The 56,902-nt window shown below is 69.3% G+C and carries 48 protein-coding genes (2 of these 48 cut by a window edge); 30 read left to right on the top strand and 18 right to left on the bottom strand.

Annotation, left to right across the window (positions count from 1 at the left end):
- On the top strand, positions 1-650 hold the 3' portion of the coding sequence (gene galE, locus ACGFJ2_RS40530) for a UDP-glucose 4-epimerase GalE (protein ID WP_357948520.1). The gene continues 337 nt to the left of window position 1, outside the view; only the last 650 of its 987 coding nucleotides appear in the window; the start codon falls outside the window, past its left edge; the stop codon is at positions 648-650.
- A 164-nt stretch (positions 651-814) separates the two neighbouring features.
- On the opposite strand, the gene ACGFJ2_RS40525 is transcribed toward galE (ACGFJ2_RS40530), so the two are convergent.
- Both ACGFJ2_RS40525 and ACGFJ2_RS40520 read right to left on the bottom strand, forming a co-directional pair.
- A complete protein-coding gene (locus ACGFJ2_RS40525) occupies positions 815-1,690 on the bottom strand; it encodes a hypothetical protein (protein WP_358179609.1) in 876 nt (291 codons plus the stop codon).
- A gap of 158 nt (positions 1,691-1,848) precedes the next feature.
- Positions 1,849-2,751: a hypothetical protein gene (locus ACGFJ2_RS40520; RefSeq protein ID WP_393477609.1), complete on the bottom strand. Its 903-nt coding sequence runs from the start codon at positions 2,749-2,751 to the stop codon at positions 1,849-1,851.
- A gap of 221 nt (positions 2,752-2,972) precedes the next feature.
- Between ACGFJ2_RS40520 and sucC the strand changes: the two genes are divergently transcribed.
- From sucC to ACGFJ2_RS40505, 3 genes are all read left to right on the top strand, one after another.
- On the top strand, positions 2,973-4,154 hold the full coding sequence (gene sucC, locus ACGFJ2_RS40515; protein ID WP_357948528.1) for an ADP-forming succinate--CoA ligase subunit beta: 1,182 nt from the start codon (positions 2,973-2,975) through the stop codon (positions 4,152-4,154).
- A 1-nt stretch (position 4,155) separates the two neighbouring features.
- Complete coding sequence (gene sucD, locus ACGFJ2_RS40510) at positions 4,156-5,031, top strand: succinate--CoA ligase subunit alpha (protein ID WP_219531323.1); 876 nt, start codon at positions 4,156-4,158, stop codon at positions 5,029-5,031.
- A gap of 185 nt (positions 5,032-5,216) precedes the next feature.
- Positions 5,217-6,821 (top strand): DUF6350 family protein, encoded by a 1,605-nt coding sequence (locus ACGFJ2_RS40505; protein ID WP_358179611.1) that lies wholly within the window; start codon positions 5,217-5,219, stop codon positions 6,819-6,821.
- On the opposite strand, the gene ACGFJ2_RS40500 is transcribed toward ACGFJ2_RS40505, so the two are convergent.
- Positions 6,784-7,878: a hypothetical protein gene (locus ACGFJ2_RS40500; protein ID WP_393477605.1), complete on the bottom strand. Its 1,095-nt coding sequence runs from the start codon at positions 7,876-7,878 to the stop codon at positions 6,784-6,786. The two genes, ACGFJ2_RS40505 and ACGFJ2_RS40500, sit on opposite strands and share 38 nt — an antisense overlap.
- 70 nt (positions 7,879-7,948) lie before the next feature.
- On the opposite strand from ACGFJ2_RS40500, the gene ACGFJ2_RS40495 reads away from it, so the two are divergent.
- A complete protein-coding gene (locus ACGFJ2_RS40495) occupies positions 7,949-8,563 on the top strand; it encodes a TetR/AcrR family transcriptional regulator (RefSeq protein ID WP_393477602.1) in 615 nt (204 codons plus the stop codon).
- Positions 8,564-8,573: 10 nt separating this feature from the next.
- On the opposite strand, the gene ACGFJ2_RS40490 is transcribed toward ACGFJ2_RS40495, so the two are convergent.
- Positions 8,574-8,993: a hypothetical protein gene (locus tag ACGFJ2_RS40490; RefSeq protein WP_357948538.1), complete on the bottom strand. Its 420-nt coding sequence runs from the start codon at positions 8,991-8,993 to the stop codon at positions 8,574-8,576.
- 75 nt (positions 8,994-9,068) lie between these two features.
- Between ACGFJ2_RS40490 and purN the strand changes: the two genes are divergently transcribed.
- From purN to ACGFJ2_RS40475, 3 genes are all read left to right on the top strand, one after another.
- The gene (purN, locus tag ACGFJ2_RS40485; protein ID WP_357948540.1) at positions 9,069-9,698 is read left to right on the top strand and encodes a phosphoribosylglycinamide formyltransferase; all 630 of its coding nucleotides are present in this window, start codon (positions 9,069-9,071) and stop codon (positions 9,696-9,698) included.
- Entirely contained in the window at positions 9,695-11,236 is a 1,542-nt protein-coding gene (gene purH, locus ACGFJ2_RS40480; RefSeq protein WP_357948543.1) for a bifunctional phosphoribosylaminoimidazolecarboxamide formyltransferase/IMP cyclohydrolase, read from the top strand. The genes purN and purH overlap by 4 nt, the downstream gene beginning before the upstream one ends.
- Before the next feature lie 109 nt (positions 11,237-11,345).
- A complete protein-coding gene (locus tag ACGFJ2_RS40475; protein ID WP_393477597.1) occupies positions 11,346-11,528 on the top strand; it encodes a hypothetical protein in 183 nt (60 codons plus the stop codon).
- Positions 11,529-11,573: 45 nt separating this feature from the next.
- On the opposite strand, the gene ACGFJ2_RS40470 is transcribed toward ACGFJ2_RS40475, so the two are convergent.
- Genes ACGFJ2_RS40470 through ACGFJ2_RS40460 form a run of 3 tightly spaced genes read right to left on the bottom strand, consistent with a single transcriptional unit; the run spans position 11,574 to position 17,559 of the window.
- The gene (locus tag ACGFJ2_RS40470) at positions 11,574-12,521 is read right to left on the bottom strand and encodes an ROK family protein (protein ID WP_393477595.1); all 948 of its coding nucleotides are present in this window, start codon (positions 12,519-12,521) and stop codon (positions 11,574-11,576) included.
- Positions 12,521-13,405, bottom strand: a complete 885-nt coding sequence (locus ACGFJ2_RS40465) for a hypothetical protein (protein WP_393477593.1) — start codon at positions 13,403-13,405, stop codon at positions 12,521-12,523. Before ACGFJ2_RS40465 ends, ACGFJ2_RS40470 begins: the two co-directional genes overlap by 1 nt.
- Positions 13,402-17,559: a glycoside hydrolase family 38 C-terminal domain-containing protein gene (locus ACGFJ2_RS40460; protein ID WP_393477591.1), complete on the bottom strand. Its 4,158-nt coding sequence runs from the start codon at positions 17,557-17,559 to the stop codon at positions 13,402-13,404. The genes ACGFJ2_RS40465 and ACGFJ2_RS40460 overlap by 4 nt, the downstream gene beginning before the upstream one ends.
- Before the next feature lie 393 nt (positions 17,560-17,952).
- Between ACGFJ2_RS40460 and ACGFJ2_RS40455 the strand changes: the two genes are divergently transcribed.
- Positions 17,953-18,384 carry a zinc ribbon domain-containing protein gene (locus ACGFJ2_RS40455; RefSeq protein ID WP_393477589.1) on the top strand — a complete coding sequence of 144 codons (432 nt, stop codon included), beginning with the start codon at positions 17,953-17,955 and terminating at the stop codon, positions 18,382-18,384.
- Positions 18,385-18,401: 17 nt separating this feature from the next.
- Positions 18,402-19,247, top strand: a complete 846-nt coding sequence (locus tag ACGFJ2_RS40450) for a bifunctional methylenetetrahydrofolate dehydrogenase/methenyltetrahydrofolate cyclohydrolase (RefSeq protein WP_357948558.1) — start codon at positions 18,402-18,404, stop codon at positions 19,245-19,247.
- A gap of 103 nt (positions 19,248-19,350) precedes the next feature.
- Here ACGFJ2_RS40450 and ACGFJ2_RS40445 read toward each other — a convergent pair whose 3' ends face one another.
- The 3 genes from ACGFJ2_RS40445 to ACGFJ2_RS40435 all read right to left on the bottom strand — a co-directional run bounded on the left by ACGFJ2_RS40445 (position 19,351) and on the right by ACGFJ2_RS40435 (position 23,826).
- Positions 19,351-21,090 (bottom strand): thiamine pyrophosphate-dependent enzyme, encoded by a 1,740-nt coding sequence (locus ACGFJ2_RS40445; RefSeq protein WP_393477587.1) that lies wholly within the window; start codon positions 21,088-21,090, stop codon positions 19,351-19,353.
- 338 nt (positions 21,091-21,428) lie between these two features.
- Positions 21,429-22,337 (bottom strand): MurR/RpiR family transcriptional regulator, encoded by a 909-nt coding sequence (locus tag ACGFJ2_RS40440; RefSeq protein ID WP_393477584.1) that lies wholly within the window; start codon positions 22,335-22,337, stop codon positions 21,429-21,431.
- Positions 22,338-22,422: 85 nt separating this feature from the next.
- On the bottom strand, positions 22,423-23,826 hold the full coding sequence (locus tag ACGFJ2_RS40435; RefSeq protein WP_393477581.1) for a glycoside hydrolase family 3 protein: 1,404 nt from the start codon (positions 23,824-23,826) through the stop codon (positions 22,423-22,425).
- A gap of 117 nt (positions 23,827-23,943) precedes the next feature.
- Between ACGFJ2_RS40435 and ACGFJ2_RS40430 the strand changes: the two genes are divergently transcribed.
- On the top strand, positions 23,944-25,473 hold the full coding sequence (locus ACGFJ2_RS40430; protein WP_393477578.1) for a glycoside hydrolase family 10 protein: 1,530 nt from the start codon (positions 23,944-23,946) through the stop codon (positions 25,471-25,473).
- 221 nt (positions 25,474-25,694) lie between these two features.
- Positions 25,695-26,795, top strand: a complete 1,101-nt coding sequence (locus ACGFJ2_RS40425; RefSeq protein WP_393477575.1) for an anhydro-N-acetylmuramic acid kinase — start codon at positions 25,695-25,697, stop codon at positions 26,793-26,795.
- 43 nt (positions 26,796-26,838) lie between these two features.
- Here ACGFJ2_RS40425 and ACGFJ2_RS40420 read toward each other — a convergent pair whose 3' ends face one another.
- On the bottom strand, positions 26,839-27,489 hold the full coding sequence (locus tag ACGFJ2_RS40420; protein WP_219531308.1) for an FHA domain-containing protein: 651 nt from the start codon (positions 27,487-27,489) through the stop codon (positions 26,839-26,841).
- Between the two features lie 181 nt (positions 27,490-27,670).
- Between ACGFJ2_RS40420 and ACGFJ2_RS40415 the strand changes: the two genes are divergently transcribed.
- The 3 genes from ACGFJ2_RS40415 (at position 27,671) to ACGFJ2_RS40405 (ending at position 30,348) form a co-directional block, all read left to right on the top strand.
- On the top strand, positions 27,671-28,792 hold the full coding sequence (locus tag ACGFJ2_RS40415) for a citrate/2-methylcitrate synthase (protein WP_357948575.1): 1,122 nt from the start codon (positions 27,671-27,673) through the stop codon (positions 28,790-28,792).
- 76 nt (positions 28,793-28,868) lie between these two features.
- Positions 28,869-29,159, top strand: a complete 291-nt coding sequence (locus tag ACGFJ2_RS40410; protein WP_357948578.1) for a DUF3017 domain-containing protein — start codon at positions 28,869-28,871, stop codon at positions 29,157-29,159.
- A gap of 151 nt (positions 29,160-29,310) precedes the next feature.
- Positions 29,311-30,348 (top strand): polysaccharide deacetylase family protein, encoded by a 1,038-nt coding sequence (locus ACGFJ2_RS40405; RefSeq protein WP_357948581.1) that lies wholly within the window; start codon positions 29,311-29,313, stop codon positions 30,346-30,348.
- Here ACGFJ2_RS40405 and ACGFJ2_RS40400 read toward each other — a convergent pair.
- On the bottom strand, positions 30,323-31,459 hold the full coding sequence (locus ACGFJ2_RS40400; protein WP_393477570.1) for a saccharopine dehydrogenase family protein: 1,137 nt from the start codon (positions 31,457-31,459) through the stop codon (positions 30,323-30,325). The two genes, ACGFJ2_RS40405 and ACGFJ2_RS40400, sit on opposite strands and share 26 nt — an antisense overlap.
- Positions 31,460-31,662: 203 nt before the next feature.
- Between ACGFJ2_RS40400 and ACGFJ2_RS40395 the strand changes: the two genes are divergently transcribed.
- Both ACGFJ2_RS40395 and ACGFJ2_RS40390 read left to right on the top strand, forming a co-directional pair.
- Complete coding sequence (locus ACGFJ2_RS40395) at positions 31,663-33,600, top strand: protein kinase (protein WP_357948587.1); 1,938 nt, start codon at positions 31,663-31,665, stop codon at positions 33,598-33,600.
- A 54-nt stretch (positions 33,601-33,654) separates the two neighbouring features.
- Positions 33,655-34,629: a malate dehydrogenase gene (locus ACGFJ2_RS40390; RefSeq protein ID WP_357948590.1), complete on the top strand. Its 975-nt coding sequence runs from the start codon at positions 33,655-33,657 to the stop codon at positions 34,627-34,629.
- A 263-nt stretch (positions 34,630-34,892) separates the two neighbouring features.
- Here ACGFJ2_RS40390 and galE (ACGFJ2_RS40385) read toward each other — a convergent pair whose 3' ends face one another.
- On the bottom strand, positions 34,893-35,840 hold the full coding sequence (galE, locus tag ACGFJ2_RS40385; protein ID WP_357948593.1) for a UDP-glucose 4-epimerase GalE: 948 nt from the start codon (positions 35,838-35,840) through the stop codon (positions 34,893-34,895).
- Positions 35,841-35,926: 86 nt separating this feature from the next.
- Between galE (ACGFJ2_RS40385) and ACGFJ2_RS40380 the strand changes: the two genes are divergently transcribed.
- The 3 genes from ACGFJ2_RS40380 to ACGFJ2_RS40370 all read left to right on the top strand — a co-directional run bounded on the left by ACGFJ2_RS40380 (position 35,927) and on the right by ACGFJ2_RS40370 (position 39,636).
- Complete coding sequence (locus ACGFJ2_RS40380; RefSeq protein WP_357948596.1) at positions 35,927-37,240, top strand: hemolysin family protein; 1,314 nt, start codon at positions 35,927-35,929, stop codon at positions 37,238-37,240.
- Positions 37,241-37,254: 14 nt separating this feature from the next.
- Positions 37,255-38,259 (top strand): tryptophan--tRNA ligase, encoded by a 1,005-nt coding sequence (trpS, locus tag ACGFJ2_RS40375; RefSeq protein WP_357948599.1) that lies wholly within the window; start codon positions 37,255-37,257, stop codon positions 38,257-38,259.
- A gap of 105 nt (positions 38,260-38,364) precedes the next feature.
- Positions 38,365-39,636 (top strand): ATP-binding protein, encoded by a 1,272-nt coding sequence (locus ACGFJ2_RS40370; protein ID WP_357948603.1) that lies wholly within the window; start codon positions 38,365-38,367, stop codon positions 39,634-39,636.
- A 12-nt stretch (positions 39,637-39,648) separates the two neighbouring features.
- On the opposite strand, the gene ACGFJ2_RS40365 is transcribed toward ACGFJ2_RS40370, so the two are convergent.
- Both ACGFJ2_RS40365 and ACGFJ2_RS40360 read right to left on the bottom strand, forming a co-directional pair.
- Complete coding sequence (locus ACGFJ2_RS40365) at positions 39,649-40,386, bottom strand: SDR family oxidoreductase (protein ID WP_357948606.1); 738 nt, start codon at positions 40,384-40,386, stop codon at positions 39,649-39,651.
- 137 nt (positions 40,387-40,523) lie between these two features.
- Entirely contained in the window at positions 40,524-41,030 is a 507-nt protein-coding gene (locus ACGFJ2_RS40360) for a MarR family transcriptional regulator (protein WP_357948609.1), read from the bottom strand.
- 60 nt (positions 41,031-41,090) lie between these two features.
- Between ACGFJ2_RS40360 and ACGFJ2_RS40355 the strand changes: the two genes are divergently transcribed.
- A complete protein-coding gene (locus ACGFJ2_RS40355; protein ID WP_393477564.1) occupies positions 41,091-42,371 on the top strand; it encodes an amidohydrolase family protein in 1,281 nt (426 codons plus the stop codon).
- Between the two features lie 104 nt (positions 42,372-42,475).
- Positions 42,476-43,447 (top strand): YihY/virulence factor BrkB family protein, encoded by a 972-nt coding sequence (locus ACGFJ2_RS40350; RefSeq protein WP_393477561.1) that lies wholly within the window; start codon positions 42,476-42,478, stop codon positions 43,445-43,447.
- Positions 43,448-43,472: 25 nt separating this feature from the next.
- On the opposite strand, the gene ACGFJ2_RS40345 is transcribed toward ACGFJ2_RS40350, so the two are convergent.
- Positions 43,473-44,612, bottom strand: coding sequence for a D-alanyl-D-alanine carboxypeptidase (locus tag ACGFJ2_RS40345; RefSeq protein ID WP_358179646.1), 1,140 nt, complete (start codon positions 44,610-44,612; stop codon positions 43,473-43,475).
- Between the two features lie 83 nt (positions 44,613-44,695).
- Here ACGFJ2_RS40345 and ACGFJ2_RS40340 point away from each other — a divergent pair, with 83 nt between their 5' ends.
- Positions 44,696-44,899 (top strand): SCO4848 family membrane protein, encoded by a 204-nt coding sequence (locus tag ACGFJ2_RS40340; RefSeq protein WP_393477558.1) that lies wholly within the window; start codon positions 44,696-44,698, stop codon positions 44,897-44,899.
- Here ACGFJ2_RS40340 and ACGFJ2_RS40335 read toward each other — a convergent pair.
- The gene (locus tag ACGFJ2_RS40335; protein WP_357948624.1) at positions 44,859-46,262 is read right to left on the bottom strand and encodes a peptide ligase PGM1-related protein; all 1,404 of its coding nucleotides are present in this window, start codon (positions 46,260-46,262) and stop codon (positions 44,859-44,861) included. The genes ACGFJ2_RS40340 and ACGFJ2_RS40335 overlap by 41 nt on opposite strands.
- A 500-nt stretch (positions 46,263-46,762) precedes the next feature.
- On the opposite strand from ACGFJ2_RS40335, the gene ACGFJ2_RS40330 reads away from it, so the two are divergent.
- A complete protein-coding gene (locus ACGFJ2_RS40330) occupies positions 46,763-47,974 on the top strand; it encodes a M20 family metallopeptidase (protein WP_358179648.1) in 1,212 nt (403 codons plus the stop codon).
- Between the two features lie 168 nt (positions 47,975-48,142).
- Here the strand turns inward: ACGFJ2_RS40330 and ACGFJ2_RS40325 are convergent, their stop codons facing one another.
- On the bottom strand, positions 48,143-50,050 hold the full coding sequence (locus ACGFJ2_RS40325; RefSeq protein WP_358179650.1) for a Xaa-Pro dipeptidyl-peptidase: 1,908 nt from the start codon (positions 50,048-50,050) through the stop codon (positions 48,143-48,145).
- Between the two features lie 290 nt (positions 50,051-50,340).
- Between ACGFJ2_RS40325 and ACGFJ2_RS40320 the strand changes: the two genes are divergently transcribed.
- From ACGFJ2_RS40320 to ACGFJ2_RS40295, 6 genes are all read left to right on the top strand, one after another.
- Positions 50,341-51,420, top strand: a complete 1,080-nt coding sequence (locus ACGFJ2_RS40320; protein WP_357948633.1) for a BMP family ABC transporter substrate-binding protein — start codon at positions 50,341-50,343, stop codon at positions 51,418-51,420.
- Between the two features lie 113 nt (positions 51,421-51,533).
- On the top strand, positions 51,534-53,141 hold the full coding sequence (locus ACGFJ2_RS40315) for an ABC transporter ATP-binding protein (protein WP_393477554.1): 1,608 nt from the start codon (positions 51,534-51,536) through the stop codon (positions 53,139-53,141).
- Entirely contained in the window at positions 53,141-54,280 is a 1,140-nt protein-coding gene (locus tag ACGFJ2_RS40310) for an ABC transporter permease (protein WP_357948638.1), read from the top strand. The genes ACGFJ2_RS40315 and ACGFJ2_RS40310 overlap by 1 nt, the downstream gene beginning before the upstream one ends.
- A complete protein-coding gene (locus ACGFJ2_RS40305; protein WP_357948640.1) occupies positions 54,277-55,557 on the top strand; it encodes an ABC transporter permease in 1,281 nt (426 codons plus the stop codon). The genes ACGFJ2_RS40310 and ACGFJ2_RS40305 overlap by 4 nt, the downstream gene beginning before the upstream one ends.
- Complete coding sequence (locus tag ACGFJ2_RS40300; RefSeq protein WP_357650981.1) at positions 55,554-55,949, top strand: cytidine deaminase; 396 nt, start codon at positions 55,554-55,556, stop codon at positions 55,947-55,949. Before ACGFJ2_RS40305 ends, ACGFJ2_RS40300 begins: the two co-directional genes overlap by 4 nt.
- A 5-nt stretch (positions 55,950-55,954) precedes the next feature.
- On the top strand, positions 55,955-56,902 hold the 5' portion of the coding sequence (locus ACGFJ2_RS40295; protein WP_393477550.1) for a thymidine phosphorylase. 327 nt of this gene lie beyond the right edge of the window; only the first 948 of its 1,275 coding nucleotides appear in the window; the start codon lies at positions 55,955-55,957; the stop codon falls past the right edge of the window.

The raw sequence follows: 56,902 nt of genomic DNA, 5'->3' as shown, positions 1-56,902 counted from the left end.
TTTTCAGCTCCTCGGCGTCGATTTACCGCACGGGGGACGATCATACGGTCGACGAGCGGTCGCCGCTCGACCCGCAGAGCCCCTACGCGCGGACGAAGGCGGTCTGCGAGGCGATGTTCGCCGATATCGCGGCGACCCGGCCGATCAACGTGCTGTCCCTGCGCTATTTCAATCCGATCGGGGCGGATCCCGCGATGCGCACCGGGTTGCAGCTGCGGCGGCCGAGCCACGCGCTGGGCAAGATGATCGGCGCGTACGAGGAAGGCGTGCCGTTCGAGATCACCGGCACCGACTACTCCACACGTGACGGCTCCGGGATCCGCGACTACGTCCACGTCTGGGATCTGGCGGCGGCGCACGTGGCCGCGTTGCAGCGCTTCGACGACCTGTCCGAGGCGGAATCGGTCATCAATCTGGGCACCGGCTCAGGGACGACCGTGCGTGAGCTGGTCGACGCGTTCAACCGGGTGGTGACGCGGCCGGTCGAGGTGGTCGAGACCGAGCGGCGGCCCGGCGACGTGGCGGGCGCCTACACGCGCAGCGACCTCGCGCACCGGCTGCTGGGGTGGCGGCCGCGCTACTCGATCGAGGAAGGGATCAGGCACTCGCTCGAATGGGCCGCCGTACGGGACTCGCGCCTCGCCGAATGAGTGCCCTGCTCATCACCGGCCCCGCGCGCTGCTGAGAGAGAAGCGATCTCGAGTTTCGAGAGCCGGTCTGTCCTACGGTGGAGCCGAGCGCGAGCCCGGCTCCTACGAGAGAGCCGAGCGTGAGCTCGGTTCTCTCGTGGTGAAGCCGTACAGCGGTTCGGTGGTTACTTCGCGATGCTGCTGAGCGGAACCGTCAGCGACGGAATCTCGTCCGTGCTGTCCGTGCCGTCCTTGAGCTCGTCCGTCACCTGGTCGGCCGGCGGCGCGGTGATCTTCACCGCGTTGCCCCAGCCGCTGTACAGGGTCTCGACGCTGAGGGCCGACTCGTCGTCCACGTTCGAGGAGAGCGCGGCCAGCGGCATCGTCGTGACCAGCCGGGAAGGCAGGCCCTTGGCGTCGACGGTGAGCTTCCAGGATAGGGCGATCTTCGACGTCTTCTTGCTGGCGGCGCCGAGCATGAGGTTGCCGCGGAAGGACGGGGAGATCCTGCGCAGCTCACCCACGGTGATCTTGCCCGCGTAGCCGCCCTTGGCCGGCTTGGCGCTCTTGAACAGGGTCTTGAGCGTGGCCGACTCGGTGAGGTTGAGCGGCTGGCCGTAGACGCCGCTCAGGCCGGAGAACGGCACGTTGCGCATCCTGACCCAGGTCTTGTCCGCGGGCAGCAGGTCCACCCAGAGCCCGCCGGACAGGTACGACGTCTTGCCGACCGTGATCGTCCGCTCGGGCCTGGACAGGGCCTTGAGGGTCTTGTCCTCGTCGTCGCCCGATCCCATCATCTTGAGATTGAACTTGCCGGTGATGTCCGACGCGGCGACGCCCGTCTTGCTGAACTGGTACGCCCCCGACCGACGGGTGATGATGCCCCGCATCCGGCCCTGGATGGCGGTGGTGCGCTCGCTGAACTTCACACCCTTGCCGGCGACGAACTGCTTCTTCACCGCGGCGACCGGGTCCTTGGCGGCCGGTGCCGCCTGTGCCGGCCCGGCTGCCAGGAGTGTGGCGGCCGACGCTAAAGCCAGCCCTGTGATGATGCGCTTCATATCAATGCCCTCGTCTCTTGATTTACGGAAGCGGGAGGATCCTGCCAAACGAAGATCACGACGATATCTCAACCGATTGTCTGCAGAGAGGAAAATATGTGGATTTTTCGTGCAGAAGGGCCCCGACACCGTCGGGGCCCCTTTGTGGAAATTTCTGACTATGGGGTGTTTCCATCGTCGTCAGGCGGAACGCTGACGTAGTTCCTGTCGATGGCGGCCAGCGGTTCGGGGGCCTTCTTCGCCAGGTCCTTGATGTCCTCGACCTGGTCGGCAGGAGGCGCGGTCACGTTCACCGCGGTGCCCCACTCGGTGTATCGGCTTTCGGTCGTGGCGTTGAAGGTGATCTTCTTGGTGACCTTCATGGACCACGAGATGGCCAGCCGCTTCACCAGTTTCTGCCCGTCGAGTGTCAGGCGCCAGGAGATCACGGATTTGGCGGGCTTGCCGGTCGGCTTCACCATGATCTGCTCGCGGAACGTCGGCGACAGCTTGTACAGCTCGGCGAAAGTGACCGAGCCGCGATACTGGGCGCCGCTTACCGTCTTCTTCGTGGCCAACAGGTATTTGAGCGTCGCCGGTTCGAAGACGTTGATGAGCTGGTCGCCATAAGCGGCCGAGGACGGGCTGCCGTTCATACCGACCCAGCTCTTGTTCTCGGGTACCAGCGTGCTGTACAGACCGCCGTTGACGTACATGCGCTTGCCCACGCTGACGAGGTAGATCCGCTCGGTGAGCAGCTCGACGGAGTCGGCGATGGAGGTGTCCTTCGCCGCCAGTTTCTTCAGCCGCGCCCGTTCCTCCGGCGTGAGGATCGGAGTACGGGTGTTCTCGGCGCCCGCGATGCCCTTGGCGTCGAAACCGATCACGCCCTGCCTGTCGGCCTGGGTGTAGGACTCATCGCCGACCTTGATGCTGGTCCGCTCGGCGAACTTGACTCCCTGCCCCGCGACGAACTGCTTCTTCAGCGCCGCCACCGGGTCCGCCGGTTTGGCCTGCGCGTACGCGGGAGCGGCCACGGCCAGCGCGGAAACTGCCACCGCGCCGGCGATCCATCGCCTCATAGATGTGGGTGCCCTTCTTCAGATGTCCCGAAATATCGTGCTGAAGTGAGATCACTGTCACATAACGGGATAACTGAGACCCGATGACCTGGTCAGGTCAAGCTTGGGGCTAGGCTTCACTGGCGGAAACGCCCGGCACGCACGCACGGGGTGGCCCGGGCCGTCGAACATTCAGTCGGACAAGCGTCGAACATCAGTCGGATAAGCAAGGACGGACCCTCGTGGACCTGTTCGAACATCAGGCGAAGGAGCTCTTCGCTGACTACGGCATCCCGGTGCCACGCGGCATTGTCGCTCACACCGTGGAGGAGGTACGGGCGGCGGCTGAGCAGCTGACCGGCCGCGTCGTCGTCAAGGCCCAGGTGAAGACCGGAGGCCGTGGCAAGGCCGGTGGCGTGAAGGTGGCCGATGACGCCGCCGACGCCGTTGACAAGGCCACCGCCATTCTGGGCATGGACATCAAGGGCCACACGGTCCACAAGGTGCTCGTGGAGGAGGCCAGCGCGATCGCGGAGGAGTACTACTTCTCCTTCCTGCTCGACCGCGCGAACCGTACCTTCCTCGCGATCTGCTCCGCCGCGGGCGGCATGGAGATCGAAGAGGTCGCGCACACCTCGCCCGACAAGGTGGCCAAGATCCCGGTCTCCGCGCTGGACGGCATCGACCGCGCCAGGGCGCGGGAGATCGCGGCCGCGGGCGGGCTGCCCGAGAAGGCGCTCGACGGCGCCGCCGAGCTCATCGAGAAGCTCTGGTGCGCGTTCGTCGACGAGGACGCCACGCTGGTCGAGGTCAACCCGATGATCCTGTCGGCTGACGGCCAGGTGAAGGCGCTCGACGGCAAGGTCACGCTCGACGACAACGCCGCGTTCCGCCAGCCGGAGCACGAGGCGTACGCCGACAAGAACGCCGAGGACCCCCTCGAGGCCAGGGCCAAGGAGAAGGACCTCAACTACGTCAAGCTCGACGGTGACGTGGGCATCATCGGCAACGGCGCAGGCCTGGTCATGTCGACCCTCGACGTGGTCGCCTACGCCGGCGAGGCGTTCCCCGGCAAGCCGTCGCCCGCCAACTTCCTGGACATCGGCGGCGGCGCCTCTGCCGAGGTCATGGCCGCGGGCCTGGAGATCATCCTCTCCGACCCGAGCGTGAAGTCGATCTTCGTGAACGTCTTCGGCGGCATCACCTCCTGCGACGCGGTGGCCAACGGCATCATCTCGGCCTTCAAGCTGCTGGAGAGCCGCGGCGAAGCGGTGACCCACCCGCTGGTGGTCCGGCTTGACGGCAACAACGCCCTGCTCGGGCGGCAGATCCTGGCCGACGCCGCGCTCCCGCGCGTCGAGCTGGTCGACACGATGGACGACGCGGCCAAGCGGGCCGCCGAGCTCGCTGCGGTAGGTGCGTGACATGGCTATCTGGCTGACCGAGAACAGCAAGATCATCGTTCAGGGCATGACCGGCGGTGAGGGCACCAAGCACACCCGCCGCATGCTCGCCTCCGGCGCCCGCGTGGTCGGTGGCGTCAACGCCCGCAAGGCGGGCACGACGCACGAGGGCCTGCCGGTGTTCGGCACGGTGAAGGAGGCCATGGAGCAGACGGGCGCCGACGTGTCGGTCGCCTTCGTGCCCCCGGCCTTCACCAAGGACGCCGTCAAGGAGGCCATCGACGCGGAGATCCCGCTCTGCGTGGTGATCACCGAGGGCGTGCCGGTCCACGACTCGACCGAGTTCTGGGCGTACGCGATCGCCAAGGGCAACAAGACCCGCATCATTGGTCCCAACTGCCCCGGCATCGCCTCGCCCGGCGCCTCCAACGCCGGCATCATCCCCGCCGACATCACCACGGCCGGTCGCATCGGCCTGGTGTCCAAGTCGGGCACGCTGACGTACCAGCTCATGTACGAGCTGCGCGACTTCGGCTTCTCGACCGCGGTGGGCATCGGCGGTGACCCGGTCATCGGCACGACGCACATCGACGCGCTCCAGGCCTTCCAGGACGACCCGGGCACCGACGCGATCGTGATGATCGGTGAGATCGGCGGCGACGCCGAGGAGCGGGCCGCGGCCTACATCGAGCAGCACGTCACCAAGCCCGTGGTGGCCTACGTCGCGGGCTTCACCGCCCCGGAGGGCAAGACGATGGGCCACGCCGGCGCCATCGTCTCCGGCTCCGCCGGCACCGCGCAGGCGAAGAAGGAGGCCCTCGAAAAGGTGGGCGTCCGTGTCGGCAAGACTCCGTCCGAGACCGCGCGCCTCATGCGTGAGATCATGCAGTCGCGCTGATTTCCGGCTGAAGACCGCCCCGCCCGTTTCGTGGCGGGGCGTCTTTTTTGTGCCGAGCCGATGGGTGGCGTCCCCTGTGAAACCGCGGAGACCCCCCAAAGAGGGCGAAAAATGGGAGAGGGAAAGCCCCGCGCGCGGCGCGTCAACCAAGCGTTGGTTGGTAAAGCTTGAGAAAATAACTACTTGTGACGGCGCTCCTCGAATCGGTACTAGGTCGGCTGCCCGGCGTCTCGAGTGATGACGACGAGACGCGCCGGCCGCTGCCCGTGTCCGGGATGCTCGCCGCCGCCATCACGCTGGGCGTCGGCCTGGCCGTACTCACCACGCTGACCCTGGTCGGGTGGATCGCCGCGCCGCGCGGCGCGCTGGGCGCGGGGCTGCCGGGCGTGTTCCGTACGGCGGCGCAGGTGTGGCTGGCCGCCCACCACGCCGGGTTCGCGATCCCCGGTGGGAAGGTGGGGCTGCTCCCGCTCGGCCTGACGATCCTGCCCGCCGTCCTGCTCTACCGCGCCGGGCGGTGGATGGCGCGCGACGCCGACCTGCGGCTGCGGCTGCCCGCACGGCTGCCCAAGAACAGCCCGCGCGAGCAGGCCAGCGCGCGCCGCCGGGCCCAGCTCGTCCTGGTCGCGCAGGCCGGAGTCTCCCTGGCCGCCCCCTATGCCCTGCTCGCCGGGCTCATCGCGCTCGTCGCCCGCAACGACATCACCCAGCCGTTCATCGGCGAGGCGCTGGTCAGCCATTTCGCGCTGGCGTTCTGCGCGGGGGCGCTGGCCACGGCGCGGACGATCGGCCCGTGGCGGGCGATGCTGCGCCTGCTGCCCGAGCGGGTACGCGCCCTGACCGTCGGCACGGCCGTCGCCACGGCGGTGCTGCTCGTCGCCGGGCTCGCCCTCGTGCTGACCGCCCTGATCGTGAACTTCGGCCAGGTACGCGAGCTGTCCAACGTGCTCGCGCCCGGGTTCGTGGGCGGCGTGCTGCTCCTGCTGGTCCAGGCCCTCTACCTGCTCAACACCGTCATCTGGGCCGCCTCCTACATCGCCGGGCCGGGCTTCGCCGTCGGCGCCGACACCCTGGTCGCGCCCACAGGCGTGCAACTGGGCACGGTGCCGAGCCTGCCGCTGCTCGGCGCGCTGCCCGAGAGCGGTCCCGTGCCCGGCTGGACGATGGCGGTGATCGCGCTGCCGTTCGCCGCCGGGACCGTGGCCGGGATCGTGGTGGCCAGGATGGCGCCGTCGCCGTCGTACGAGGCCGCGCCGCTGTGGGGGTTCTTCACCGGGATCACCACCGGGCTGGTCGCCGCGCTGCTCGCCGCGCTGTCCGGCGGCCCCATCGGCGGCGGGCGGCTGGCCACGGTCGGGCCGTCGCCGTGGGAGGTGGCGCTGTCGGTGGGCCTGGAGGTGGGGGTCGCCGCGGGTATCTCCGCGGGCGTGGCCAACGTCCTCCTGCTCAACCGGCGAGCCCGCGCCCCGCTCGACAAGGCCGCCGTGCCGGTACGCAAGGCGGGCGCCGCAATTGCCCGGGCGGCGAGCAAGGTCGGCCTGGCCGAGGCCGACGCCCGGCCCCTGCCCGGCCACTGGATGGACGCCACCGAGGCCGACACCCAGGCCATTCCGGTCATTCGCGACGACTGGCAGGACGAGCACGCCTCGGCCGCAGCGGAGACGCTGGCCCAGGCCCTGCCGATCCTGCCGGAGCGGGACCGGCCACCGCGTACGGACATCGTCGATGAGTCGGACGATCGTGGCGGCCATGTCATCTACGTCGATCCCTACGCCTGGGATCGCGACTAAGGGCCTGTTCTGTGCTGGTGTCCGCCGGCCGACGGAGCCGCAGGGCCGCGACTATCAGCAGGGCCACCGCGCCTGCGGTGAGGATGGCGTTGCCGGCCAGGTCTTCCGCCAGGCTGGTCGGTTGGGTGGGCGGGACCGTCGGGGTGATGTTCCTCTGGGGGAAGGAGTGCCAGGCGTAGGTCAGCATGGCGCCGCCGGCGAGCGCCAGCCGGTGGGCCTGCGACCAGCCGGCGCGGTGTGACCAGCGGACCACCACGGTGGCAACGGTGACGAACAGGGTCAGATAGCTGACCACGCTGAGCCACGCCGGGAGGGGAATCGCCTCCGCCAGCCAGGGCGTAAAGCCGTTGGGATCGACCGCGTACAGCAGCACGAAGACCGCTCCGGCGACCATGGCGAGAGCACCGGCGACCCACGGGCTGGGGGCGCGACCGGGCAGCAGGGTGACGTCGGTGGTGCGCCTGGGGAGGCGGATGCCGACGACGATGATCGCGGCGATGACGACTCCGGCGCCGATGAGCTGGAGCGCGGAGGCATGGCGGCCGAAGACGGCCTGGGCGACGCCGCTGCCCAGGGCGACGACCACATACAGCACGCCTGCGACGGTGAGGCCGATCTTGCCCAGCCATGGCGTCGTGCGTCGCGAGCCGGCGAGGGTCTCCGCGACCGCGATCGGGGCGCTGATGCTGAAGACCGTGTGCACGCCGACCATGAACAGCGTCCATGGTCCGGCCAGGCCGAGCTCGGGGATGAAGCCGTATTCGAGGGTGTGTGCGCCGACCACCCAGTTCGAGTCCCACAGCGTCTGGGTGACGAAGGCCTCCTCGATCATGCCGTAGGCCAGCGCGAGGGTCATCATGGCGGGCCAGCCGCGTCCGGTACGGCGGGCGAACTCACGGATGAGGAGGGCGCCGCCGCCGTACAGGGGGGCCAGGCCCAGCAGATTTTGGATGTGGGTGATCGGCGCGTTGCCCATCAGGTACTCGGCGGTCAGTGGCGCCAGGAAGAACAGCCCGATGGCGGGCGCCAGGCGAGGGAGTAACGCTCTTCGGCTCATGAACCCTGGATACCACCACTTAGCGCAAAAATACAATCGTGTAAATTTCTTCTAGTGTAAGATTGCAGCTATGGAGGAGACGCTGCGCGAACGCAAGAAGCGACAGACCAGGAACCTGCTCATCCGTACGGCAATCCGGTTGTTCACCGAGCAGGGCTACGAACAGACCACCGGCGCACAGATCGCCGCCGCGGCGGACGTGGCCACCAAGACGTTCTTCAACTACTTCCCGAGCAAGGAGGACGTGCTGTTCGCCGACGTCGAGCGGTTCTACGGGCTGGCGCTGGAGGTGATCGCCGACCGCACCCCGGACGACACGCTGCAGCAAGTGCTGCGCAGGACCTACGACCAAGCCATCGCCCACTACCTCACCCAGGGGCCGTGGACCGGGGACCCCGAGCTGAAGGATCTCTACCAGAGGCTGCTCGCGACGGTGCCCGCCGTACAGGCGAAGGCCCTTCACATGATGTTCGACGCGCAGCGCCGGATCGCCGCCGCGTTGCTGACGGCATTCCCCGACAGGCTGGACCCCATCAGCGCCGCGGCGGTGACCGGCGCGTTCATGGGTGCGGTGCAGGCGGCCGGGATGGCCAGCCTGGAGATGTACGGCGAGGCGGAGCAGGAGTATTTGGCGTCAACCGGACGGGCCGTGAACATCGCGATGCGCGGCCTGGAATCACTGTGATGGGGCCGGGCTAGGGCTGCACCGCGCCCAGGAGTTCCAGTACGTCCGGTGGGAGCTTCTTCTGGGCCGCGTCCCTGAACTGGGTGAAGCACTCACCCTGCGACGAGACGGTGCCCGCGCCCTTCATGCAGTTCTGGTAGGCGGAGTATTCGTCCATCAGATAGAGCTGCATCGCGGTGGCCAGGGCCGACAACGTGAGGGCCACCGAGGAGATGGCGATGCCGCCCACGGCGATGCCCGGCGGCTTGTGCGCCTTCCTCAGCTGGGGCAGCGCGCGAATGCCCGCCATCAGCGCGAACACCGCCATGACCAGCCCCGCCAGCGGCAGCATGAACGTCATGGCCAGCGCCGCGATGGCCAACCAGATGGCTCGGCGCCCCGCGGAATCCGCGGGATGCTGACCCGCCGGTGCCTGCACCGGTGTCGACACCTGACCTCCTCTGCGTCGCCGGACGAAGAGCGGATACGCTTGCAACCCCACCCCGGTTTTCTCATTGGAGTGCGCGTGTCAAAGGCTGGGCGGCTCGTCGTCCTCGTCTCCGGCTCTGGAACAAACCTACAGGCCTTGCTGGACGCTTCGGCCGACCCGTCCTACGGCGCCCGCGTGGTGGCTGTCGGTGCGGACAGAGACGGCATCGAGGGACTGGCTCGGGCGTCGCGGGCTGACGTCCCTACTTTCGTCGAAAAACTGGGTGATTACGAGAAGCGGTCGGAGTGGAATATCGCGCTCGCCGACCGGATCGCTTCCTACGAGCCCGACCTGGTGGTGTCGGCGGGCTTCATGAAGATCATCGGCGCCCCGACGCTCGACGCGTTCCCGGTGCTCAACACCCATCCCGCGCTGCTGCCCTCCTTCCCGGGTGCGCACGGGGTGCGTGACGCGCTCGCCCACGGGGTCAAGGTGACGGGCTGCACGGTCATGCTGGCCGACGCCGGTGTCGACAGCGGGCCGATCGTCGCCCAGGAGGCCGTGAGCGTACTGCCGGACGACGACGAGGCGGTCCTGCACGAGCGCATCAAGACCGTCGAGCGCCGCCTGCTCGTCGAGATCGTCGGCCGGATGGTCCGCGAGGGCTGGACGGTCAGCGGACGGACCGTCCGCATCGGTAACCAATCAGAAGGGGAATCGAAGTGACTCGCATCGCCATCCGGCGCGCGCTGATCGCGGTGTACGACAAGTCCGGGCTGGAGGAGCTGGCCAGGGCTCTGGACGGCGCGGGGGTGGAGATCGTGTCAACGGGCGGCACCGCCGCCGCCATCGCCTCCTACGGCATCCCCGTCACCAAGGTCGAGCAGCTGACCGGGTTCCCCGAGTGCCTCGACGGCCGGGTCAAGACGCTCCACCCGCGCGTACACGCCGGGCTGCTGGCCGACCTCACCAAGCCGCACCACGTGGCCCAGCTCGACGAGCTGGAGATCGACCCGTTCCAGCTGGTGGTGGTCAACCTCTACCCGTTCGAGCAGACGGTCGCCTCCGGTGCGTCCGACGAGGAGTGTGTCGAGCAGATCGACATCGGCGGGCCCGCGATGATCCGCGGCGCCGCCAAGAACCACAGCACCTGCGCCGTCGTGGTCGACCCGCGCTTCTACGGCGACGTGGTGGCCGCGCTCGGCGAGGGCGGCTTCACGCTGACCGAACGCCGGCGGCTGGCGGGCATCGCCTACGCCCACACGGCCTCCTATGACGTGGCCGTGGCCTCCTGGTTCGCCAACGCCTACCGGGTCGACGACGGCTGGCCCTCGTTCATGGGCGCCACCTGGAAGCGCAAGTCGACCCTGCGCTACGGCGAGAACCCGCACCAGTCCGCGGCCCTCTACAGCGGCGGCCTCGACGGCCTGGCCAACGCCGAGCAGGTGCACGGCAAGGAGATGTCCTACAACAACTACCTCGACGCCGACGCGGCCTGGCGGGCGGCCTGGGACTTCGTCGAGCCCTGCGTCGCGATCATCAAGCACCAGAACCCGTGTGGCATCGCCATCGGCTCCGACGTCGCCGACGCGCACCGCAAGGCGCACGCCTGTGACCCGGTCTCGGCGTACGGGGGCGTCATCGCGGTCAACGGGGCCGTCACGGCCGAGCTGGCCCGGCAGATCGCCGAGGTGTTCACCGAGGTCGTCGTGGCGCCGTCCTACGAGCCCGAGGCGCTGGCCGTACTGACGCAGAAGAAGAACGTCCGCCTGCTGATCTGTCCCTCGGGCCCGGCCAACCCCGCCGAGTTCCGCCGGATCGACGGTGGCCTGCTCGTCCAGCAGAGCGACCGGGTCGACGCGTCCGGCGACGCGCCGGAGCACTGGCAGCTCAAGGCGGGCGAGCCGGTCTCCGAGGAGATGCTGGCCGACCTGGCGTTCGCGTGGCGGGCCTGCCGCTCGGTCAAGTCCAACGCCATCCTGCTGGCGTCCGGCGGGGCGACCGTGGGCGTTGGGATGGGGCAGGTCAACCGGGTCGACTCGTGCCGCCTGGCGGTGAGTCGCGCCGACGCGCGGGCCAAGGGGTCGGTGGCGGCCTCGGACGCGTTCTTCCCGTTCCCCGACGGGCTGGAGGTGCTGATCGAGGCGGGCGTCAAGGCCGTCGTGGAGCCCGGCGGATCCGTCCGCGACCAACTGGTCATCGAGGCGGCGGAGAAGGCGGGCGTGGCGCTCTACTTCACGGGGACGCGCCACTTCTTCCACTGACGCTCCTGGGCAAAGGGCGGTATGAACCCGCCCTTTTGCGCACAAGCATAAGTAATGTCCGGTTACGCTGTGGGCCTTGCCGCTCGTCCGTTCCCCGGGAGTACTCCTTATGGCGCCGCTCGACTCGGTTCTGTATGCCTTCGTGACCATGAACGGGATCGCCACCAGCCCGGTCATGTTGGTGGTGCTCGCCTTCCTCGGTGCCTACCTCGGGGCGCGCGTCGTGGAGGTCATCCCGTTCACCCGCCGCATCATCGAGCGGCGCGCGGCCCAGACCGCCGAGCGCGAGTAGCCCGCCCGGCCGCCTGAGCGTCTCAGGCGGCCGTACTTGAACATCTCAGGCGGCTGTACGGGACTGGCTCCAGGCGAGCTTCGCGGCTCCGGCGAGTCCGGCCCGTACTCCCAGGGTGGTCGGCTCCACCTTCACCGCCCTGACGAACGCCAGCCCGGCCACGTCGTCCAGCGCCCGCGCCAACGGGTCGAACAGGACCGGTCCCGCCGCTGAGACGCCGCCGCCGATGACCACCTTGGTGAGCTCGACCGCCGCCGCGGTCGAGGCGATCATGCCGGCGAGTGCCCTGGCGCCCCGTTCGAACGCCGCCACCGCCACGGGATCCCCACCCGCCGCGTCCCGCGCCAGCGCCCGCGCGTCGGCCGCGCCGTTCCGTGCGTCGGCCGGGCCGTCCAGCCCGTCAGGGCGGCCCGGGGTCCAGCCGTTGGCCAGTGCCCAGCGGGCCAGGTTCGGGCCGCTGGAGTAGTGCTCGACGCAGCCGCGCCCGCCGCACTCGCAGCGCTCGCCGTACGGGTCGATGGTCATGTGGCCGACATGTCCGGCATTGCCGTTGGGACCCAGGAGCGGGACGCCGTCGATCACCAGTCCGCCACCGATCCCGGTCGACACCACGATCCCGAGCAGCGAAGAACTCCCGCGCCCCGCCCCCAGCCAGTGCTCTCCGAGCGCCATGCACTGCGCGTCACCGGCCAGCATGGTCGGCAGGCCGGTCAGCGCGCGGACCTCGTCACGCAGCGGGAAGCCGCGCCAGCTGGGCATGTTGACAGGGCTGACGGTCCCGGCGGCCAGGTCCAGCGGCCCGGCGCAGCCGATCCCGACCGCCTCCGGCGCCGGACCGTCCCCGGTCACCTCCTCGATCAGCGCCGCCAGAGCGACCATAACGTCCGTACGCGGCGTGGGCCGGGTCGCGGAACGCAGCATGGAACCCGTCTCGTCCACCAGCGCGGCGGCGAGCTTGGTTCCCCCGATGTCGATGGCGAGTACGCGGGCCATCAGTGTTTGTGGTGGTTGTCGGGCTGGCGGGGGTCGCCAGGATGTTCCAGTCCGGGCACGAGTTCGACCTTGGCGGCCCGCGACTCGTCGAGCCACCGAGCGAACATCCGCCGCCGCGCGGCTTCCCGCTGCGAGACCGCACCGGGGGAGGGGGCTGGGGTGGGCGCCGGTTGGGCCACCGCTACGTGCCAGCCCAGGGCGTCCTCGACCGGACCGACGAGCATCCCGTACGGCCGGCGCGGGATGGCGTCGGCGATTGCCGCGGGCAGGGAGCTCAGCGTCACCGGTCCCAGCGGTTCCAGGTCGTCGACCGTGGCGGCGGCCGCCTCGGCGCGGTCGGCGAACACCCGATGGCGTACGACATGCCAGGCCGCCCCCTGTGCCGCGCCCTGCGCCGTCGCAGGCGCCACCCCCTGTGCCGTACCAGGCGCCGCCCCCTGCGCCGTCGCCTGCGACCGCCACTCCGGCGGCACCTCGACTGTGGCGGTCAGATGCTCGAACAGCGCGCGGACCCACGGGCTCCCGTTGTACGCGGAGGCGTTGATCGACCCCAGCTCGACAGCGGCCAGCGGGTCGAGCCGCCCGACCTCCACCGGCGACAGCCCGCGGGCCGTGGCCTCGTCCTCGCACAGCGCCTCGGTGAGGATCACCTGCGTCAGCCACCTGGCCAGCTGCCGGTCCTCGGAGCTGCCCGGCAGCGGCAGCGCCGCGCTGAGCGGGCTGTCGCGCAGCTCACGGACCCGCCGGTCCAGCGGCTCGCGAGAGATCGGCCGCCCGCCGACCCAGCCGATCACCGCGCCGATGCCAGGCGCGGTGCCCGCCCCGGTCGCGGCGGGCCGCTCCCGTACGGGACCGCCCGCCGTATCGGTGAGAGCGTGGTTCATCGGGTTACCTCCAAGCGGACGGCGGGGGCGTACTGGCAGCGGCCGTACCACATGACCTTGGCCAGTGCCCAGAAGTGCCCGGCCGCCATGTCGTACGGCACCTCCACGGGGAACGACACGTCGACAGTCTCGCCCGGCGCCACAGTGAAGCCCTGGATGACCGTGGGCAGGAGCTCCCACGAGCCCCATGGGGCCGCGAGCTGGGACTCGCCGCGGATCTCGTCGGAGGTGGTGTTCGCCAGCCGTACGACCAGAGACGTGCGGTCGCCGGGGCGGAGGGAGAGCGACTCCGTGAGGGCGGTGACGGACAGGCCGGTCGCGCGGCCCTCGGTGGCCTGGGTCCCGTTGAACGCCTCGCGCATGTTCGGGACGGCGCCCTCGACGGGTAGCTCCGGCACCTCGCTCAGCGCGACCGTGGCGACGTCCTCCACCAGCTGGCCGCCCACCGAGGTGCGGGCCGAGACGAAGTACAGGCCCTGGCCGGGGGCGGGTGTGACGGTGACGGGGAAGCGGAGGTGGCCGCCGGGTTCGAGGCGGAAGGCGCGCTGGGCGGGCGTGGCGGTCCAGCCGGCCGGGACGCGGAGATCCACCACGCCTTCGTGCGGCGCGTCGACGAGATGGGACGACACCACGACCGACACCTCGATGGCCCCCTGTGAGGCCGCGACGGGTGTGACGAGACCGGGCGTGACGGCGATCGACACCGGGAGATAGCCGAGTGGCGCGGGCCCCTTGTTGTGCAGCCAGTAGCGGCTGTAGACGGGCTGGGCCTGTTCGGCCGTGGCACCCAGGTCGGGGCGCGGGGGCCGCGGCGGGGCGGGGGCGAGATAGGTGGCGACCTCGGCCCCGGCCAGGTCGAGCGTGGTCACCGGATCGCCGGGCCGTTCCAGCAGGTCGGCGCGAATGAGCCCGTCGAGGTCCAGAACCGGCGACTCGATCACGGCCCGCGAACCGAGCCCGGTCGACTCCACAAGCCGAATCGTGACGCCGTCGGTGGGCGCCAGGGCGCCGGTGGAGGACAGGCCGTGGGCGTGCGGGTTGCCGGTGGCCTTGATGGTGCCGAGCAGGACGTCCCGGGCGGGCTCCACCCGCAGGAGCGAGTGCACCTGCGGCAACGTGCCGTCGGCGGCCGGTGCGACCTCCCGCGCCAGCATCGGCGTGATGAACTCCTGTCCCGCCGCCGGCAGCCGCAACGCCCGCCAGTCGCCGTCCCCGCCGGCCAGCGCGTACGAGAACTCGTGCGTCCAGTGCTGCACCTGGAACCCGGCCCCATCAGGCCCGGTACGCCGAGGCGGATCCAGCCAGACCCCCGACGGCCACCCGGTACAGGACCGCATGAGCGACAGATGCAACGCCCCCGCGGAATCCACCGCGAACCCCGGCAACCCGTACGTGAGCAGCGCGACCGTACGAGACTCCAGCACCTCCTCGCCCACCGGGCAAACGGCGGAGATCACGGCATCCGCCAGATCCGCGACCAGCTCCTCCACCGGCCCGGCGACGATGAGCGCGGGCAGCGCGCGTACGTCACGCAGGTCGGCGCTGGGCTGCCACACCTCGGCCAGCGGCCGTTCGGCGGGTACCCAGACCAGCGGCGCCCCCGACTTGAGCGCGTCGAGGAAGGCCGGGTCGCTGCGGTCGAGGAGCTCGGCGGCCAGCGGGTTGGCGTCCGGGCCGCCCAAGATGATGCGTACGTCCGGCAGGTTCGAGTCGACGTCCAGCCAGCCGTACCGGGAGCCGGAGGCGGACGAGGTCGTGGCGGTCACGCCCGCGCGGGCCAGGGCCACCACCAGCGAACGGGCCCCGGGCGCGTCCTCCAGAGTGGGCACCACCACCTCGGCGACCCCCAGCGCCCGCGCGCCCGCCTCGCCCAGATCCACCTTGGCGGTGGCGGACAGCCCGAACCAGGTGTTGGCCGGGTTGTCGAGCGTCCACGGGTGCTCGGCGGTGTCGACCTCGGGCTGCGCGAACCCGCGCCCCACCACGGCGCCCGCCACATCGGATACCGGCAGCGCGCCCGCCACCTGCGCCGGGAAGCGGACCCGGAGCAGCCGGTCGGCGCCGGTGTAGTCGAGCACGCGGGTGGTGAACTCGACCCGGTCCGAGCCGGTCCAGAGCGTGACGATCTGCTCATAGGACACCTCGCCCACCTGGCCGGTGATGGTCAGGCGCTGTCCGAGGGGACTCTGCGAGGCGTGTACGGCCACTGCGGCGGCCTCGCCGGAGCCGGTGGCGTGACCGGTCGGCAGCAGGTGCCACGGCCCTTCGCCCATGTCGGGGTGTGTCGGGTATTCGTCGTACAGCCGCAGCTCGTTCCCGAGCCCCGACAGCAGCTCGCGGCCCGAGGCGCGGTCGAACACCGACTCCAGACCGCCGCCGCGCGCCGGATCGGCGGCGACGCGCCACCGGTCGTTCGAGATGGCGGTCCCGGGCAGCGGCTGCCAGGTGTCGGCCGGCCCCTCGACGATCCGGTACGTCCGCCAGCCCATCGACGGCACGTCCTTGGCCAGGAAGACCAGCGTGCCGTCCTCCTCGATCGCCGGGATCTCGCCTTCTACCCGCTCACCCGGCGCGAGGCGTACCCGCACCAGTCCGTCACGCGCGAACGGCAGTGTGTTGGTGACCACGACGCTGCGGCCGTCGAGCGAGATCTGGCCGAGCAGCGCGTCCAGCGCGCGATCGCGGGCGTCGGCGGCCAGGTCGTGCGCCTCGCGCCAGCCCGTCAGCAGGTCGATGTAGACCTGGTCCGACTCGGAGCCGGTGATCCCGTCGTGGTGCGCCCCGTACGCCAGCTGCCGCCACACCTTGTCCAGCGCGGTGTGCGGATAGCCGCCCAGACCCAGCAGCGACGCGAACGCCGACAGCCGCTCGGCGTCGAGCGCCGCCACCTCGGCCGCGCGCTGGGCCTGCTTGGTGTCGATGTACGAGACGTCTTTGCCGGTATAGATGGGGTTCATATCCCGGGTCTGCGGGCTGAATGCCGATATTTCCCCACGCACCGCGTCGAGGAAGTCCCGTGGCGTGCCGCAGACGAACCGGGGCCAGACGTATCGGGCCGCCCAGGTCCGGTGGATGTCGGTCACCCACTTGTTCGGCGGGGTGTAGTCGGTGCCGACGGGCAGCAGGATGTTCCGGGTCGCGGCCACGGGCTTCAGCGAGCGGTAGAGCTCGTACGTCGCCCGCGTCGCCTCCTCCAGCGACGGCGAGGAGTCCATCCACCAGCCCGCCGAATAGTGAGCGGGCATGTAGTGCGTCAGCACGCCCTCTCCCGACGGCGAGATCCACTCGAACTCGCTCGGGAACTGCATCAGGGAGGCGTCGTTCTTGGCCTCCCTGAAGTTCTTGCTGATGGGGCCCCACTGGTGGAACGGCCCCCGGGCCCACGCGCTGCCGGTCAGCCCGGCCGCCGCCAGGTAGCCGGGGAACTGCGGGTCGTGCCCGAACACGTCGAGCTGCCAGGCCGTACGTGGGTCGCCGCCGAGGATGTCGCGCTGGTAGCCGATGCCGTACACGATGTTGCGGATGGTGCTCTCGGCGCCGGTCAGGTTCGTGTTCGGCTCGTTGTACGTCCCGCCGAGGAGCTCCACCCGGCCCTCGTCGAGCAGCGCGCGCAGGTCGGCCCGGCGCTCGGGATGGGTGTCGAAGAACGGCTTGAGATAGTCGACCTCGGCCAGCACGAACCGGTAGTCGGGATCGCGCAAAGCCAGCTCGATATGTGCCTCGACCAGCGCGAACGCGTTGTGCTCCCACAGCGGCCGGGTCGTGGAGTCGACCGAGAGCAGCTCCCAGGGGCTGGTGTAGGCGGCCTGCGTGTTCCACCAGACGGGGTCGTAGTGGAAGTGCGACACCATGTACATCGTCCAGCCCGGCTCCTCGGCCGTGACCTCGACGTCGAGCGCCGCGTCGCCGAAGGTGACGATGCAGGGCACCACGCTCCCGTACGGCACGCTGACCTCCAGCGGCACCTCGACGGTGACCGGGCCCACCCCTGCCGGCACGCTCACCGGCGCCGCGCAGGACACCCCGGGTCCGCGAACGTCGAGCGGGGTCTCCTGCCCATCCGGCTCCAGCGTGACCTTGAGCACCTGGTACGGACGCTTCGCCGTGCCGACGAACAGGTCGGTCGACTCTGCGGACAGCAAGTGAGCAGGCAAGACGACTCCTTTAAGGAGATATGGGCGGCTTCGTCACTTTATGCTGTTCTAAGATCCATGACAACGATGTCATCACCGCCTCTGCGAACTCATCTGAATGGTGGCGACGGAGACCCGTTCCTTCGGGGCCGGGAGGAAGCGCCACCCTCCCTTCGAAAACAGTATGGGAAGGCTCGGTCACGTTCGGTAATGTGTGCGGTGGGGGAGGGCACTGTGACAGGAGGTGCTCGATGGCGATCCGCCGCTCCGCCACCAAACGCAACGGCCTGCCCACAGTCGTGCAACTGCGGCTCACGCCCACCTCGGCCCAGGCCGACCACCTGGCAGAAACGCGCCCACCTCTTTCGCCCGCACGGCGCCACCCCTACGACGCCCGGCTGATGAGCTGGAATCGTGACGCCGGGACTGTGTCGCTGTGGACCCCCACCGGCCGTGTCGCCGTGCCCTGCACGGGCCGGCCGGAAGATCTCAAGGTCATCGAGGCACTGCCGCACCCTGCACGGTTGGGCGTTCGCCCAGCAGGCCGCGTTCACCCGCTACAAGGCCGCCCGCGCCGGGATCGCCTTCGTGCTGGTCGACCCCGCCTACACCTCGCAGGCGTGTCCGGAATGCGGGCATATCAGCAGGGCGAATCGTCCGGCGCGGGGCCGGTTCGTCTGCCAAAGGTGTGGCCTCGCTGGGCACGCCGACCCCATCGCGGCCCGCAACATCGCCGCACGCGGCGCTGCGGGCTGGGCTGTCATCAACCAGCCACACGCTACCGGCCTCCCTTCAGCCAGACGGGACCGTGAGAGCAAACCCCCGGCTTCAGCTGATGGCAGTTGATGGAAGGATGGCGAGACATGAGCGCAGTGAAACTCGACGGCAAGGCGACCGCGGCCAGGATCAAGGCCGACCTCACGACGCGGGTGACCGCGCTCAGAGAGCGTGGCATCACCCCCGGTCTCGGCACCGTGCTGGTCGGCGACGACCCCGGCAGCCAGATCTATGTGGCGGGCAAGCACCGCGACTGTGCCGAGGTCGGCATCGCCTCCATCCGCGTGGACCTCCCGGCCGACGCCACCCAGGCCGAAGTCGAGGCGGCCATTGACGAGCTCAACGCCTCGCCGGAGTGCACCGGCTACATCGTCCAGCTCCCGCTGCCCCGCCACCTCGACACGATGGCGCTGCTGGAGCGCATGGACCCGGCCAAGGACGCCGACGGCCTGCACCCGGTCAACCTGGGCCGCCTGGTCCACATGGTCGACGCGCCGCTGCCCTGCACGCCGCACGGCATCGTGCTGCTCCTCCAGGAGTACGGCGTGCCGATCAAGGGCGCCGAGGTGGCCGTGGTCGGACGCGGCATCACGGTGGGCCGCTCGCTCGGCCTGCTGCTGACCCGGCGCAGCGAGAACGCCACGGTCACCCTCTGCCACACCGGCACCCGCGACCTGGCCGCGCACGTCCGCCACGCCGACATCGTGGTGGCCGCCGCCGGGGTGCCCGGCCTCATCACCCCGGCCATGGTCAAGCCGGGCGCGGCCGTGCTCGACGTGGGCGTCTCGCGGGTGGACGGCAAGATCGCCGGTGATGTTGCGGCCGAGGTGGCGGAGGTGGCGGGCTTCCTGACCCCCAACCCCGGCGGCGTCGGCCCGATGACCCGCGCCCTCCTGCTCTCCAACGTGGTCGAGGCCGCCGAACGCGCCTGACCTCGTCGGCAGGCCGGGCGAGGACGCCTGATTGGGCCGCAGGGCGGGCGAACTCGCCTGATCGGGTCGCAGGCCGGGCATTCTTCTTACGGCTGGAAGCTTCTTACGGCTGGAAGTCGGGGTCCACGGCGACGGTCACCTCAAGCAGCAGGGGCTCCTCGCGGTCCACAAGCGTGGGCATCACCTCGTCGAGCACCGCCGCGAGCTCCTCCGCCGTGTCCACCCGCCTGGCCGCGCAGCCCAGCGACCGGGCCATCCCGCCCATGCTGACCTCGGTGAACGCGGGCCACGGCGCCTTGCCGCCCGCCTTGTCGGCCAGCCGGTCCATGATCGCGTACCGGCCGTTGGCGAGGACCACGAACAGCGCGCCCACCCGGTAGTGGGCCGCGCTCCACAGCGCGTGCACCCCGTACAGCGCCGAGCCGTCGCCCACCACCGCGACCACCGGCCGGTCGGGCAGCGACATGCGCAGACCGACCGCCGCAGGCACGCCGAACCCCAGTCCGCCCATGGCGGCCGACACGAAGCCGAGCGGGTTACGGGCCGGGACCAGCCGGTGCAGGTCCGGACGCGACGACGGTGTCTCCTCCACGAGCACCGCATCGGCGGGCAGCCGCCTGGCGAGCTGGTGCAGGACGTGCGCGGCTCGCAGAACCTCCCCTTCCGGGGGCAACTCGGGTCCATCGGGCGCGGGCCGCAGCGGAGCGGGCCTGGCGGGTACGAGTACGGCCAGCCGCTCACAGACGGCGGCCGGCGCGGCGAGATAGGCCAGGTCGGCCGGACTGCGGTGCGCCTCGGCCGGGTCGTCGGTGACCAGCGCGACAGTGGTACCGGGCTCGACCAGCGGACCGGTGTCGAACGGGTACTGACGGAAGACCGGGGCACCCACGGCGAGCACCACGTCGTGCGCCGCCAGCGCCGCGCGCAGCCGAGCACGATCGGCGGGCAGCACCCCGGCGTACTGCGGATGGTCCTGCGGGAACCCCGCCATCGCCCCGAACGACTCCTGCCAGACCGGACACCCCAGCCGCTCAGCAAGCGCCACCACCGCCGCCCACCCTGCCTCCCGAACACCTGAGCCCGCGAGGGCAACGCTCTCGCCGGACGGCCCGGAGGCGGCCACGCCCACGCCCTCACCGGACGGCCCGGAGGCGACCACGCCCTCACGAGACGGTCCGGAGGCGACCACGCCCATGTCCGCGCCAGTGCCCACGCCGGCGCCCGCGACGATCGCCGGAGAGCGGGCCTCGGACAGCAGCGCGGCCAGGGGTGCGAGCGACTCGTCCGACACGGCGGCCGGCCGCAGTAGCCGCGTCGGCGCCGCGATCGTCTCGTCCTGGAACGGCGCCGCCCAGTCGTCCAACGGCACCACCACCAGCGCGGGCCCTCGGAACGTGACCGCCTCGTGGTAGGCCCGCGCCACGGCACCCGGCACATCCTGCGCCCGCACCGGTTGGTCGACCCACACCGGATAGTCCCCGGCCAGCCCCTCCAACCGCCCGGTCAGGAACGGCTCCAACGCCAAATGACGACGATCCTGCTGCCCGACCAGGATCACCAGCGGCACCCGATTGGCCCGCGCGGTGGCGATCGCGCCGACCGCGTTGCCCAGACCCGCCGCGGTGTGCAGCACGGCCAGCGCCGGCGCCCCGTGCCCGATCGCCCACCCGGTGGCCATGCCGACCACCGACCCCTCATGCAGGGCCAGCACGAACCGCAGGTCGTCGGGCAGCCCGGTCAGCAGCGCGACCTCGGTCGAGCCCGGATTGCAGAAGATCGTGGTCAGCCCGAACCGCCGCAGCACCTCGAACGTGGCCTCTCGAACCGTGCTCACCGCGCTCACCGTGCCCGCCTGAGTCCGCCCACCGCGTGTTGTCACAGTGCCTGGCCGAGCCGCTCGCCGCCCATGATCACCGTGGGTGACGACGATAGCACGATCACCCGTTATCCCAGGTAGACCGTCATCCTCGTCTCCCCTGCGGGGTGGTTCTCCCTGGGACATCAGCCACGACTGACCGTCATCTTCCGCTCCCCGGAGGGAGCGTCTCTCTGGGACCCTAGTCACGACAGACCGCCTGCTTCGCCTCCCCGGAAGGGGTCTCTCTCGCAAGGGACCCCAGCCACCACGGACCGTCACAAAGATCGAGACAGTCGTGTGACGGACCCTGGGTGATAACCGCACTACCGGCGCCGATACCGGTCCGTAGCCTCCTTCGTGGCGCGGATCGCGGCGTCGGCCGTGTCGTACGTGCGCTGCGCCAACCCGACGAAGATGCAGTCGACGATCAGGAGCTGGCTGATCCGGCTGGCCAGCGCCCCAGGCCGGAACGCGGTCTCCCGACCCGCCGACACCAGCGTGTAGTCGGCCAGTCCGGCCAGCGACGACCGCGGATTGTTGGTGATCGCGACCACCAGCGCCCCCGCCTCCGCAGCAGTGCGGGCCGGGTCCAGTACGTCCGGCGTCTCGCCGCCGCAGCTGATCGCCACCACCACGTCGCCCGCCCGCAGCAGGGCCGCGCTGGTCAGCGCCAGGTGGGCGTCGCTGAACGGGTGGCTGGACAGCCCGATCCGCAGCAGCTTCTGGGACATGTCGGCCGCCACGAGCCCGGAGGCCGCCACGCCGTACACGTCCACCCGCCGGGCCCTCGCGATGGCCGTGACGACCTCGCCGAGCGGCTCGGGGTCGAGTTGGGCGGCCGTGTCGGCCAGCGCCTCCGACTCGGCCCGCGCCACCTTGGCGATGACGTCGGTGAGCGGGTCGTCGGGGCCGAGGTCGCCGGGCACCAGCCGCTCGGGCTCCTTCGCGACAGCGGCGGCCAGGGCGAAGCGCATCTGCGAGTAGCCGGCGAAGCCGAGCGCCCTGGCAGTGCGTACGATCGTCGCCTCGCTCGTCCCGGACACCCCGCTGAACTCGGTGATCGTGCTCCGGACGACCACGCCGGGGTCGGCGAGGATGATGTGCGCGATGGCCTGCGCGGCCGGCGTCAGGGACGGCAGCACCGCACGGACGGCGGCCACGGGGTTGGCCGGCTCGTTCATCCGCCCGCCCAGCCCGTCGATAGCCAGTCCGCCCACGTGGTCAGCAGCCACGCCGTCAACAGCGACGCCGTCAGCAGCAAGCCAGTCAGCAGCCAGGACGCCAACAGCCAGCCCGTCGATAGACGGAGGCGCCCGGTCACCGGGTCAGCCATTCGGCCGCCGCCTGCGCCGAGACGCGCGAGATGCCGTGCGTGACCAGGTGCGCGGCCCCGTCGGGCGTACCGGGGATGCCGGTGTCCACGACGATCACCTCCGGCCGCACCTGTACGGCCCGCGCCACCGTCTCCCGTACCCACGGATAACGGGCAGCGTCGTGCACCACGAGAACGACCGGCCGGTCGTCGAACGGCGGCAGCTCACCCTCCGGCTCCATCTGGATCCGCGTGGTCCCCGGCAGCAGCGTGCTGAGCGCCGCCGTGATGCCGGTCGGCGTCGAGGGGTCCACCGCCTTGTTGAAGCGCGTGTTGACCTCCACGACCAGCGGCGGCCGGGTCAAGGTGGCCGTCCCCGTCACGGTCAGCGCGGCCCTGGCGGCCTCCAGGCCCACGCTCTCGTCGACGTCGGCGCGGGCCTTGTCACGCAGCGCCGACTGCCCGGCGTACCAGTCGGACAGGGCGAGGACCCGAGCGGCGGCCTCGGCCAGGCGCTCCTCGGGGAGCACACCAGCGCGGACGGCGGCCACAATGGCGTCGCGGATGTCGTGCAGGCTCCGCTCGGTCGACAGGCCCACGCAGATGGCGTCGACGCCCGCGCCGAGCGCGCGGACCGCGATCTCCCCGGGCTCGAACATCGCGGCCACCGCCCGCATCTCGATCGCGTCGGTGACCAGCATCCCGTCGAAGCCGAGCTCGCCCCTGAGGAGCTCGGTCATGACGGTACGGCTGAGCGTCGCGGGCATCGACGGGTCGAGGGCGGGGACGAGGAGGTGACCCGACATGACCGAGCGCACCCCGGCCGCGATTGCCGCTCTGAACGGCGGCAGGTCACGCTCATCGATCAAGTCGCGCGAGGCGTGTACGGTCGGCAGCGCCAGGTGCGAGTCCGTGACCGTGTCACCGTGGCCGGGGAAGTGCTTGGCGCAGGCGGCGACCCCGGCGCCCTGTACCCCGTTGACGTAGGCCACGGTGTGGCGGGAGACCAGGTCGGCGGTCGGGCCGAACGAGCGGACGCCGATCACCGGGTTGGCGGGGTTGGCGTTGACGTCGGCGGAAGGCGCGTAGTTGAGCGTGATGTCGGCTTCGGCGAGCATCCGGCCGATCTGGCGGCCCACGCGCTCCGTCAGGGCCACGTCGTCCACCACGCCGAGCGCCCGGTTGCCCGGGAAGGAACTGCCGGAGGCGACCTCCAGACGGGTGACCGCTCCGCCCTCCTCGTCGATCGCGACGACGGCGCCCGGGTTCTCGGCGCGAAACCGCTGGACGAGCTGCTGCCCGGGGTTGTTGCGGGCGAACAGCACCAGGCCGCCGAGTCCTTCGCCGAGCGCCCTGCGCAACCAGTCGGGAGCCGACGTGCCTTCATAGCCTGGCTGGAGCACTGTCATCGCTAGTCGGTACAGGTCAGGGGACATGCGGCATTTTCCTTCACGATTGTTGAATTGAAGGTAATTTTCTGTCATCGTCGCCCTCGACACAACCACTTCCGAGAGGCCAAACCCCCCATGCCCAGCCGAAGGACGTTACTGAAGGGCCTCGCCCTCGCCGCTGCCGCCTCCGTCGTACCGCTTCCCGCCTTCGCCGCAGACTACGTCCCGCCGTTGCGTCAGATGCGCGGCATGTGGATCGCCTCCGTGGTCAACATCAACTGGCCCTCCAAGACCGGGCTGACCGTCGAACAGCAGAAGGCCGAATACCTCGCCTGGCTGGACCTGGCCGTGCAGCGCAAGCTGAACTCCGTCTTCGTGCAGATCAGGCCGACCGCCGACGCGTTCTGGCCGTCGCCGTTCGAACCGTGGTCGCAATGGCTGACCGGCACCCAGGGGCAGGACCCCGGCTACGACCCGCTGGGCTTCATCGTGGAGGAGACGCACAAGCGGGGACTGGCCTTCCACGCCTGGTTCAACCCGTACCGGGTCTCGATGCAGGCCGACCCGGCCAAGCTGCACCCCGACCACCCGGGACGCAAGCACCCCGACTGGATCCTGCCGTTCGGCGGCAAGCTCTACTACAACCCCGGCATGCCCGAGGTGCGGAAGTTCTGCCAGGACGCGATCATGGACGCGGTCACCCGGTACGACATCGACGGCCTGCACTTCGACGACTACTTCTACCCGACGAACACCACGGCCTTCGACGACAGCGCCGCCTTCGCCCAGTACGGAGCCGGCTTCCCGGACCTGGCCACCTGGCGGCGCAACAACGTCGACCTCATGGTCTCGGAGATGCAGCAGCGCGTGCGCGCGGTCAAGCCGGAGATCGCCTGGGGCATCAGCCCGTCGGGCATCTGGCGCAACAAGGCCAGCGACCCGCTCGGCTCCGACACCAGCGGCGGTCAGTCGTACGACAGCCTGCACGCCGACACCAGGGGCTGGGTGAAGAAGGGCTGGCTCGACTACATCGCACCCCAGCTCTACTGGTACATCGGCCAGCCGCCGGCCGACTACGCCAAGCTCGTCCCGTGGTGGTCCGACGTGGCGAACGGCACCGGCACGCTGCTCTGGATCGGCCAGGCCGCCTACAAGGCGGGCGACCCCGCCCAGACCGCGCCCGAATGGCAGAACCCGGCCGAGCTGTCCAAGCACCTCACGCTCAACCGGGACAATCCACCGGTCAGCGGTGACATCTGGTACAACGCCAACGACCTGCGGGCCGACCGGATCGGCTCGATCAGCACGGCCGTGAACGACCACTACACCCGGCCCGCCCTGGCCCCGGTGCTGACCAGGCTGGCGAGTGGCGAGGCGCCGCACCGGCCGGTGCTGGCGTACGCGCTGCGGAAGCACGGCGGGGTGGAGGTACGCGCGGTCTCGACGGATCGGCACGAGCCCTTCCAGTTCGCCATCTTCCGGTTCCCCGGCAAGGCCGCGTCTGGTGCGTTCGCCGACGCCCGCAACCTGGTCGCGGTGCTGCCGGGTGACCGGCAGGTGCACTGGGTGGACCCGGAGGGCAAGCGCGGGGATCACTACTACGTGGTCGCCGTCGACCGGGCCAACCGGACCAGCAAGCCGAGCAACGGGTTCCGGGTGCTCTGAGTGCGGTGATTCCTCGGAGGGTTGTCAACACGACCGACTCGATCTTTGTGACGGTCCGTGGTGGCGGGTGTCCCTTGGGTGGGATACCCCCTTCGGGGGAGGAGAAGCAGGCGGTTCGTCGTGGCTGGTGTCCTTTGGGGGGAGACCCCTTCCGGGGGAGCGGAAGATGACGGTCCGTCGTGGTTGGAGTCCCTTCGGGGGAAGCAGGCGAACGGAGTGCGATGCGGGTTCTTGGTCTTATCTCGGGCACGTCCCATGACGGGATAGACAGTGCGGTCGTGGACTGGTCGCTGGATGGCGGTGTGCTGACCGGCACGCTGGTCCACACCGGCGAGCGGCCGTACGAGCCCGGCCTGCGAGCCCGTATCGTGGCCGCGCTGCCCCCCAACAAGATCGACCTGGGCGAGGTGTGCGCCCTGGACACGCTCATCGGCCAGGCGTTCGCCGAGGCGGCGGCCGAAGGGCCGGCGGCCGACCTGATCTGCTCCCACGGGCAGACGCTCTTCCACTGGGTGGAGGGCGGCCGGGTGCTCGGCACCCTGCAGCTGGGCCAGCCGGCCTGGATCGCCGAGCGCACCGGGCTGCCCGTGGTCTCGGACGTGCGGGTGCGCGACGTGGCCGCCGGCGGGCAGGGGGCGCCGCTCGTCTCCTACCTCGACCTGCTGCTCATGGCCGGGCTGCCGGGGCGTACCGGGGCGTTGAACCTGGGCGGGATCGCCAACCTGACCGTGCGGGAGCCGGCCATCGCCTACGACACCGGGCCCGCGTGCGCGCTCATCGACGCCGCCGCGCCCCCGTACGACAAGGACGGGGTGCTCGGCGCGGCCGGGACGGTCGACGCGGCGCTGCTGGCGGAGCTGCTCGCCGAGCCGTACTACGCGAAGGAACCGCCGAAATCCACCGGTAAAGAGCTCTTCACACCTGGGTACGTCAAGGCGGACCTTCCGCAGGCCGACCTCGTCGCCACGCTGACCGCACTCACCGCGGAGACCGTGGCGGCCGAGATCCGGCGGCACGGGCTCGACACCGTGATCGTCTCCGGCGGCGGTGTGCGCAATCCCACACTCATGGGCATGCTGCGCGCACGCGTGCCGGACACGCGGCTCGTGACCAGCGACGAGCTCGGCGTGCCCGCCGACGCGAAGGAGGCGATCGCCTTCTCGTTGTTCGGCTGGCTCACCGCGCACGGTCTGCCGTCGACCGTGCCCAGTTGCACGGGCGCCTCAGGGGCGCGCGTTCTGGGCACGGTGACGCCGGGCTCCGGTCCGCTCGCGCTGCCGGAACCCCTCGCCGTGGCGCCGGTCGCGATCCGTTTCCTCTAGTGGGCCGCGCTCAGCGGCCCACCACAGGTAGCGGGGTCTGCACCTATGAAGCCCTGCGTCCGGCCGCCGTCGGTTGCTGTTGCTCGGCCGACGTCCCCGACCGCTGTGGTGGCACCACAGGAGTCGGGCGCACCAGGCCCAGCGCGACGACCTCGTTGGCCAGCCGTGTGCGCCGGTTGGTGCCCTCGGGAATCCGGAACTTCTGGTACAGCCGCAGCAGGTGTTGCTTGACCGCGGCTTCGGTCACGACCAGGTCGTCGGCGATCTCACGTGCAGTCGCCGGGGCGACGAACGCCTCATCCGACAGCGCCGGCCTGCAGAGCGAGGTCAGCACATCGACCTCGCGCCTGGTCAGCTCGGGCGCAGCGGCCCTGCGCAGTTCGACCTCGGGGGTGAAGTCCTCACGGGGGACTCCGCCGATGCGACCGCGCGCCGCGCCGAAGGAGACGACGTCGCCGTCGTCCAGCACCCTCCGGGCGATCGGCCTGCCGTTCACCCGTGTGCCGTTGCGGGACAGGCCCAGATCAACGACGTACAGGTAGGGTCCTCGCCTGACGAACTCGGCATGGAGTCGAGACACACTCGGGTCGGTCAGCCGGATGTCCGCGCCCCGGCCCCTCCCCACCGTCGTGATCTCGGGGCGCAACGGGACCACCTCGCCGGTGTCCTCGATGCGTATGAACGGCCCCTCCACGGCAGTTCCTCCCCAGGTAGCCCGCCGTAACTATTACTACAGCTCCGGCTTACCCAAACGAGGGGATGCGGAATCGCCTTTGCCATAAGGAGAATCCAGCGTGAAATTGGTCTGGACCTTCGCGGACGGTTTTGCCTGCTCACGGGTAGACTTCGGGCGGAGATATGCGGAGGAAACACTCATGGCGGACAAGCCCACGAAAGGCCTGGCCGATGTCGTAGCCGCGTCCACAGCGCTCAGCGACATTGACGGGAAGGCCGGTCGTCTCTTCTATCGTGGATACGACATCCACGATCTGGCCGGCCGCGCGACGTTCGAAGAGACCGCTCACCTGCTGCAGTGCGGCAAGCTTCCCAACCGGGACGAGTTGGACAGGTACGGCGATGAGCTGGTGCGGGGCCGCGAGCTCGGCGCGCTCGTCTCCGCGAACATCCCGGAGATCGCCGAGAAGCAGAAACCGATGGAGGCCCTGCGCTCCCTGGTCTCCCTCTCCGCGGCGGACGATCCGGACAAGGACTCCATCGCCCCCGAAGCGAACCTGCGCAAGGCCGCGCGCCTGACCGCGCAGCAGCCCCTGCTGGTCGCCCGCTACCACGCCGCCCGCAACGGCGCCGAGGTCCCGGAGCCCGATCCGGCGATGAGCATCGCGGCGAACTTCCTCCTGCAGGTGACCGGACGCGTTCCGGCCCAGCGCGAGGTCGAGCTCTTCGACACCTGTCTGGTGCTGCACGCCGACCACACCATGAACGCCTCGACGTTCGCCGCCCGCGTCTGCGCCGCGACCCTGTCGGACATGCACTCGGCCATCGTCGCCGCCATCGGGACGCTCAAGGGCCCCCTGCACGGCGGCGCGAACGAGCAGGTCATGAAGACCCTCGAATCGATCTCGCCCACCGGCGTGGCGCAGGCCGTACGGGAGAAGCTGGCCGCCGGCGAGAAGATCATGGGCTTCGGCCACCGCGTCTACAAGACCGAGGACCCGCGGGCCACGCACCTGCGCAGGATGTCGCAGGAACTCGCCGAATCCACCGGCGACGACACCTATTATCGGATGTCCAAGGAGATGGAGGAGGTCGTCTTCGAGATGAAGGGCCTCTATCCCAATGTCGACTTCTACGCGGCATCGGTCTATCACTATCTGGGCATTCCGACGGACCTGTTCACACCGGTCTTCTCGATCAGCCGCATGGCCGGATGGACGGCGCACGTGATCGAGCAGCATGCCGACAACAGACTGATCCGCCCCGACAGTGAGTACATCGGTGAGCGTGACCAGAAATGGAAGCCGATAGAGGAGCGATGAGCTTGGGCTGGAGAGAGCGAGGCACGATGCCAACGGAGGTCCGCAGCGAATGCGAATGCGGCCGTAAGCAGGCACGTTGAGTCGTTCTGGAGAGAGTTGGGGGCCGTACCCGCTGGTTCTGGCGGGTGCGGTCGTCGGCGTTGCGCTGATTTTCCTCGTGGACCCGCGGTGGGGCGGGTTCGCGTTGGGCGCCGCCGTCATGGTGGCCGCCGCGCTCCGTTTCGCCGGGTACGGCGGGCTCGCCGTACGCAGCAAGAGGACGGACGTCATCACGCTCGGGGTGTTCGGATTCGTGCTCGTCCTTACCTCGCTGATCTTGGCGAACGACGAGCTCAAGGGAATGATCATGTCCCTTTTGGCCCGGTGACCCCACCTCCACCGACCCGGTCGATGCAGGGCCGCCTTCGGGCGGCCCTTCCGTTTCTCTAGAACATCTCTTGGCCCTCACAGAGCGTGACGGAGTTGATCAGATGGGTAAGAGTCCCTGGTAAGAGTCATAGGTGGCCCAGGGGGTTCGGATGCGATTGCGTCTTTTGAGTGGGGTGGGACTGATCGCGGTCACGGCGGTCGTGTGCGGCTGTGGCTCGGAGCCGGTCGCCAAGCCGGTGAACAACGCGGCCAACACGGCGGCCAAACTGAAGCAGGCCAAGGCCGCGCAGCTGGCGCTGGCCGCCAAGGTGAAGGCCAACGAGCTGGGGCAGATCCCGGTGCTGATGTTCCACCGGGTGATCAAGAATCCGGCGACCACCGACGACCGGACTCCCGAGCAGTTCAGGGGAGATCTCGAGCGGCTGGTCAAGGACGGGTACGTGCCGATCACCGCCGCCGAGTACGTCACCGGCAAGATCGACATCCCGGCGGGCAAGCACGCGGTCGTGCTGACCTTCGACGACTCCTCGCCCTCACAGCTCACGCTGGACGAGATGGGCAACCTGGCGCCCGACACCGCCATCGGCATCCTGCGTGACGTGGCGGCGAAGAATCCCGGCTTCCGGCCGGTGGCCACGATGTACATCACGCGCGACATGTTCGGCAAGACCGTGCGCGACGAGCAGGCTCAGATGCTGCTCTGGCTCAAGGACAACGGGTTCGACCTCGGCAACCACACCCGCGACCACATCAACCTGCGGGGCCGGTCGCAGAAGGAGGTCGAGGAGCAGATCGCGACCGTCCAGACGATGATCAGCTCCCTGGCCTTCGTCAAGCCGGTGACCATCGCCCTGCCGTACGGCAACCAGCCGCACAACAAGAAGTGGGCCATGCACGGCAAGCTCGGCGACGTCACCTATGACCACAAGGGTGTCTTCCTGGCCGGTTACACGCCCGCGCCCGCGCCGTTCAGCAAGTCCTTCGACCCGCTGGGCATCCCGCGCATCAGGGCGATGGACAAGAAGGGCGACTGCAAGCAGTTCTGCTCGGTGGCCTGGCTCGACTGGCTGAAGAACAACCCGGACATGCGTTACACCTCAGACGGTGACCCGTTGACCGTGGCCTTCCCGAAGTTCAAGAACCCGTTCCTGCGGACGTCCTTCACCTCGCGGGCTCTCGCGTACTGAACGTGATGCCGGCCCGGCACAGGCGCTCGATCAGCGGGCGGCCCATCGCGGAGGCGGTGGTGACTTGTCCCGCGATCTCGGGCACGTCGTCGAAGGCCAGGCAGAGTGCCGCCTCGCTGAGCATCTTGGCCGTCTCGTCGTAACCGGGGTCGCCGCCCGCGACCTCGGTGACGACCCGCCGGCCGCCGCCCTCGCCGAGGAGGGTGACCTTGAACCAGTTGCGGGCCCGCTGTTCGGGGGTGGGCCCGTCGCCGGGCTTGACGCGGCTCGCCATCCAGTCGCGTACCGGGGGGATCTGCGCGAGCGCCGCCATCGTGCCCGCTCCCGCCGCCACCGCGAGGGCGGCGGGCAGGGTCTTGACGGCGTAGTACTGGCGGTAGGTGAAGTCGGGGCCGTAGCGGTCGAGCAGGCGGGCCGAACGGCCGACGATCAGCGGGTCCAGGCTCGGCATCGGCAGCGCCCAACCGCCGACATAGCGCAGGCCACCGGGCAGTGAGCTGACCCGGCGACCGGGCGGCAGCGGCTCGGCCGCGCGTCGCCGGGCTGCCGCCTCCAGGAGTTGCAGCGGGCGGGAGACGATCGTCATCCCGGAGGCCAGCGTGCCCCCCGACGCCCGCATCTCGCTCCTGAGGAACCCGCTGACCTTGAGCGGCACGTGCTCCGGCAGCTGGTCGACCGTGAAGAGCACGCCCAGGTCGTAGGGGATGGAGTCGAAGCCGCAGGCGTGCACCAGCTTGGCGCCCGTCGTGGTGGCCCGCCGGTGATGGCGGACGTACATCCGGTCCACGAATTCGGCCTCGCCGGTCAGGTCCAGATAGTGAGTGCCCGCCTCGGCGCAGGCGGCCACGAGCGGCTCGCCGTACCGGAGGTAGGGGCCGACGGTCGTGACGACGACGCGGGTCGAGCGGGCGATCGCGGCCAGCGAGGCGGGGTCGGTGGCGTCGGCGATCAGGATCGGGACGTCGAGGCCGAGTCGTTCCAGCTTGGCCCGGTCGCGGCCGGCCAGTGCCCAGCGCACCTCGGGGCCGGCCGTTTTGGCGAGGTAGGCCGCGGTGAGCGCGCCGGTGAAGCCGCTCGCGCCGAACAGCACGATGTCGTACGCACGGGCCATAATCCCGAGCCTCCTCGGTGCTTCTCGTAGTTTCGCCCTATTCTGGGGTAATTCGGCGTTTCTCCTCACCCTGGTGATGGCGGGTGGCCATACTGCTCCTGGCGACAAACCGTGACGTCACGAACGGTTAACGGTTCCCTGAGAGCTTACTGAGCGTCGTAAAGTTTGCGTCGTTGGGCTTTGTTTGAACGTGGGGAAGATGAATGCCGCAGATCTCGCCGCTGGTCGCCGGCGACCCCGGCCAGCTGGGGTCGTTCCGGCTGGTCGGCCGGGTTGGGGAAGGCGGCCAGGGCATCGTCTACCTGGGCGTCACCGATGAGGGTGAGCAGGCTGCGATCAAGCTGCTGCATGTCAAGTTCAGCGGGGACACGATCGCCAGGTCGCGGTTCGCCAGGGAGCTGAAGGCCGCGCAGCGGGTGGCGTCGTTCTGCACAGCCCGGGTGATCGAGGCCGATCTCGACGGCGACACGCCGTACATCGCCAGCGAGTACATCGACGGGCGCGCCCTCAGGGACATCGTCGAAGACGACGGCCCACTGCGGGGGACGGCGCTCGACCGGCTGGCGATCGGGACGGCGACCGCGCTGACCGCGATCCACCACGCCTCGATCGTGCACCGCGACTTCAAGCCCGACAACGTGCTGATCGCCGCCGACGGGCCGCGCGTGGTCGACTTCGGCATCGCCAGGATCATCGACTCGAGCGGCACCATCACCAGCCGGGCCATCGGTACGCCCGCCTACATGGCCCCCGAGCAGATCGCCGGGGACGATGTCGGGCCTTATACCGATGTGTTCGCCTGGGGGGCGACGATCGCGTTCGCGGCCACCGGGGAGACCGTGTTCGAGGGCAACTCGATCGCGGTGGTGCTCAACCGGATCCTCAACCACGAGGTCGACGTGTCCATGCTGCCCGAGCCGCTGCGCGGCGTGGTGCGGTCGGCGCTGTCGAAGTCGCCCGACGAGCGGCCCTCGGCCGACCAGATTTTGCTGCGGCTGCTCGGCCAGCCCGAGACGGTCGGGGCCTCCACGGCCGTGCTGACCCGGGGCGTGCAGGTTGCCAGCGACGACACCACCCCGTTCATCAGGGTGTCGTCCGGGACGCTCGGCACGGGCTCGCCGTCCAAGGCGCAGCTCATGCATCCGCCGGAGCAGTCCTCCGTGACCGGCGGCGAGCCGATCCCGTGGGCGACCGGCTCCACGCCGCCACCGCCCCGAATCCTGGACGAGCGGCCGACCGTGGCCACCCCGGACCCCGGCCCGCCCGCCCCGCGCGGCCGCCGCGCGGGGTGGGTCGCGCTGACTGTGGCGATCCTGCTGATCGCCGCCGCCTCGATCGTGGCCGTGCAGAACAACTGGTTTCAGCTCGCGCTCGGCGAGGAGCCCTCGCCCCATCCCGCCCCGCCGGACTCCTTCGCCTCGGTGGCCGACAAGGTGGCGCAGACGAAGAAGATCGTGATCGGCGTGAAGGGCGACCTGCCCGGCGTCTCCCTGGAACGTGGCGGCGGCTTCGAGGGCTTCGACATCGAGCTGGCCAAGCTCGTCGCGGAGCAGCTCGGCGCCAAGCAGACCCAGTTCGTCAAGATTCCCAAGTTCGAGAGGGAGAAGGCGCTGGAGGGCGGCACCGTGGACCTGGTGATCGCCACCTACTCCATCGACAAGAGCGGCGTCGAGTTCGCCGGCCCGTACTATGTGGCCCACCACGACCTCCTGGTCCGCGACGGCGACTCGATCGAGTCGATCGACGACCTGGAGGGCAAGAAGATCTGCGCCCCCGACAGTCCGTCCGTCCGCAATGTCCAGGCCCGCGTGAAGGTGGAGCTCGTCACGGCGACCGACTACGCGCGGTGCATGGACCTACTCAAGAGCGGCGAGGTCGACGCGGTGCCGGGCGAGGACCTCATCCTGGCCGGCTTCGCCAGCCGCGAGAACCAGCGCTTCAAGATCCTCGGCGCCAAGCTCAACGACGAGCGCTACGCCATCGGGATCAAGCACGGAGACGCGAAGACCTGCAAGGCGGCCAACGGGATCATCGCCTCGCTCTACCGCAAGGGCGTCGTCAAGAGCCTGCTGGCTCGGCATTTCGCCAACGTGGACTTCACTCCCGAGCAGGAAACACCCTCGATGGTCTCCTGCGGATGACGAACGGGTAGCATCCGAAAGTCAATGATTCATCCTGCGAGTTAGGGGAAGGCCATGGCCACGCCCGTCAAGGTGACCGTCACCGGAGCCGCCGGTCAGATCGGCTACGCACTGCTGTTCCGCATCGCGTCGGGGCAGCTGCTCGGCCCGAACGTCCCGGTCAAGCTCAGTCTGCTGGAGATCCCGCAGGCGGTGAAGGCAGCCGAGGGCACCGCCATGGAGCTCGACGACTGCGCCTTCCCGCTGCTGTCCGGCATCGAGATCACCGACGACCCGAACGTCGCGTTCGCGGGCGCCAACGTCGCCCTGCTCGTCGGCGCCATGCCGCGCAAGGCCGGCATGGAGCGCGGTGACCTGCTCGGCGCCAACGGCGGCATCTTCGGCCCGCAGGGCAAGGCGATCAACGACCACGCGGCCGACGACATCAAGGTCCTGGTCGTCGGCAACCCGGCCAACACCAACGCGCTCATCGCCCAGCAGAACGCGCCCGACGTACCGGCCGACCGCTTCACCGCGATGACCCGCCTCGACCACAACCGCGCGCTGTCCCAGCTCGCCGCGAAGCTTCAGGTCCCGGTCACCGAGATCAAGAACATGACCATCTGGGGCAACCACTCCGCCACCCAATACCCGGACCTCTACCACGCCGAGGTCGGCGGCAAGATCGCGGCCGAGCAGGTGGAGTCGGAGTGGCTGCGCGACACCTTCATCCCGACGGTGGCCAAGCGCGGCGCCGCCATCATCGAGGCCCGTGGCGCCTCGTCCGCCGCCTCCGCGGCCAACGCCGCGATCGACCACGTCTACGACTGGGTCAACGGCACCGACTGGACCTCGGCCGCCGTCGTCTCTGACGGGTCCTACGGCGTGCCCGAGGGCCTCATCTCGTCGTTCCCGGTGCGGGCGGCGGGGGGCCGGTTCGAGATCATCCAGGGTCTGGAGATCGACACCTTCTCCCGCGAGCGCATCGACGCCAGCGTCCGCGAGCTGACCGAGGAGCGCGACGCGGTGGCCTCGCTCGGCCTGATCTGATTCGTCCCCGACAAGGCGCGCGTCCGTTTCTGGGTGCGCGTCTTTTTGGTTATATGTACGATTTGCGGCCTATTTCCCTTTTGTTCGCCTACGGGCACATGGTGATTTCCGCGGGAGGATTCGGCGGGGAGGTGGCGAACAACACCCCCGCCGCCGCCGCGAGGCTACCCAGCACGACGAGGACGCCGAAGACTATCTTCGTGACCCTTGGTGAAAAGCTCCTCACATTTCGATATCACAGCACATATCGGGACTTCCTATACCTATTTCCCGGAAAGCGCTCCCCAAGCGTCAGAGACGATGTCCCGCAGGGAGGGGCGCTCGGCCTTCCAGCCCAGCTCGCGCCGGATCTTCTCGGACGAGGCGACCAGCACGGCCGGGTCGCCCGCCCGGCGCGACCCGAGAACGGCGGGGATGTCGTGGCCGGTGACCTCGCGGCAGACCGAGATCACCTCCTGGACGGAGAAGCCGGCGCCGCTGCCCAGGTTGAAGATCTTGTGCTCCCCGGGAGTGAGCGCCTCCAGGGCCAGCAGGTGGGCGACCGCCAGATCGGCCACATGGACGTAGTCGCGCACGCACGTGCCGTCGGCGGTCGGGTAGTCGGTGCCGAACACGCTGACCGACTCACGCTCGCCGGTGGCCACCTTGAGGATGTTCGGGATGAGATGGGTCTCAATGGTGTGCCGCTCGCGGAAGCGGCCGTACGCGCCGGCCACGTTGAAGTAGCGCAGGCTCACCGCCCCGAGCCCGTGCAGCCCCGCGTAGGCGGTCAGGGCGGTGTCGACGGCCAGCTTCGAGGCGCCGTACGGATTGGTGGGCCGTGTCGGGTCGCTCTCCAGGATGGGGGAGCGCTCGGGCTCGCCGTACGTGGCCGCGGTCGAGGAGAACACGATCCCGCGCACGCCCCGCACTCGCATCGCGTCGAGCAGCGCCAGCGTGCCGCCGAGGTTGTGCGACCAGTAGAGGCCGGGCTTCTCGACCGACTCGCCGACCAGTGACTTGGCCGCGAAGTGCAGCACCGCCTCCACGCCCGCCAGCGCGTCGTGGGCCTCGGTGATGGACCCGTGGACGAACCGCGCCCCCTCGGGCACGGCGTCCTCGTGGCCGGTCGACAGGTCGTCGAGCACGGTCACCTCGTGCCCCGCCTCGACGAGCTGCGCCGCGACGACGCTGCCCACGTATCCGGCGCCCCCGGTGACCAGCAATCTCATGTTTGCTCCTGTGGTTATATGTTTAATTTTGTCGGGCTGGGTGTTCAGCATACGCGGGAAACGTGCCGAGTACGCTGCCAACCACCATGTTTGACACCCTCGCGGCCAATATCGCGCTGGTCCTTCTGTTCATCCTCGTCGGCGGCTTCTTCGCCGCCGCCGAGATGGCGATGGTCTCCCTGCGGGAGAGCCAGGTGCGCAAGCTCGCTCAGAAGGGGCGCCGCGGCGAGCGGGTCGCCAAGCTCGCCCAGGACCCCAACCGCTTCCTGTCCGCCGTGCAGATCGGGGTGACCGTCGCCACCATGCTGTCGGCCGCGTTCGGCGCCGACCGGCTCGGCATGCAGTTCGTGCCCGTGCTCGAACGCTGGAACGTGCCCCACGCCGTCGCTCCCGTACTCGCGCTGGTGCTGGTGACGCTGGCCATCTCGTACGTCTCTCTCGTGCTCGGCGAGCTGGCGCCCAAACGCCTGGCCCTGCAGCGGGCCGAAGGGCTCTCGCTGGTCGTGGCGCCCTTCCTCGATCGCGTCGCCATGCTGTCACGCCCGATCATCTGGGCGCTGTCGAAGTCGACCGACGGCGTGGTCAAGCTGCTCGGCGGCAACCCGCAGGCCGACCGGGAGGAGGTCACCACCGAGGAACTGCGCGACATGGTCGTCGGGCACACCGACCTGACCGCCGACGAGCGCAAGCTGATCGCGGAGGTGTTCGCCGCCGGCAAGCGCCAGCTCCGCGAGGTCATGCTGCCCCGTACCGAGGTGGAGTTCATGGAGGCCGACACCACACTGGCGGAGGCGGCGGTGCTGGCCTCGGGGCTGCCGCACTCGCGCTTCCCCGTCTACCGCGAGTCGTACGACGAGGTCATCGGGTTCGTGCACGTCAGGGACCTGCTCGACCCGGTGCTCACCGGGCGGATCGAGCCGATCAGCGAGTTGGTGCCGATCCGGCCGGTCAAGTTCGTACCGGCCTCCAAACGCCTGCTGACCACGCTCTCGGAGATGCGCGACGAGGGCCACCACCTGGCCATCGTGGTCGACGAGTACGGCGGGACGGCCGGCATCGTCACCCTGGAGGACCTGGTCGAAGAGCTCATCGGCGACATCAGGGACGAGTACGACGTCGAAGGCGACACCGTGGTCCTCCCGGCGGGCGAGATGGAGATCGACGGCCTGACGAATCTCAACGACTTCGCCGCCCAGACCGGCATCCGGCTGGCCGACGGGCCGTACGAGACGCTGGGCGGGTTCGTGATGTCCATGCTCGGCCACGTGGCCGCCGTCGGGGAGATGGTGGAGGTGCCCGGGTTCGAGCTGACCGTCATCGAGCTCGACGGACGCCGTATCGCCAGGGTGAGGGTGAAGCGCCGTCCGGCGGTCGAGTCGCCGCCCGAGCTGGATTCCTGACACAATTGGCTGCTATGGCCAGACCTCGTGTCCTCTCCGGCATCCAGCCCACCGCAGACTCCTTCCACCTGGGCAACTACCTGGGTGCGGTCCGCCAATGGGTGACGCTGCAGGAGACTCATGACGCCTTCTACTGCGTCGTCGACCTCCACGCGATCACGGTGCCGACCGAGCCCGCCGCGCTGCGCCGCCGCACCCGCGTGGCCGCCGCGCAGCTGTTCGCCGCCGGGCTCGATCCCGAGCGCTCGACCGTGTTCGTCCAGTCGCACGTGCGCGAGCACAGCGAGCTGGCCTGGATCCTCATCTGCCTGACGGGCATGGGCGAGGCGGCCAGGATGACGCAGTTCAAGGACAAGTCAGCCAAGTTCGGGGAGAACGCGGCCAGCGTCGGGCTCTTCACCTACCCGGTGCTCCAGGCCGCCGACATCCTGCTTTACCAGGCCAACAGCGTGCCGGTCGGCGCCGACCAGAAGCAGCACCTGGAGCTCACCCGCGACCTCGGCCAGCGCTTCAACCACCGCTTCGGCGACACCTTCACCCTCCCTGAGCCGTACATCCTCAAGGAGGTCGAGAAGATCACCGACCTCCAGGACCCGACGGCCAAGATGTCCAAGTCCTCCTCCAGCCCGGCCGGCATCCTCGACGTCCTGGAGCAGCCGGGGCCGCTGCGCAAGAAGGTCATGCGCGCGGTCACGGACACCGGCTCGGAGGTCCTGTTCGACGAGGACGGCAAGCCCGGGATCTCCAACCTGCTCCGCATCCTGTCCGCGCTCACGGCCACGCCGATCCCCGACCTGGTCGCGCGTTACGAGGGGCAGGGCTACGGGACGTTCAAGAAGGACGTGGCGGAGGCCGTCGTGGAGACGTTCACGCCCATCCGGGAGCGCACGGAGAAGCTGCTGGCCGACGAGGCAGAGCTGGACCGGCTGCTGGCCATCGGCGCCGAACGAGCCGGCGCGGTGGCCCGCCAGACCATGGCCGAGGTCCGCGACCGGGTCGGCTTCCTGCCGCGCCTCTGACATACCCCGGAGCCAGGGTGTGGCTTCGGCAGATCTAAAGGGAAAGAGTCGGCAGATTTAAAGGCAGACCTTCGGCAGATCTAAAGGCTGGGCTACAGTGCCCGCATGAGGGAAGCGGTCGACTACCTGCCCCGGCGTGCGGCTTCTCTGGTGTATGACGCACTTGAGGACACCCGTGTCGTCGTCGTCAATGGTGCTCGCCAGGTCGGTAAGAGCACCCTTGCCGAGCGGGTGCTGCGCCATGTCCCCGGCAGCGTCGCCCGCTTCCTGGACGACCCCGTCACCCGTCTGGCGGCGAACAAGGATCCGGTCCGTTTCGTGCGCCATGACGGGTTGATGCTCATAGATGAGGTGCAGCGGGTTCCCGATCTCTGGCTTGCCATCAAGCACGTGGTGGATCGTGACCCGCGCCCTGGACGATTCCTGCTCACCGGATCCGCGCGCCTCCTCGCCCTGCGCAGCCTCCCCGACTCGCTGCCCGGCAGGTCGGAGACCATCGAGCTCTGGCCGCTCTCACAGGGGGAGATCGACGGCCACGAGGACGGCTTCATCGACGCGGCATTCGCGATGGGCGGAGATCTACGCGCCGAATCGATCGGTCTACGCCGGAAGGACTATCTCGCGCTGGCCGCTCGCGGCGGGTACCCAGAGGCGGTCAAGCGGACGACCCCTCGGCGACGTGAGCGGTTTTTCGACGGCTATCTCGCGGACCTGATCGCCCGGGACGTGAAACAGGTCGCCGAAATCGAGCGTGCGTCCGACATGCGGCGGTTGGTCGCCTTGCTGGCGGCTCAGACCGGAGGGCTGCTCAATATGAGTCGGCTCGCGAGCGAGCTGGGTCTGTCGAGCCCGACCGTTCGCAGCTATGTGGAGATTCTGGAGACCATCTTCGTGGTCCGCCTCGTGCCGGGTTGGTCGTCGAACGCGACCACGAGAGCCGTTGCCACGCCTAAGGTGATCTTCGTCGACTCCGGCATGGCTGGATACCTCACCAGCGGAAGCGTCGCCGACGCCACTCATGGCGGACTCCTCGAGAACTTCGTGCTGAGTGAGATAACCAAGCAGCTGACCTGGGCCGGGACATCGGCTCGCCTCTATCACTACCGAGACCGAGACCAGTACGAGGTGGACGGGGTGCTCGAGAACAACGCGGGCAAGATCGTCGCCATCGAGGTCAAGGCGGCGGAGACCGTTCGCGGCGACGACTTTCGCGGACTGCGGCTCCTCAAGCGTCGCTTGGGTGATCGCATGCTGGCGGGGTTCGTTCTCTACTGCGGGCCTGAGTCGTTGAGCTTCGGTGACGGGCTCTCCTGCCTCCCGGTCTCCGCTCTTTGGACGACGTGTTCTCCGGCGCGGGCGCCTGCCGGCGATCACTAGTCAAGACAGGGATCACCAGGGGACGACGCCGCCATCTTCGCTGAGGAAGGCGCCGGTCGTGGGCATGGTGGTGGCCTGGCGGGCGATGTGGGTGCCGCCCTCGTCCGCGGTCAGGACGCCGCGGTGGCCGTTGAGGTCGGTGGCGCAGAAGCCCGGTGAGACCGCGTTGACCTTGATCGGAGTGTCGCGCAGCTCGTTCGCGTAGATCAGGGTGATCGCGTTCAGAGCCGCCTTGGAGGAGTTGTAGCCGAGCAGGCGGCCATAGTCTCTGAACGGTGAGTCGGGGTCGGTCAGGAACGCGATCGTGCCCAGCCCGCTCGACACGTTGGCGATGTGCCCGGCCGCCGACCTGCGCAGCAGCGGGAGCATCGCGTTGGTCACCGCGACGACCCCGAACACGTTGGTCTCGTAGACCTCGCGCAGCTCCGCCACCGGCAGTTCGCTCGGCCGGTAAGGGCGGTCGCGGCTGATCGCGGCGTTGTTGATGAGGATGTCGAGGCGGCCGAACTCCGTGTCGATGTACGCCGCGGCGGCCTCGACCGTGGCGAGGTCGGTGACGTCCAGCCGGACGTACCGGACGTCCAGCCCTTCGCCGGCCAGGTTCGCCTCGGCCTTCCGTCCTCTCTCCTCGTCGCGGGCGCCGAGGAGCACCACGTGCCCCTGCCGGCCGAGTTGCCGCGCGGTCGCGTAGCCGATGCCCTTGTTGGCTCCGGTGATGAGGACGATCTTCCGTTCCGTCGAGTACGTCATGGCCTCAGGCTCACGGAGGGCGCCCGAGATCGGCAGAGCACCGCTGAGGCTGGGATCGGCGATCCCAGGCGTGGGCCGGCGATCCCGGGTGCGGGCGGGAGCTCCCAGGCGTGCGCCAGGTACGCGGACGCGGGTGATCAGCGGAAGCGGCGGCGGCCCACGGCCAGGAGGACCTCCCGGAGGGCGTCCGCCGCCTTCCGTACCGTTTCCTCCGGGACGCCCGCCATCACCTCTTCGTGGGCCTTCCCCGAGACCTCCAGGGCGGTGTTGGCCAGGCGCAGGCCCTCGGGGGTGAGCTGAACCCAGCGGCTGCGCGCGTCGCCCTCGTTCGCCGCCCGCTCCACGTAGCCCGATGCCGTGAGGCGCTGCAGGACGTTGCTCGTGCCGCCCGAGGTGAGGTAGAGGCCCTTGGACAGTTCGCTGGGCTTGAGCTGGTGCGGGGGGCCGGTGCGGGCCAGGGCGGCGAGGACGTCGAACTCGGCATAGGTCAGGCCCAGGTCCGCCAGTTCGGCCTTGATCGCCGTCTCGAAGAGCATGTTGAGGCGGGACATGCGCTTGCTCAGTTCGAGGTCGGCGATGAGCGATGACGACAGGCCGGAGTTCTGCCAGCGGGGGACCATCGCGTCGACGTCATCGTGCTTCATGGGTCGAGGATACTTGGCGATGTATTGCTTTCTGAAAAGCTTCTTATTAAGCTTTTCAGCATGGCAATTACTTTGATCAAGAACGGGATCGTCGTCGACACCGAGCCGGAGCCTGTCGTGCTCGGGCGGGTGGACGTGCGGGTCGAGGGCGGCCGGATCGCCGAGGTGGGGCCGGACCTGCCCGAGGTGCCGGGGGCGGACGTCGTCGACGCGACCGGGATGATCGTGCTGCCGGGGTTCGTCGACAGCCACCGGCACACCTGGCAGGCCGGGATCAGGGCGATCGCGCCGGACATCACGTTCGGCGGCTATCTGCAGCGCATCCTGGGCGAGCTGGCTCCCGGCTATAGGCCCGAGGACGTCTACGCGGGCAACCTGGCCGGCGCGCTGGAGTGCCTGGACGCCGGGATCACCACGCTGCTCGACTGGTCGCACGTGCAGTTCACGCCCGAGCACACCGACTCGGCCGTACGGGCGCTGCGCGAGTCGGGCATCAGGGCGATCTTCGGCTACTGCCACGGCGGGCCGCGGGAGAACCTGCACAAGGAGGGGCACCGGGTCCATGACGAGCACTTCGGCACGGCGGGTCTGGTGACCATGGCGATCGCCGCGCTCGGGCCGGAGATCGTCAGTGAGGACGACGCGCTGGCCGAGTGGCGGCTGGCCCGCGAGCTCGACCTGCCCGTCACCGCGCATCTCGGCGGCCACGGCAGGGAGAGCTCCACCAAGGGGCTCGCGTTCCTGAAGGCCAACGGGCTGCTGGCGCCGCGCACGACGTACGTGCACGCCAACCACTACAGCGACGACCAGCTCAAGCTCATCGCCGACAGCGGCGGCGGCGTGTCCGTGTCGCCGATCGACGAGATGACCCTCGGCATCGGCTACCCGATCAGTGGGCGGGCGCGGGCCGCCGGGATCCCTACCTCGCTCAGCATCGACAGCGTGACGTGTGCGCCTGGTGACATGTTCAGCCTGATGCGGACCGCGTTCACGCTGGAGCGGGGCCGCCCGGACGGGCAAGGGATGGGGTTCCGCGCCCGTGACGCGCTGCGGATGGCCACCATCGAAGGCGCCGAGGTGGTCGGGCTCGGTGACACCGTCGGCTCGCTGCGGGTCGGCAAGCAGGCCGACCTAGTACTGCTGCGTACCGGCACGCTGGGCATGGCGGCCGCGCACGACCCGATCGGGGCGGTGGTGCTCAACGCCGACACCAGCGCCGTCGACACCGTCCTGGTCGGCGGACGGGTGGTCAAGCGGGGCGGCAGGCTGCTGCACCACGACGTCACGGAGGTGCTCGCCAGGCTCGCGGAGTCCGCCCGCGCCGTCGTCACAAGCGCGTAACTCCTGAGTGCCGGGCTCCGTGGTAGAAGAGCGGTAGCCAGGGCAGGTGCATGGCGACGGCGGGGCACCTCGGAAGGCGGCGCGCGGCGGTGTTGGCGAAGGTGATGGCACGCGTCGAGTCGGCCAAGGCCCGGAGTGGCCGCGTCATCGAGTCCTGGCGGGTGCGCCGCCTCTGGATCGACCACCTGATGAGGACCGTGCAGCGCTACCAGCTGCGGTTCGGCGATCGGTTGGCCGGTGCGGTGACCTACTTCGCGTTCCTGTCGTTCTTCCCGCTGGTCGCGCTCGCGTACGCGCTGTTCGGCTACGTCCTGTCGTACGACCAGAACGCCATCAGCACGCTCGAGTCGGCGATCAAGGACCAGCTGCCGGGACTCGCCGACCAGATCGACCTCCAGGCCATCGCCCAGGCCAGGGCGACCGCCGGGATCATCGGCCTGGCCGGTCTGCTCTACGCGGGGCTGGGCGCCGTGGACGCGCTGCGCGGGGCGCTGTGGGAGATGTCGATGACCACGGCCCCGCCGCCGAACTTCTTCGTCGCCAAGCTGCGCGACCTGATCTCCCTGATCCTGCTCGGCGTGACCATGATCGTGTCGGTGCTGGTCGGCGGGGCCGCCACGCAGGCGACGACCGGGATGGCGGAGACTCTCGGGCTGGGCAGCGCGCCGGTGACCACCGGCACGCTCTGGCTGGTGGGACTGCTGGCCAGCGCGGCCGCCGACTGGGTGCTGTTCCTGATCCTGCTGGGCTGGGTGGGCCGCGCCACCCAGCCCTTCCGGGTGCTGGCCAGGGGGGCGCTGCTCGGCGCCATCGGGTTCGGGCTGCTCAAGCAGGTCGCGTCGCTGCTGCTGGGGCAGACGCTGAGCAACCCGATCTACGGCGCGTTCGCCGTCATGGTGGGGCTGCTGGTCTGGATCAACTTCTCCGCCAGGTTCGTCCTGTACGTCGCCGCCTGGACCGCCACGGCCGGGCTCTGCCCGCCGCCCGCACCCTCGCCCATCCCGTCGAACACGCCCATGCCGTCGAACACGCCCATGCCGTCGACCTCGCCCATCCCCTCGAACGAGGTCACCTGACCCCCTCGAATGGGGTCCCCCGGCCTCAGCGTCGTGAGCTGCGCCGTCGGCGGATGCCGTAACCCAGCCAGGTCAGGCCGAACAGCAGCCCGCCCCCGATCACGATCGAACCCACCGTACGGCTGGTGTCGGTCTGCTTCGACGCGGCCGAGTCGAGCAGCGGCGCCGTCACCGGTGGCGCGGTGACGACCGGTGAGGTGGTCACCTGCTGCGCGGGCAGTTCGACCGGCAGCGGGTCGACAAGCCGGCCGACCGCCGTGACCTTGCCCCGGGCGGCGAAGCCCCAGTCGAGCAGGCTCGCCACCTCCTCCCAGAAGTACCCCTCGTGCCGCATGATGGTCACGATGATCGTGTGGCCGCCACGTGTCGCGGCGCCGACGAAGCTGGCCTGGGCCTTGGACGTCCAGCCGTTCTTGACGCCGATCATGCCCTGGTAGCGCCACAGCAGCTTGTTGTGGTTGCTGATCTCGTAGTAGTTCTTGGGCGCCGGAAACTTGGCAACCTTTGTACTGATATATCGCCGGAAGTCGGGGTTGCCGAGGCCGGCCCGTGCGATGAGTGCCAGGTCGTACGCCGAGCTGCTCTGTCCCGGCTTGTCCAGCCCGCTGGGCGTCTTGGCCACCGTGTCGTTCGCCTGCAGGCGCTTGGCCTCGGCGTTCATGTCACGCATGGTCTTGGGCAGGCTGCCGTTCGTCTCGGCCAGGGCCATCGCCGCGTCGTTGCCCGACGACATCAGCAACGCCTTGAACAGGTCGTCGACCTTGTAGAGCGGCTTGGTCGTCAGGCCGACGGCGGTGCCCTCCTGGTCGACCGCGTTCCGGCTGGGCTTGACCTTGAGGTTCTTGTCCAGCTTGGGGATGAGCGTGAGCGCGGTGAGCGTCTTGAGCGTGCTGGCCGGCAGGTAGCGCCCGTGCGGGTCCTTGGCCGCGAGCACGTCGCCGGTCTCCAGGTCGGCGATGACGTACGAGGTGGCCTTGGACTTCGGCGGTGCCTTGATGCCGGCGGGCCTCACCAAACCGTGACTGCCCAGCAGATCCCCGCCGACGGGCTTCGGCGTCGGGGTAGTCGGGGTAGGAGTCGGCGTGGCCTGGGCGGTCCCCGTGAGCGCGACCGTCGCGAGGAGTGCCGTGAGGAGTGCCGAGACGGGCACCGGTTTCATCAGCATGGCGGTCTCAGCGTAGCTTCGTGTCATTGCACATGTGCCGACACATCCCCTGATGATCGGCACCTGATACTAGAGAAGTGGTCATGTCGCGAAAGATCGCCGGATTCCTCATCGTGCTCGGCGTGTTCATGGTGTTCGAGTGGATCAACCTCGGGTTTAACCTGGCAGACGGCCATCCCACGAGCTTCTACGTGGTGCACGGCATCCTGATCGCGGTCAACCTCATACTCGCGATCGTATTGGCCCTCATCGGCTGGAAGGGGCTCCGCAAAGCGCGCGGCGAGTGAGCCGGTGCAGCTCGTCGGCCTCCTCGCGGGAGTCGCCGATCGTGGTGAAGCCGAGCTTGCCGTGTTCGGGGAGCGCCCCGAGCAGGTGGAAGACGTTTCCCGTACGACGGGTGTGATCGAAGCCGAGCCCGAGCGCCTCGACCATCCGCACGACCTGGCCGGGGGAGCGGCCGCGCAGGCAGCCGGCCGCGCAGTTGTCGGTCGCGGTGTAGTACTTGGGCTGGTCACCGGCCATGAGCAGCCCGGTCCCCGGATCGTAGGAGGCGCCGGTGGTCAGCACCGCGGCGCCGAAGGGGTGTGTGGTGCCGCCGATCCGCAGGTTGACCTCGCACAGCAGCGCCGCGTATCCGGCGTCGGTCTCCAGCGCGAAGAAGTCCATGCCGAACAGTCCCACCACGCCCCGCTCCGCCATGACGCGGGCGATCCGCTCGGCCGACGCGCCCACCTCGGCCCGGTACTCCGGCGCCGCGGGGAACGTACAGCCCTGGTAGACGTCCTGGTTGGCGCCGCCGAGCACCTGGTCGTGGGTGGCCACGACGCTGTACCGGCCGCCGGGCGTGATGCGGGCCAGCGCGCTGGGATAGTGCAGCGGGCGGTGTTCGATGAACTCCTCCACGACCGCGCCGCGTTCGCGGATCTTCGCGGTGAAGCTCTTCCAGGTCTCGCCGTACGCGGAGAAGCTCGTCCCCGGCAGATCGCCCTTGGGCACGATGGCGTTGCCGAGCCCCGAGTAGCCGTCGTTCAGCTTGACCATCACCCGCTGGCCCGGCAGCGCCTCGATCGCGTCCTCGATCTCGGCCAGGGAGTGCAGATCTCCGAACCCGCGGGCCATCGGCACGCCGGCCTCCTGGCCGATCTCGCGGGAGCCGCTCTTGGAGCCGTAATAGGCGAGCGACGTGGCCGGGCCGTACACGGGAATGCCCAGCAGCGCGGCGAACTCCTCCTCCAGCTCGCTCAGCACGAACGGCACCATCCACGCGTCGCCGTCGATCGCCGCACGTACCTGCTCGACCATCTCGGGTCGCGAGAGCAGGGTCCTGGTCAGCGGCTGCGAGTGCGGGTCGTCGAGTGTGATCAGCCGCAGCCGTTTGGCGGCGTCATCCGGATCAGGCAGGAAGCCGAAATAGTAGGCGATGATGTCCGGATCGATGGGCGCGGAGGAGAGGTAGATCACTTTGACGCCGGGCTCGCGGAGCGTGAGGAGGAGGAAGAGCAGGCGCTCCTCGTAACATCTGGCTCCGGTGATGCGGCGCAGCTCGTCCTGCGGAAGAGAGAGCGAGGGTACGACCACCAGGGTCCCCTCGCTCGGCTCGAAGATGCTCAACCCGGCATACTTCTCCCCGAACGGGATTTTAGTGATCATATTGCGAGTGAAACACGCATTTTACGCGAAAGCATCCATCGTCGGAGTGTCATGACCATGACGGGAGGTGACAGGATTCGAAAGCGCAGACCACGTTTGGAAGTCGTGTCCACGGGTCACCATCTAATGATCCCTTGTGACTATTTTCCGGGCCATCTGCGCCCTCACTCAGTGTGACGACCTGCGGTTACGGGCATGCAGCCGCCTGGCTTTCGGGGTTTCTGTCGGCGCGAAGCCACACGCAAGAGATAAAGTTGGAACATCGCCTTCGGGTTCATGGCCGACCGCCGTGTTTCCGCAGTGGGTTGTCCTCAGGAGGGGATCACAACCCCGTGCTGACGATCTCTGGCACCGAAACCTGTGGGTGCGGCATTTTCGCCGGACGGCTGCTCTGACCGGACAGTCGGCCGCAGCGAGGCCAAAGGACGATTTACGGCGCTATAAGCCGTGTGACTTCGGGCAGTTGACGATCACATGGCAATTGGACGGGACGGTGACTCATGCGGGGACGTGAGCTTCGGGGGGAACTCGACGCGTTCCTGACGGAGACCGATCAGGAGTTGGTGGCTTTCCGCCGCGACTTGCACATGCATCCTGAGCTGGCCTTCGCTGAATATCGCACGACTCAGCGCATCGCCGAGCGGCTCACCGCCGCCGGTCTGGTGCCGTCGGTGCTGCCACGCGGCACCGGCCTGATCTGCGACGTGGGCAGCGGAGACGGCCCCACGGTCGCGCTGCGCGCCGACATCGACGCGCTGCCGCTGCACGACGAGAAAGACGTGCCCTACCGCTCGACCGTCCCGGGCGCCTGCCACGCGTGCGGCCACGACGTGCACACCACGATCCTGCTCGGCACCTCGATCTTCCTCGCCCAGCAGGCCGCCGCGGGCCTGCTGCCCGGCCGGGTCCGCCTGATCTTCCAGCCCGCCGAGGAACTGCCCGGCGGCGCGCTCGAGGTCATGGCGCACGGCGGCATCAGCGGCGTGGAGCGCATTTTCGGCCTCCACTGCGACCCGCGCGTCGACCTCGGTCACGTCGGGCTCAAGCCCGGCCCGATCACCTCCGCCTGCGACAAGCTGGCCATCAAGGTGTCGGGTCCGGGCGGCCACACGGCCCGCCCGCACCTCACCGCCGACCTGGTCTTCGCCCTCGCCAAGATCCTCACCGAACTGCCCGCCGCGCTCTCGCGCCGGGTGGACCCGCGCTCCTCGCTCAGCCTGGTCTGGGGCAAGGTCCAGGCCGGTTCCGCGGCCAACGCGATCCCCGACGACGGCGTGGCCGAGGGGACCGTGCGCTGCCTCGACGAGAACGCCTGGCACGCGGCCCCCGACCTGATCAAGTCGCTGCTGGAGTCGGTCGCCGGCGCTTACGGGATCGACGCGACGATGGAATACACGCGCGGTGTGCCGCCCGTGGTCAACGACGAGATGAGCGTCGACATGCTGGCCGAGGCGGTCGAGCGGGCGCTGGGGCCGGGCGCGGTGGTGCCCACGCAGCAGTCGCTCGGCGGCGAGGACTTCGCCTGGTACCTCGAGTCGATCCCGGGAGCGCTGGCCCGGCTGGGCACGCGCTCGCCGGGCGGCGTGACGTACGACATCCACCAGGGGACCTTCGACATCGACGAGGCGGCGATCGGCATGGGCGTCCGCCTCATGGCCGCGACCGCCCTGACCGCGCTCTGGGAACCCGTCGTCGATTCCGTTCTCGCCTGAGTCTTACGGTCGGCACGGGCCCGCCCCACCGTACGTGCTTGATTTTCCTTTACGGCAAGCATGGGCCAGCCCCACCCTTCTGGGCGGGGCTGGCCTCTGTCCAGGGGAACGCTCCTCCGGTTTACGGGGTTGAGCGCCGTGACGTGCGTATTCTTGGCCCCGGCCGCCCTATGGCCGGACCACCGGCAGGATCAAGGATGACTTGGCCGGGTTGACAGTGAATTTCGAGCCCTCCGGGTAGCGGAGCGTGTAGTCCCTGTCCGTTGACGTGATGATCAGGCCGATCTTGTGGCCCTGGTCGAACCGGTAGTCCTTTGGCTGGAAGTCCCAGGTGAAGGTGTACTCCTGGGACGGTTTGACGGTCTCTGTTCGTGCCGGGTCGTGGCGGTTCCTGATGTCCAGCCAGCCTCTTGAGACGATCTTGTAGGGCGTTGTTGCCGTGCCCAGCCTGCGCAGCGTCGTGCAGCCCGTGTCGCCCGGGACGCCTTGGCCGTAGCAGAGGGTTTCGCCTGTCGCGACCAGGGTTCCGTCCGCTCTGGTGCCCGTGCCGTAGTCGACCAGCAGGGCCGTCAAATACGGCGAGGAGCCGCTGTCGCGGGCGGCTCGGAGCGAGATCGTCGGTGTGCCGGAGATCCGGACGGCGGCCGGCAGTTCCGGCGTCAGGTAGGCCAGGCGGTTGGGATCCGCGGCCGGGGCCGCCTCCACCAACTGTTCGGCGGTGCGGGTCTTCTGGTCGACGAAGGACTCGCGGGCCGTGTACTGCGGGAAGACGTTCAGCTTCGAGCCGGAGCCGAGGTGCAGGGCCACTGGCTTGGTGGCCGGAAGTGGCCACGATGCGTGAGTGCCCCACTCGCCGGGGGCGATTTCGACGTCCGCCTGCGGCTCACGCATGATGCCGCTGTCGATGCCGTACAGCCAGTAGTCGAACCAGCCGTGCAACTGCCGCAGCCATTCGACGGTGCGCAGGTTGAAGGGGTTCATGTGGGTGCCCTGGTGCAGCCAGATCTTGCGCGGCACGTGGCGCTTGGACAGGGCGTACCACCACTGGGCGAACTGTTTGGTCTTGACGTTCCAGTCGTTGAGGCCGTGCACGACGAAGACGCTGGCCTTCACCTTGTCGACGTCGTTGAGGTAGTTGCGGGCGTTCCAGAAGCGGCTGTAGTCGCCGCTCACCCGGTCCTGCGTCGCCGTCAGGTAGTCCATGACGGGCCCGCAGACCTTCTGCCCGTCGGCGCGGGTGAGCACGTACTTGGCCAGCACGTCCGCGTCCTCGCCCTGGAAGCCGCCCGCCGCCAGCACGCCGCCGTTGGCCCGGTAGTAGTCGTACCAGGAGGAGATCGCGGCGATGGGCACAATCGTCTTCAGCCCCTTGACGCCCGTCGAGGCGACCGCGTTGGGCAGCGTGCCGTTGTAGGAGACGCCGATCATGCCCACGTTCCCGGTCGACCAGGTGGCCGAGACGGGCGCGCCCTCCGGGGTGAACCCTTTCGCGCGGCCGTTCAGCCAGTCGATCGCGGCCTTCGGGCCGGCCGTCTCGTTGCGGTCTCCGGTGGTGGGGCAGCCGGTGGCGCGGCCGCTGCCCAGGTTCTCCACCAGCGCGATCGCGTAGCCGCGGGGCAGGAAGTAGTTGTCGTAGTAGCCGTCGAACGGCTCGGCCGCCAGCTTGTTCGCGTACGAGCGCAGGGTCGGCAGCGGGTTGCCGTTCTCGTCCACGTCCACCACGTGGTTCGGCACGTCGTTGCCGCCCGCGTAGTAGGGGCTGGCCTCCATGATGACCGGGACCTTCAGCCCCTCGTCGGTCTCCTTCGGGCGCAGGATGTCCACGGCGACGCGGTCCGGCAGGCCGTCGCTGTCGCTGTCGGTCCCCGCGACCTCGACGTACACCGTCTGCTTGACGGCGTCGGCGCGGGAGAAGACGGGCTGGGTGGCGTTGTTCTCGATCTTGATAGCGTTCTCGATCTTGATCGCCGGGGCCGCAGCCGGGGCGGTCGGTGTATCCGCTGTGGCGGGCGCCGCGCCCATGGCCGCGATGAGGATCGCGGCCATGGGCATGATCATGGCCTTCCAAGGATGCATGTAGGGCTCCAGGATGAAAATCCACCGTTGATCAGGAATCTCTGCCATGATCGACCTGACGGCAAGGGCCCCCCGGTGTCCAAAGTTGGGTAAAGCTTCCCGAGCCGGTCCTCGGACCGCATCCGCAGATTCAGGTCACGGACACGAGTGATGTCGATAACGGAGCGGTTGCGACCCTGTGTGCCGGTTTTGTCCGCCCTGGTCAACCAACTATCTTCCGTGCAGGGTTGCCGTACATTTCTTCGCGCCTGCGACGAAGTTTGACGGCGGGGAAATGGAAAGGAGTCGCCTTGCTCAGCAAGCGATTCGGCAGGATGGCGGCCGGTTCGATAGCGGGTGCCATGCTGATGGCGGCCGCGGCCTGTGGCGGCAGCGGCGGCACGGGAAGCGACGCCACGTCCAGCGCGGCGCCGACCTCCGGAGCCAGCAGTGAGGCGCCGAAGGCCGGCGCGCTCAAGGTCGGCCTCGCTTTCGACGTCGGCGGCCGTGGCGACAAGTCCTTCAATGACGCCGCCTACGCGGGCCTGGAGAAGGCCAAGACGGAGCTCAAGGCCGACATCAAGGAGCTGAGCCCCGCGGCCGACGGCTCCAACCGCGGCGAGCTGCTCCGCCAGCTGGCCGACGCGGGCTACAACCCGATCATCGGCGTCGGCTTCGCCTACGGCGACGACATCAAGAAGACGGCCGAGGAATACCCGGAGATCCAGTTCGCGGTCGTCGACTCCGCCTCGAACGCGGCCAACGTCACCGGCCTGCTGTTCGCCGAGGAGCAGGGCTCCTACCTGGCGGGCGTCGCCGCGGCGACCAAGGCCAAGAGCGGCCACGTCGGCTTCGTCGGCGGTGTCGAGAACGACCTGATCAAGAAGTTCCAGGCGGGCTTCGAGGCCGGTGTGAAGTCGGTCAAGAAGGACGCCAAGATCGACGTCAAGTACCTCAGCCCCGACGGTGACTTCAGCGGCTTCAAGGCCCCCGACAAGGGCAAGGTCGCGGCCGAGAAGATGTACCAGGACGGCGCGGAGATCGTCTACCACGCCGCCGGCGACTCGGGCCTGGGCGTGTTCCAGGCGGCGGCCGCGGCCAAGAAGAAGGCCATCGGCGTCGACTCCGACCAGCGCCAGACGGTCAAGGAGGCCAACCTGCAGTCGGTCATCATGACCTCGATGCTCAAGCGCGTGGACGTCGGCGTGTTCGAGTTCGTCAAGGCGTTCCAGGGTGGCGCCAAGGGTGGCAGCAACACCATCTACGACCTCAAGGTCGACGGCGTGGGCCTGGCCACCACCGGTGGCGAGATCGACGACATCAAGGACAAGCTGGACGCCGCCAAGCAGGACATCATCGACGGCAAAATCACGGTTCCGTCCAAGCCGTAATTGAGGTAGGAACGTTGACCGAGGGCCCGGAGTCCAGACCGACCCCGGGCCTTCGGCCTATCCGCTCTTGGAGACACCAGTGAGCGGAGCGATTGAGGAGCGGTGAGCGATCTGTGAACGCCGACACCCTCGCCGCGGTGCAACCCGCCGTCGAGCTGGAGGGCATCACCAAACGCTTCCCCGGCGTCGTCGCCAACCATGACATCCGCATCACCGTCGAACCCGGCACGGTGCACGCGATCGTGGGGGAGAACGGCGCGGGCAAGTCCACCCTGATGAAGATCCTGTACGGCATGCAGAAGCCGGACGAGGGCACGATCAAGGTGAACGGTGTGGAAGTGGCCTTCCGCACGCCGAGCGACGCCATCAACGCGGGCATCGGCATGGTCCACCAGCACTTCATGCTGGCCGACAACTTCACCGTGCTGGAGAACATCGTCCTCGGCGCCGAGCCGAAGAAGGGCGGCCGGCTCGACTCCGCCGGGGCCCGCGCGCGCATCAGCGAGCTGGCCGCCGGTCATGGCCTGCGGGTGGACCCCGACCGGCTGGTGGAAGACCTCGGCGTCGGTGACCGGCAGCGAGTGGAGATCCTCAAGGTCCTCTACCGTGGCGCGCGCATCCTGATCCTCGACGAGCCGACCGCGGTGCTCGTACCCCAGGAGGTCGACGAGCTCTTCGACAACCTGCGCGAGCTCAAGGCCGAGGGGCTGACGGTCATCTTCATCTCCCACAAGCTCGACGAGGTGCTCAGCATCGCCGACGCGATCACCGTGATCCGGCGCGGCACCACGGTCGCCAGCGTCGACCCCGGCGAGGTCACCGCGCGGCAGCTGGCCGAGCTCATGGTCGGTAGCGAGCTGCCCACGCCCGAGACGCGCGAGTCCACGGTGACCGACGAGCCGGCGCTGACGGTGTCCGGCCTGACCATGGAGGCCGACGGCTTCCGTCCGGTGCCCAAGGGCACCTCGATCCCCCTGTACGTGGAGAAACTCCGCGCGGAGGGCCGCCGGCTGCTCCTCGACGACGTGTCGTTCGAGATCCACAAGGGCGAGATCCTGGGCATCGCCGGGGTCGAGGGCAACGGCCAGTCCGAGCTGATCGAGGCCATCATGGGCATGCGGCCCGTGCACGGCCACATCTCGCTCGACGGCGCCGACATCAGCACGTGGTCCACCCTCAAACGCCGCGAGTCGGGCATCGGCTACATCCCCGAGGATCGCCACCGCCAGGGTCTGCTGCTGGAGGCCTCGCTCTGGGAGAACCGGGTGCTCGGCCACCAGACCAGGCCGCCCGCGCGCAAGGGCATCTGGGTCAACCGGCGCTCCTCCAGGGCCGACACCGAACGCATCGTCAAGGACTACGACGTCCGCACACCGAGCGTCGACACGCTGGCGCTGGCCCTGTCGGGCGGCAACCAGCAGAAGCTGATCGTCGGGCGGGAGATGAGCGGTGAGCCGAAGTTCCTCATCGCCGCCCACCCCACCCGCGGCGTCGACGTGGGCGCGCAGGCCGCGATCTGGGACCACCTGCGTAACGCCAGGGCGGCGGGCCTGGCCGTACTCCTGATCTCGGCCGACCTCGACGAGCTCATCGGCCTGTCCGACACGCTGCGGGTGATCTACGGCGGGCGGCTCGTCGCCCGCCTCGACCCGTCCGACGTCACACCCGAGCGGTTGGGCGGCTATATGACCGGCGCCATCACCAGCACTGAGGAGACGTGATGCCCGCCGGGCTCTACCGGGCGCTACTGACCGTCGCCGGCGCCGTCGCCGCCATCATCCTGGCGATCCTGATCTCCAGCGTCGCGATCATCGCGGCGGGGGCCAGCCCCGAGGCCGCGTTCGCCGCCTTCTTCGACTTCGGCGAGACCGAGCGGGCGGTGGTCAACGGCATCACGACCATGCTCAACCGGGCCGTGCCGCTGTACATCGCGGGCCTGGCCGTGGCCGTCGGCTTCCGCATGAACCTCTTCAACATCGGCGTCGAGGGCCAATATCGCATCGCGGCCATCTGCGCCGCGTACGTCGGCTCCACGTTCGTGGCGCCCGCCTGGATCCAGATCCCGGTGATCATCGTGGTGGCGATGGTCGTGGGCGGCTTCTACGCGCTGATCCCCGCCGTGATGAAGGTGACGAGGGGGGTGAACGAGGTCATCTCCACGATCATGCTGAACTACATCGCGATCAACCTGGCCGCCTTCCTCGTCCGCGGTCCCTTCACGGGGGAGCGCGCCAAGGGCGTGCTCACCACCACGACGCCCGCGCTGCCCGAGTCGGCCTGGTTCCCCAACCTCAACGTCCTGTTCGAGATGTTCGGGCTGCCGGCGCCCCGTGGTGGCGGTCTGTGGGGCTTCCTCCTGGTGGCCGTCCTGCTGGGCATCGGGCTCTGGGTGCTGCTGGAGCGGACCCGGTTCGGCTTCGAGGTCAAGGCCAGCGGCCTCAACGCCTCGGCCGCGCTGGCCTCCGGCGTCAGCCCGAAGAAGATGGTCATCTCCGCGATGGTGCTCTCCGGCGCGATCGCCGGGCTGATCGGCATGCCGGAGATCCTCGGCGACAAGCACTCCTTCGGCTCCAACTTCACCCCGGGGCTGGGCTTCCTGGGCATCGCCGTGGCGCTGCTCGGCCGGAACCAACCCGGTGGCATCGCGATCGCGGCGCTGCTGTTCGGCTTCCTGGACCACGCGCAGGGCCCGCTGCAGTTCGCCAACGTGCCGCCGTCGGTCATCATGATCATGCAGGGCACGATCGTGCTGCTGGTGGTCATCGCCAACGAGATCACCAGCAGGATCGCGCTGCGGCGCGAGGAACGGCGGGCCGCTCAGCAGCTCGGCAGGAACACTCCCGTTGAGGTGACAGCATGACAAAGGTCAGCCGGTACCACTTGGCGCTCATCGGCGTGGCCGTGCTCATCCTGGTCATGTCGGTGGTCCGCGTCGTCTCCGGGCAGGACGACATCACCTCGTCCGGCACGTTCAACGCCGCCCTGATGCTGTCGGTGCCGATCGGCCTGGCCGGGCTCGGCGGCCTGTGGGCCGAGCGGGCGGGCGTGGTCAACATCGGCCTCGAAGGCATGATGGTGCTCGGCACCTGGTTCGCCGGCTGGGCCGGATACCAGTGGGGCTTCATGGCCGCGCTGGTCGCCGGGCTGATCGCGGGCGCGCTCGGCGGGCTGATCCACGCGGTCGCGACCGTGACGTTCGGCGTCGACCACATCATCAGCGGCGTCGCCATCAACCTGCTCGGCCCCGGCATCACCCGCTTCCTGTCCGAGGTCCTCTACGGAGAGGGCACCCGCGCGGCCGCGGCGGGCGCGGGCATCACCACCTCGCCGGCCATGTCGTCGGAGGCGCCCGAGCCCAGCCTGCCGCTGTTCTCGGCGGGCCCCGACTGGCTCGGCAGCCTGGAGCGCACCCACTGGTTCCTGATCTCCGACGTCGCGGGCATCCTGCGCGGGCTCACCCACGAGGTGAACGTACTGGTCATCCTGGCCGTGCTGCTGCTCCCGCTGACGTTCTTCGTGCTCTGGCGTACGGCGTTCGGCGTGCGGCTGCGCTCGGCGGGCGAGAACCCGTGGGCGGCCGAGTCGCTGGGCGTGAACGTCTACCTGATCAAGTACGTGGCCGTCGTCATCTCCGGCGCGTTCGCCGGGCTCGGCGGCGTGTTCCTGGTCTTCATCTCCACCAAGTACGTCGAGGGCCAGACAGCCGGCCGCGGGTTCATCGGCCTGGCCGCCATGATCTTCGGCAACTGGCGGCCCGGCGGGCTGGCCGCGGGCGCCTCGCTGTTCGGCTACGCCAGCGGCCTGCAACTGCGCAGCTCCGGGGCCGTCACGGCGTTCTTCCTGTTCGGTGCCATCCTGCTGCTCATCTACATCGGCACCAAGGTGCGCGCGCTGCTGTCGTCCGACCAGCCGGCGGAGATGGTCACCAGGGGCGCCAGGGAGTACAACCTGATCGCGGCGGCCGCCGCGGGCACGATCGTGCTGATCTGGCTGTGGCTGACCGTCGACAAGTTGCCGAACGAATTCGTCTTCATCACACCACACGTGCTCACGCTGCTCGTGCTCCTGGTGGCTTCGCAGCGACTGCGGATGCCCAAGGCCGACGGCGTGCGCTATCGCCGGGGGGAACAGCATTGAACGTCGACTGGGACGGCCTGCGCACGGAGGCCATCGAGGCCATGCACAACGCGTACGCGCCCTACTCCAAGTTTCCCGTCGGCGCGGCGGCGCTCGTTGACGACGGCCGCGTCATCACCGGCTGCAACGTCGAGAACGCCTCCTACGGCCTTGGCCTGTGCGCCGAGTGTGGCCTGGTCTCGGCGCTGCACTCCTCGGGCGGCGGCCGGCTGGTGGCCTTCACCTGCGTGGACGGCCACGGGGAGCTCCTGATGCCGTGCGGGCGCTGCCGCCAGCTGCTCTTCGAGTTCGGCGGCGAGGAGCTGCTGGTCGAGACCGTGGACGGACCGAAGCGGATGGCCGAGATCCTGCCCTACGCCTTCGGCCCCGACGACCTGTCGAGGTCCGCCTGATGTCTATGGACGTCATCGAAGTCATCGTCGCCAAGCGGGACGGTGGCGAGCTGACGGCCGCCCAGATCGACTGGGTGATCGACGCCTACACGCGCGGCGAGGTCGCCGACGAGCAGATGTCCGCGCTGGCCATGGCCATCCTGCTGAACGGCATGAACCGGCGCGAGATCGCCGGCTGGACGCAGGCGATGATCCGCTCAGGCGAGCGGATGGACTGGTCCGCGCTGGACCGGCCCACCGCCGACAAGCACTCCACCGGCGGCGTCGGCGACAAGATCACGTTGCCGCTCGCTCCGCTGGTGGCCGCCTGCGGCGCCTATGTCCCGCAGCTCTCGGGCCGCGGCCTCGGCCACACGGGCGGCACGCTGGACAAACTGGAGTCGATCCCCGGCTGGCGGGCCTCGCTGTCCAACGACGAGATGCTCTCGGTGCTCCGTTCGGCGGGCGCGGTCGTCTGCGCCGCCGGCTCGGGCCTCGCCCCGGCCGACAAGAAGCTGTACGCCCTGCGCGACGTCACGGGCACCGTCGAGTCGATCCCGCTCATCGCGTCGTCGATCATGTCGAAGAAGATCGCCGAGGGCACCGGGTCGCTGGTGCTCGACGTCAAGGTGGGTTCGGGCGCGTTCATGAAGACGCCGGAGCGGGCCCGCGAGCTGGCCGAGACGATGGTCGCGCTGGGCACCGACGCGGGCGTGCGCACGGTCGCCCTGCTCACCGCCATGGACCGCCCCCTGGGCCGCGCCGTGGGCAACGCCCTGGAGGTCGAGGAGTCGGTCGAGGTCCTGGCGGGCGGCGGGCCGCCGGACGTCGTGGAGCTGACCGTACGGCTGGCGCGGGAGATGCTGGAGGCGGCCGGGATCTCCGGTCCTGACCCGGCGCGGGCGCTGGCGGACGGCTCGGCCATGGACGCCTGGCGCCGGATGATCACCGCCCAGGGCGGCGACCCGGACGCG

This window comes from Nonomuraea sp. NPDC049028 (genome assembly GCF_043197735.1).
GTDB lineage: Bacteria > Actinomycetota > Actinomycetes > Streptosporangiales > Streptosporangiaceae > Nonomuraea.
Note: the sequence above shows the minus strand (reverse complement) of the source record. Positions and strands in the feature narration are given on the sequence as shown.

Bases quoted from the DNA above. Each gene is read 5' to 3' on its own strand.
- ACGFJ2_RS40525 (WP_358179609.1), bottom strand. From the start codon at position 1,690: ATGAAGCGCATCATCACAGGGCTGGCTTTAGCGTCGGCCGCCACACTC.
- ACGFJ2_RS40520 (WP_393477609.1), bottom strand. From the start codon at position 2,751: ATGAGGCGATGGATCGCCGGCGCGGTGGCAGTTTCCGCGCTGGCCGTG.
- sucD (WP_219531323.1), top strand. From the start codon at position 4,156: ATGGCTATCTGGCTGACCGAGAACAGCAAGATCATCGTTCAGGGCATG.
- ACGFJ2_RS40500 (WP_393477605.1), bottom strand. From the start codon at position 7,878: ATGAGCCGAAGAGCGTTACTCCCTCGCCTGGCGCCCGCCATCGGGCTG.
- ACGFJ2_RS40495 (WP_393477602.1), top strand. From the start codon at position 7,949: ATGGAGGAGACGCTGCGCGAACGCAAGAAGCGACAGACCAGGAACCTG.
- ACGFJ2_RS40475 (WP_393477597.1), top strand. From the start codon at position 11,346: ATGGCGCCGCTCGACTCGGTTCTGTATGCCTTCGTGACCATGAACGGG.
- ACGFJ2_RS40470 (WP_393477595.1), bottom strand. From the start codon at position 12,521: ATGGCCCGCGTACTCGCCATCGACATCGGGGGAACCAAGCTCGCCGCC.
- ACGFJ2_RS40465 (WP_393477593.1), bottom strand. From the start codon at position 13,405: ATGAACCACGCTCTCACCGATACGGCGGGCGGTCCCGTACGGGAGCGG.
- ACGFJ2_RS40450 (WP_357948558.1), top strand. From the start codon at position 18,402: ATGAGCGCAGTGAAACTCGACGGCAAGGCGACCGCGGCCAGGATCAAG.
- ACGFJ2_RS40435 (WP_393477581.1), bottom strand. From the start codon at position 23,826: ATGACAGTGCTCCAGCCAGGCTATGAAGGCACGTCGGCTCCCGACTGG.
- ACGFJ2_RS40430 (WP_393477578.1), top strand. From the start codon at position 23,944: ATGCCCAGCCGAAGGACGTTACTGAAGGGCCTCGCCCTCGCCGCTGCC.
- ACGFJ2_RS40425 (WP_393477575.1), top strand. From the start codon at position 25,695: ATGCGGGTTCTTGGTCTTATCTCGGGCACGTCCCATGACGGGATAGAC.
- ACGFJ2_RS40415 (WP_357948575.1), top strand. From the start codon at position 27,671: ATGGCGGACAAGCCCACGAAAGGCCTGGCCGATGTCGTAGCCGCGTCC.
- ACGFJ2_RS40405 (WP_357948581.1), top strand. From the start codon at position 29,311: ATGCGATTGCGTCTTTTGAGTGGGGTGGGACTGATCGCGGTCACGGCG.
- ACGFJ2_RS40400 (WP_393477570.1), bottom strand. From the start codon at position 31,459: ATGGCCCGTGCGTACGACATCGTGCTGTTCGGCGCGAGCGGCTTCACC.
- ACGFJ2_RS40395 (WP_357948587.1), top strand. From the start codon at position 31,663: ATGCCGCAGATCTCGCCGCTGGTCGCCGGCGACCCCGGCCAGCTGGGG.
- ACGFJ2_RS40390 (WP_357948590.1), top strand. From the start codon at position 33,655: ATGGCCACGCCCGTCAAGGTGACCGTCACCGGAGCCGCCGGTCAGATC.
- galE (WP_357948593.1), bottom strand. From the start codon at position 35,840: ATGAGATTGCTGGTCACCGGGGGCGCCGGATACGTGGGCAGCGTCGTC.
- ACGFJ2_RS40380 (WP_357948596.1), top strand. From the start codon at position 35,927: ATGTTTGACACCCTCGCGGCCAATATCGCGCTGGTCCTTCTGTTCATC.
- trpS (WP_357948599.1), top strand. From the start codon at position 37,255: ATGGCCAGACCTCGTGTCCTCTCCGGCATCCAGCCCACCGCAGACTCC.
- ACGFJ2_RS40370 (WP_357948603.1), top strand. From the start codon at position 38,365: ATGAGGGAAGCGGTCGACTACCTGCCCCGGCGTGCGGCTTCTCTGGTG.
- ACGFJ2_RS40365 (WP_357948606.1), bottom strand. From the start codon at position 40,386: ATGACGTACTCGACGGAACGGAAGATCGTCCTCATCACCGGAGCCAAC.
- ACGFJ2_RS40360 (WP_357948609.1), bottom strand. From the start codon at position 41,030: ATGAAGCACGATGACGTCGACGCGATGGTCCCCCGCTGGCAGAACTCC.
- ACGFJ2_RS40355 (WP_393477564.1), top strand. From the start codon at position 41,091: ATGGCAATTACTTTGATCAAGAACGGGATCGTCGTCGACACCGAGCCG.
- ACGFJ2_RS40350 (WP_393477561.1), top strand. From the start codon at position 42,476: ATGGCACGCGTCGAGTCGGCCAAGGCCCGGAGTGGCCGCGTCATCGAG.
- ACGFJ2_RS40345 (WP_358179646.1), bottom strand. From the start codon at position 44,612: ATGCTGATGAAACCGGTGCCCGTCTCGGCACTCCTCACGGCACTCCTC.
- ACGFJ2_RS40340 (WP_393477558.1), top strand. From the start codon at position 44,696: ATGTCGCGAAAGATCGCCGGATTCCTCATCGTGCTCGGCGTGTTCATG.
- ACGFJ2_RS40335 (WP_357948624.1), bottom strand. From the start codon at position 46,262: ATGATCACTAAAATCCCGTTCGGGGAGAAGTATGCCGGGTTGAGCATC.
- ACGFJ2_RS40330 (WP_358179648.1), top strand. From the start codon at position 46,763: ATGCGGGGACGTGAGCTTCGGGGGGAACTCGACGCGTTCCTGACGGAG.
- ACGFJ2_RS40325 (WP_358179650.1), bottom strand. From the start codon at position 50,050: ATGCATCCTTGGAAGGCCATGATCATGCCCATGGCCGCGATCCTCATC.
- ACGFJ2_RS40310 (WP_357948638.1), top strand. From the start codon at position 53,141: ATGCCCGCCGGGCTCTACCGGGCGCTACTGACCGTCGCCGGCGCCGTC.
- ACGFJ2_RS40305 (WP_357948640.1), top strand. From the start codon at position 54,277: ATGACAAAGGTCAGCCGGTACCACTTGGCGCTCATCGGCGTGGCCGTG.